Raw genomic sequence first — 56,480 nt, forward strand, 5'->3', positions numbered from 1 at the left:
TGTGGAGTGGCGGGCGAGCCAGTCACCGAAGTCGCTGACCACCTGGCCGATGGGCGGCCAGATCAGGCCGAAGACCACACCGAGGATCAGGGCCGCCAGGGCGGTGACGAGCGGAACGAACCGGCGCCCCCCGAAGAAGGCCAGCCAGGCGGGCAGTTTGATCCGGTAGTACCGCTGCCAGAGCAGGGCGGTGACGATGCCGATCAGAATGCCGCCCAGCACACCTGTCGGGTTGGCCGACGCGAGGTCGAGCACGCCCGTGACCTTGCCGTCACCGTCGACGACGGTCTGCGTCACCTTCTCCCGAATGGCCGAGTCCGCAGAGGTGTCGAAGAACATCAGATGGGTGACCCGATCCCAGACCAGGTAGCCGACGACGGCCGCGAGGGCCGTCGATCCGTCGGCGCGCCGGGCGAAACCGACCGCCACCCCCACGGCGAACAGCAGCGGCAGTGCGTCGAACAGCGCGTCGCCCGCGCCGCCCACGACCTGTGCGATCTTGTCCAGGGTCGGATTGTCCGTACGGCCCAGCAGGTCGTCCTCACCCACGCGCAGGAGAACGGCGGCCGCCGGCAGCGCCGCGATCGGCAGCATGAGCGACCGGCCGATCCGGGACAGCACGGCCATCACCGGGGACTGCCGCCGCTCGGGAGCGGCGGGGAGCCCCGCGTCGGCGGAGGTGGAGCTCATCGATGTTCCTCCAGCGGGGGAGAACGGGGAGGAGGATCGCCAGAGGCGTTCGACGCTCGCTGGAGAGCGTCGGACACACCTAAGAGCGTCTGGCCGGGATTTCGAGGAGCGTCCGGAGCTGGTAGCGGTCGGCGCGGTACGTGGAGACCCCGAGCTCTGCGCACACCCCTCCGGCGAACGAACGGCGCTGCAGCAGCAGCACGGGCCCGCCGCGGGGCAGCTTGAGCAGGTCGGCGTCGTCCGGGTCGGCGATCCCGCCGTCGATCGTGAGCTCCCCGGCCTCCATCACGAGGCCGTAGCGCGACTCCAGGAGCGCGTACAGCGACCGGCCGGTCAGGTCGAACGCGTCGAGGTCGGGTGCGAGCGCCACCGGGATGTGGGCGCGCTCGATGCTCAGCGGTTCCCCGTCCGCCGTGCGCAGACGCTCGATGAAGTGCACGGCGTCCCCCGGCTGGATGCCGAGCTGCCGGGCGAGGTGCGCGCTGGCCCGGACCACGCGCCGGTCCAGGTCCCGCGAGCCCGGTTCCATCCCGCGCGCCCACATGTCGTCGGTGAACGAGGTGAGCTGGAGGGCCAGCTCGATCTTCGGCCGGGCGACGAATGTGCCCTTGCCGGGAACCCGGTGCAGCCGTCCCTCGGACACCAGGTGGTCCACGGCCTGCCGCACCGTCATGCGGGACAGGCCGAAGCGCTGGCACAGGTCACGCTCGGACGGAATCGCCGCCCCGATGGGCAGCTCGTCGCTGTCGATGAGGTCGAGCAGGATCTCTCGAAGTTGGAAGTACTTGGGCACCGGGCTGTCCGGGTCGATCTTCGCCACTGATCCCTCCCCTCTCGATCCGGATCACGCGATGGGTTATCGTTCGTACTGGTCTAGTCCGGACTAGACCACATGCTGGAAATATGTGTCAATGTATGGACCGGAGACGGATCGGTAACGGCCATGTCTCGCGAGGCAAAGGAAGATCATCTGATGACTACCAGGATGCGCGGTGAAATCGCCGAGCAGCCCGCGGCCATCCGAGCCACGCTCGAGGCGCTGCTGCCCAGGACCGGGGAGGTCGAGGCGGTCGCGCGAAACACTCGTCACGTGCTGTTCGTGGCCCGCGGGACCTCCGACAACGCGGCAGTCTACGGCCGCTACCTGATCGAGGCGAGGGCGGGTCGCCTGGCGGCGCTCGGCGCCCCCTCGATCGCGACGACGTACCGGCGCAGGCTCGACCTCGACGGCGTGCTCGCCGTGGGTCTGTCCCAGTCGGGCCGGACCGAGGAGATCGTCGAAACGCTCCAGTGGGCGCGCGACTGTGGGGCGAAGACCATCGCCGTCACCAACGGCGGAGAGTCGTCGCCGCTGGCCCAGACCGCCGATCTCGCCCTGTGCACGCTGGCCGGCGAGGAGAAGGCCGTCCCCGCGACCAAGACCTACACGACCCAGCTCGCCGCGCTGGCCGTGCTCGCCATCGGGCTCGGGGCAGACGTCGACTCCGGCGATCTGCGGCGGGTCCCGGACGCGGTCGAGAAGCTGATCTCCGATCCGGGAGACCTGGAGGCCGTCGTCGAGGGCCTCGCCGGCAAGCCCGGCGTGGTCGTCTCCGGCCGCGGCATGGTGTTCTCGACGGCCCTGGAACTCGCGCTCAAGCTCAAGGAGGCGTGCTACCTGCACGCCATGGGGCTTTCGTACGCGGACCTGCTGCACGGCCCGATCGCGGTCGTCGACGAGGACACTCCCGCGATCCTGGTGGCGGCGGGGGAGGGGCCCACGCTGGCGGGCACCATCTCGCTGGCCGAACGGGTGACCGGTGCGGGCGCGTCCGCCTTCGGTGTGGGCGGCGGCGCCGGACTGGCCGGTGCGTCGACCGCGGCACTGAACGGCCCGGACCTGCCGGAGTGGTTGGCGCCGCTGGGACTCATCGTTCCGGGGCAGCTGCTGACCGAGGCGCTCGCGCGCAGGCTCGGCATCGACCCCGACTCCCCTCGTGGGCTGAAGAAGGTGACCCAGACCGACTGAGAGGCCGGGCGACTGAGCGAATCGCCCTAGGGCGAACGGCCCCCCGGGGTACGCGCGGCAGGACATGATTTGCCGGAGACGACCCAGAACTATTGGAGGACCCATGGCCGCGGACGCCGAGGCGATCGTCGCCGGACTCGGTGGCGCCGACAACATCATCGAGGTGGAGCCGTGCATCACGCGGCTGCGGACCGAGGTGCGTGACGCCTCGAAGGTCGATCAGGCCGCGCTCAGGGCGGCCGGCGTCCACGGCGTGATGGCGACGGGCAACGTCGTCCAGGTCGTGGTGGGCCCGGAGGCCGACACGATCGCCAGCGACATCGAGGACATCGTCGGCTGATGGGCGGGGCAGGACACGACCTGGGCATGCGGGACTGAACGGACAGGGGGAGCGGGCCGGATGGGCCGGACGTCCCAGATGTGCCGGATACGCCGGCGAAAGGCGCTCCGTTGACGACGGTTCTCGCCCCGGTGGCGGGGGCGGCCATCGGCCTGGCCGCCGTGTCGGATCTGGTCTTCTCTCAGGGGATGGTGGGGCCGGGTATGGCGATCGACCCTGAGCGGAGGTCCGGCGCGGCCGTGGCCCCGATCACCGGCACGATCGTGAAACTGCATCCGCACGCCTACATCGTGGTGGGGGACGACGGGAAGGGGGTGCTGGTGCACCTCGGCATCGACACCGTGCAACTCAGGGGCGAGGGCTTCGCGCTCCTCGCCGCTGAGGGCGACCGGGTCCTGGCCGGGCAGCCCGTGGTGGCCTGGGACCCGGCGGCGGTCGAAGCCGGGGGGCGGTCGCCGGTCTGCCCGGTCGTGGCCCTGGACGCCGAGGACGGGATGGTCGGCGAGGTGGCCGAGGGCCGGGTGGGCGCCGGGGATCCCCTGTTCCAATGGGCGTGACGGATCACCGGTCGGGAGTGTTGACTGGTTCCCGGCGGAAAGTTCGATGGCCTGGCCCATCTGACGAAGGAGGAAGCGTGGCAGAACGCAAGGTGACTGTCACGTCCGAGGTGGGGCTGCACGCCCGACCGGCGGCGACGTTCGTGCAGACGGCGGCGAAGGCGCCCTTCGACGTCATGATCGCAAAGGTGGACGGCCCACCGGTGAACGCGAAGAGCATCCTCGCGGTGCTCTCCCTCGACGTGGAGCAGGGCGACTTCATCGTCGTGTCCGCGGAGGGTGAGGGCGCCGACGAACTGCTCGACCAGTTGGTCGAGATAGTGTCGGCCCCCTGACTTCCATGGGGCAGGTGCCGACGGCGCCGCCGCCGACGCTCACGGGAACGGGCGTCAGTCCCGGCATCGGGTACGGCCCGGCCCGCGTCCTGGTGTTGGACGTCCCGGAGCCGGAAGCGGGGGCGCGGCACGACGGAGACGCGCGAGCCGAGCGGGAACGGGCCGAATGGGCGCTCGAACAGGTGGCGGCCGACCTGGAGGCACGCGGCGCGCGGGTGGGCGGCGAGGCCGAGCAGGTGCTCCATGCCCAGGCGATGATGGCTCGCGACCCGGAGTTGGCGACCCGGACCGGTGAGCTGATCGATCGGGGGGTCGCCGCGCCGCGGGCCGTTTTCGCGGCGTTCGGCACATATCGGGGCCTTCTGGCAGCGGCCGGGGGCTACCTCGGCGAGCGGGTCGCCGATCTCGACGACGTCCGTGATCGCGTGATCGCGCTGCTCACCGGACGGCCGCTGCCCGGCGCGGCCGAGTTCGCGGCCGCCGGGTCGGGCATGGGCGTCACGACGCCGTTCGTGCTGGTGGCCAGAGATCTCGCGCCCGCGGACACCGCGCTGCTGTCCCCGGACGCCGTCGCCGCGTTCGTGACCGAGCAGGGTGGCCCGACCAGTCACACCGCGATCCTCGCCCGCTCGCTGGGCGTTCCGGCCGTCGTCGGCTGCACGGGCGCGACCGCGATCCCGCCCGGTGTGCCGCTGCTCGTCGACGGTGCCGGCGGCAGCGTACGGCTCTCGCCACCGGCCCACGAGGTGGCGCGTGCCCGCCGCGTCGCCCGGGCCGGACGGGCCGTGCTGCCGGCCGTGTCCTCCACCCAGGTTTCCGGGTCCCATCTCTTCAGGCGGGGGATGACCGCGGACGGCCATGCCGTACCGCTGCTGGCGAACATCGGCGGCCCACGTGACGTCGAGAGCGCGCTCGCGTACGGCGCGGAGGGGGTGGGCCTGTTCCGCACCGAGTTCCTTTTTCTCGGCCGGGCGGCCGCGCCGTCCGTGGCGGAGCAGGCGGAGGCCTACCGGGCGGTGTTCGAGGCGTTTCCCGGTGACCGTGTCGTGGTCAGGACCCTGGACGCGGGCGCCGACAAACCGCTCGCGTTCCTGCCGCCGTCCGGCGTGGAGCCGAATCCGGCGCTGGGAGAGCGGGGCCTGCGGCTGCTGCGTCGCCACCGGGACGTCATGAACGTCCAGCTCGCCGCGCTGGCCGCCGCCGCCACGAAAACGTCGGCGAAAGCCCAGGTCATGGCGCCGATGGTGGCGACCGCCGAGGAGGCGGAGTGGTTCGCGCTGGCCTGCCGTACGGCCGGGCTCGCGAGCCCGGGCATCATGATCGAAGTGCCGGCGGCGGCGCTGCGGGCCGCGGACCTGATCGGGGCCGTCGACTTCTTGTCGATCGGAACCAACGACCTCACGCAGTACGCGCTCGCGGCCGACCGTCAGGTCGGCTCGGTCGCCGGGCTGCAGGACCCGTGGCATCCGGCGGTCCTCGATCTCGTCGCGGCGACGGCCTCGGCGGCGTCCGGCGCGGGCAAGGGCTGCGGGGTCTGCGGAGAGGCGGCCGCCGATCCCGTGCTCGCCTGCGTGTTCGTCGGCATGGGAGTGACCTCGCTTTCCATGGCCGCGCCAGCGCTGCCCGCGGTGCGGGCGGCGCTGATCCGGCACGCGCTCGCGCAGTGCGCCGCCGCCGCGTCCGCAGCGCGTTCCGCTCGGTCGGCCGTCGACGCCAGGGCCGCGGCGGAAGCGGCGCTTTCCCGCACCTGACTCCCTGGGTTTTCCACAGGCCGGAGGTTCGGCGGCGAGCATGTGACCGGCGCGGCTACGGTAAACAGCGTGTCACGATTTGCGGGAGCGACCAGGCCGGGAGAAACCGGACCGAAGGGAGCGGAGCGACCACTGACCGGTGCCTCCGGTGCGGCGGCCTCCAGGGGCCGTGCGAGAGCCGGCGCCGTCATCCTGGGCGTGGCGGTGCTGCTCGCCACGGGCTGCTCGGCCGGGTTCGGCAGCACAGAAACCACGCCGAGGTCTCCGGGATCTCCGTCGGTCTCGGCGCGGTCGTCACCCACCGCGTCGTCATCCTCCGTGGAGGAGCCGACCGACGCCGCTGCCGACAGTGCGACCTCCGGGCGGAGCGAGTCGTCGAAGGAGGCGGCGTCGAAGAGCGCGCGGGAGGCCCTCGCCGCGATGAGCCTGAAGGACAAGGTCGGCCAGCTCTTCTTCGCCGTGGTGTACGGCTCACATGCCGGCTCGTCCAGTAAGGAGAACCGGGCGAGGTACGGCGTGGCGACACCGGCCGAGGTGGTCGCGAAGTACCGGCCGGGCGGAGTGATCCTCTTCCCCTGGGCAGGCAACGTCTCCGACGCCCGGCAGGTCGCCGCGCTCACCACCGGGCTGCGCAGGGCCTCGCGGAAGACACCCCTGGTGATCGGGGTGGACCAGGAGAACGGCACCGTGTCCCGGCTCGGCTCAGTGATCACCAAGCTGCCCGGGGCGGGCGCCATCGGAGCCACCGGCGACCCCGCCAACGCTCGCGACGCGGCCCGGGTCACGGGGAAGGAGCTGCGGGCGCTCGGCATCCTGCTCGACTTCGCCCCGGTCGCCGACGTCAACGTCAATCCCGACAACCCGGTTATCGGCCCTCGGGCCTACGGCTCCGACCCCCGGAAGGTCGCGGTCATGGTGGGGGCGGCCGTGGACGGCTTCCACGCCGCCGGCGTCGCCTCGGTCGCCAAGCACTTCCCCGGTCACGGGGACACGACGGTCGACAGTCACACAGGCCTTCCAGTGATCAACCACTCGAAGGCTCAGTGGCGGCGGCTGGATGCCCCACCGTTCCGCGAGGCGATCGAGCACGGCGTGGACGCGATCATGACGGCGCACGTGGTCATGCCGGAGCTCGACCCGTCCGGTGATCCCGCGACCCTGTCCCGGCCGATCCTGACCGGACTGCTCCGCGGGGAGTTGGGTTTCGACGGCGTGATCACCACCGACGCGCTCGGCATGGCGGGGGTGCGTGAGAAGTACGGCGACGCCGAGGTGGCCGTCCGCGCCATCCTGGCCGGTGCCGACGTCCTGCTCATGCCGCCCGACCTGCCCAAGGCGTACAACGCGGTGCTCAGGGCGGTCGAGTCGGGGCGGATCAGCGCGAAACGGCTCGACGAGTCGGTGCTGCGCATCCTGCGGCTGAAACAGGCGCGCGGCGTATTCGGGACGACGCGCACCGATCCGCGGGCGGTGAGGTCCGCCGAGCATCTCAAGATTGCTAAGCGGTTGACCGGGAAGGTGGCCGCGAAATCGTGATCATGGCGCCGCGTCATCCGCCCGATTGGTGTGATCCGCGCCTATATTGGATGAGCGTCAAAGGGGGGTACGGTGCTCAAAGGCGTCCTGATCGACTGGGCCGGTGTGCTCACGACGAGCATGGCGGAGTCCATAGCCGAGTGGATGGAGGCCGATCGGATCGACTCCCGGCATTACCGGGAGGTGATGCGCGAACTGGTGCAGCAGGCGTATGCGGGCGGGCTCGGACCGGGCATGGAGAACCCGATCCACGCCCTGGAGCGCGGGGAGATTCCGGCCGCCGAGTTCGAGCGGGACCTCGCGGCCCGCCTGCTGACTCTGGACGGCGTGCCGCCCGAGGCGGACGGGTTGCTCACCCGGATGTTCGCCGGCTTCCATCCGGTCGAGGAGATGCACGAGATGCTCAGGCAGGCCCGTGCCGCCGGGCTCAGCACCTGCCTGGTGTCCAACTCCTGGGCCAACGAGTATCCCCGCGATCGTTGGGACGGGCTCTTCGACGCCGTCGTCATCTCGGGCGAGGTCGGCATGCGCAAGCCGGAACCGCGCATTTTCCGGCACGCGCTCGGCCTGCTCGCCCTCGAGGCCGGGCAGTGCGTCTTCATCGACGACATCGAGGCGAACATCCAGGCCGCCTCAGGTCTCGGCCTCGTCGGCATCCACCATACGGAGCCACCGGTCACCATCGCCGAGATGGAACGGCTCTTCGGCATGCGGTTCGGGCCGGCATGACACGCGGCCGGGTTCTTCGAACCCGCCTCCCCGGTGGTTCTAAGGTGGGAATCTGGTTCTCCGGGGGCCGTTGCCATCCGGATGTAGTGAGTCGAGGAACGCATGCGCGTGTATCTGCCGTGCACGCTCTCCGCGCTGGCCGAACTGGTCGCCGCGGGAGAGTTGGGGCCCGCCCCGCTGACCGGTTACGCCGTAACGCCGGCGTTGGTGGAGTGGTACGTCTCGGGTGACACCGAGGAACTCGAGTACGTGGCGCTGACCGAGGCGGCCCGGGCCTCGCTGCGCATGTTGGCGGCCGAGCGGGCCGAGGAGATCAAGGACATCGAGGACGTCAAGGCCGCCGGCCGGCGGGTCGTGATCGCGGCCGAGGTGCCGGATGACATGGTCAAGGTCGGCACGGATCTGGAGGACCGCGGGCGGGTGCGGCTGCTCGAACCGGTGCCGCTCGCGAAGTTCGCATCCGTCCACGTGGACGACCTCGATGCCGTACCGGATGTGGCGGCCGCGATGGCGGCGCTACCCGCCGCGGACGCCGGCGACGACGACGCCCGGTTCGTCGTGGACGGGGCGGAGGACCACGAGCTCATGTGGTACGCCACGCAGGAAATCCCCTACCTCCTGACCTGACCCCTCGGCCTTCACGGAAATGTCAGCGATCGCTATTAGGCTCAAGGACATATGACACACATAGTTTGGGACTGGAACGGCACGCTCTTCCACGACATCGACGCTGTCGTCGAGGCGACGAACGAGATCTTCCAGCCGTACGGGCTGGGGCCGTACGACGTGGACGGCTTCCGGGAGGTGTACACCCGGCCGATCTGGGTGGCGTACGAGCGCATGCTCGGCCGGCCGCTCAGAGACGGCGAGTGGGAGGCGCTCGACCTCGGCTTCCACGAGCACTACCACCGCCTGATGGAGGCGTGCCAGCTCGCCGAGGGCGCCCTGTCGAGCCTGGGGGCCTGGAAGGACGCCGGACGTACGCAGTCCCTGCTGTCCATGTGGGCCCACGAACGCCTGGTGGGCAAGATCGGCGACCTCGGCATCGACGGGCATTTCACCCGGGTCGACGGGCTGCGCTCGGCGGCCGGCGGCACGAAGGCCGAGCACATGGTCGAGCACCTCAAGGCGCTCGACCTGGACCCGGAGAAGGTGGTCGTCATCGGCGACAGCGTGGACGACGCGCACGCGGCACAGCACGTCGGCGCCCGCGCGATCCTCTATACGGGTGGGATGACCAGGCGGTCGGACCTCAAGAGCGTCGGCGTTCCGGTCGTCGACTCGCTGTCCGAAGCCCTCGGCCTGGTCTGACCTCCCAAGACCGGGACTTTGGCAGGGGTGTGGGGGCGGGAGCCGTACGCTTGGGGGGCGAACCACCTTTATCCCCCCCGGAGGCCGCGATCAACCGCCTCGTTCTCTGGAACGTCGATCTCACGCTGGTCGACGTCACGCTCGTCAGCCGCGACGCCTACGCGGACGCGTTCCGGATGGTCACCGGTCGGCCGCTGGTCAAGCTCGCTCCGGCGATGGGCCGCCCCGACTCCGAGATCATCTTCGAGACCCTGGCCGTCAACGGCGTCGCCGTCGAGGACCATCACCTGCCGAGGTTCCTCGACGCGCTGACCGTGTCGTTCGCGGACAAGCACCGGCGGCTGGCGAAGGACGGGCGGATGATGCCGGGGGCCGGGGACGCGCTCAAGGCGGTGTCCCGGCTCGACGGCGTCGTCCAGTCGGTGCTGACGGGGACCATCAAGGGCAACGCGGTGCACAAGCTCGGGGCGTTCAGGCTGGACAAGTGGATCGACTTCGAGGTCGGCGGCTATGGCGAGGAGGTCTATCCCAAGGCCACGCTGCTTCAGGTGGCACAGGGCAGGGCCAAGGCCAAGTACGGCTCGGCCTTCACTGCCGGCAACACCGTGCTGATCGGGGATTCCACCCGTGACGTCCAGGCGGCGCGGATCGGCGGCGCCGGCATGATCGCGGTGGCGTCGGGCCGATCCACGGCCGCCGAGCTGCGGGAGGCGGGCGCCGACATCGTGCTGCCCGACCTGTCCAACGCCTCCGAGGTCGTCGCCGCCGTCGCCCGCCTCACCACCCTCAGTTGAGCGAGTTGAGGAAGCGGGCCGCGACCGGGGCGGCCGCCCGGATCGCGATCGATCACCTCAGGGCTCGTATGTGACAGCCTTTTTATGTTCCGGGGCGATGGTGACATACGCCGATCGGGTCGCGAAGATGGGCTCATGGTTGAGGAAGGCACCCTGCTGTGGGAACCCACCCCGGATGTCGTACGTAACGCGCGAATCACCCGGTTCATGGAGTGGCTCGGACGTTCCGGCGACTACCAGGACATGTGGCAGTGGTCGGTCGAGTCTCCGGCCGACTTCTGGACGTCGATCTGGGACTACTTCGAGGTGATCGGCGATCGTGGTGACGGGCCCGTCATCAGTGGAACGATGCCGGACGCCGAATGGTTCAGCGGGGCGACCGTCAATTACGCCGCCAACGCCCTGCGCGGTGACGACCCCGACCGCCTTGCCGTGATTTTTCGGGATGAAGCGGGCAACCGGCGGACGTACACGCTCGGTGAGCTCCGCGACGAGGTCGGCCGGGTCCGGGCCGGGCTCCTGCGGCTGGGCGTCGGACGCGGTGACCGGGTCGCGGCGTACGTCCCCAACGTTCTCGAGGCGCTCATCGCCTTCCTGGCCACCGCCTCGCTCGGTGCCATCTGGTCGTCCTGCTCCCCGGACTTCGGCGCGCCGAGCGTGACCGACCGTTTCACCCAGATCGAGCCGAAGGTGCTGATCGCGGTGGACGGCTACCGTTACGGCGGCAGGCCGTACGACCGGTCGGAGGTGGTGCGTGAGATCGCCGCCAAGCTGCCCACGCTCAAGGCCACCGTGTGGATCACGTCGGCGGATGCCGTACCGGGTGGTGGGGACGACCTGAGTTGGGAGGAGTTGCGGGCCGAGGCCGGTGCCGGATTGGAGTTCGAGCCCGTTCCGTTCGATCATCCGCTGTGGGTGCTGTACTCGTCGGGCACGACCGGCCTGCCCAAGCCCATCGTCCACGGCCACGGCGGGATCGTGCTCGAGCACCTCAAGTCGCTCTCCTTCCACCAGGACCTCGGCGAGGGCGACGTGTTCTTCTGGTACACCACCACCGGCTGGATGATGTGGAACTACCTCATCGGCGGCCTGCTGGCAGGCTGCGCGGTCGTGCTCTACGACGGCAGCGCGGCGCACCCCGAGACGGACGCGCTGTGGCGGGTGACGGCGGAGGAGGGCGTGACCTACTTCGGCACCGGCGCGCCCTACCTGGTGGCCTCGATGAAGGCGGGCCTGAAGCCGTCCGGACTGGAGCGGCTGCGCGGCATCGGGTCGACCGGCTCGCCGCTGCCGCCCGAGGGATTCGCCTGGGTCTACGCGGATGTGAAGCCCGACGTGCAGCTCGGCTCGTTCTCCGGCGGCACGGACGTGTGCACGGGGTTCGTGGGCGCGGTGCCGCTGCTGCCGATCCGGGCCGGCGTGATCCCGTGCCGCTGCCTCGGCGCCTCCGTCGAGTCCTTCGACCCGGCCGGTGATGCGGTGGTCGGCGAGGTGGGGGAGTTGGTGGTCACCCGGCCGATGCCCTCGATGCCGGTGATGTTCTGGAACGACCCGTCCGGCGACCGGTACCGGGAGTCGTACTTCGCGGACTATCCGGGCATCTGGCGGCACGGCGACTGGATCAAGATCCTCCCGGACGGCGGCTGCGTCATCTACGGCCGCTCCGACTCGACGCTCAACCGCGGCGGCGTCCGCATGGGCACCAGCGAGTTCTACCGGATCGTCGAGCGCTTCGAGGAGATCGCCGACAGCCTGGTGATCGACACGGGCCGTCTGGGCCAGGAGGGCAGGCTGCTGCTCTACGTCACGCTCGCCGACGGCGCGACGCTCTCCAACGAGCTCATCTCGCGACTGCGTACGGCCCTGCGCGGCGAGTTGTCGCCGCGGCACGTGCCGGACGAGATCCACGCGGTCCCCGGCATCCCGCGCACGCTGTCCGGCAAGAAGTTGGAGATCCCGGTACGGAAGATCCTCCTCGGTACCCCCGTCGAGCAGGCCGCCAACCCCGACTCCATGGCCAACCCCGAGGTCCTCCGCCACTTCGTGCCCGAACCCGCGGGCTGACCCGCAGCGTGCTGTTATAAGTACACTTCTAAGAAGCTCGGTTATTAGAAGTGTACTTATAACCACGGGGGTGGCCTGATGAAGCCCGAGTACGTCTTCGACCGAGACCGGGAGTGGGCGGCCCTGGAGCGCTTCGCGACCTCCCTGGGCGACGAGATGCGACTGGCCGTCGTGAGCGGCCGCCGTCGGCAGGGTAAGACCTTCCTCCTGCAGGCCCTCGCGGACACGCTGAACGGCTTCTACTTCGTGGCCGTCGAGTCCACCTCCCCCGATGCCCTCCGCCAGTTCGGCACCGCGGTGGCGAGCTATCTCGGCGTGGAGGGAACGCTGGCGTTCGGGAGCTGGGACGAGGCCATCACCTATCTCTTGGACCACTGCCCAGATCGGCTGATCGTCATCGACGAGTTCCCGTATCTGGTGAAGGCCGATCCGGTGATCCCCTCGATCCTGCAACGTGAGATCGACGCGCGGGGGGTCGGCACTCGGGGGGTGCACCGGGGTTCCGGCAGCCGGGTCCGCCTGGTCCTCGCCGGCTCCGCGATGTCCGTGATGGGCAAGCTCCTGGCCGGCCAGGCCCCGTTGAGGGGACGGGCATCACTCGATCTGGTCGTACAGCCGTTCGACTATCGGATGGCGAGGCAGTTCTGGGGGATGTCGGATCCGCGGCTCGCGCTCCAGGTCAACGCGATCGTCGGGGGGACTCCGGCGTACCGGACCCGGTTCGTCGACCACGAGGCCCCGGGAGACGACCTCGACGACTGGGTGATCAGGCGGGTGCTCAGCCCGGAGACGCCGCTGTTCCGCGAGGCCAGATATCTGCTGTCCAACGAGATGGAGATCCGTGACGAGGCGCTCTACCACGCCGTCCTGGGCGCGATCGCCGCCGGCAACAACACGCGGGGCGGCATCGCGGGACACATGGAACGCAAGTCGACGGACATCGCTCATCCGCTCGCGGTGCTGGAGGACTGCCAGCTGATCCGCAAGGAGATCGACCCGATCAGGAAACGCTCCGTCTACCGCGTCGCGGAGCCGCTCGTGACCTTCTACGAGGCGGTCATGCGGCCGGCGTGGAGCCAGCTTGAAAGAGGCTGGGGGGACAGGGTGTGGCAGGGCTCCCGGGCCCGATTCGCCTCCCAGGTGGTCGGCCCGCATTTCGAGCACGTGTGTCGCCAGTTCGCGCGCGGCCGCGAATGGGGCGGTGAGTTCGCGTCGGAGGTCGCCGCGGGTGTCGCGCCCGGCAGCGGCAGGGGGCAGAACATCGAGGTGGACGTGATCGTGCTCGCTCCGCAGGACGGCAACCACAAACGCCGGCTCCTTTCGGCTGGCGAGGCGAAGTGGTCGGGGATCATGACGCTCGGCCATCTGAGGCGGCTTGAGCAGGCCAGGGACCAACTGCACGTCCGGGGCCTGGACACCCGGGACACGGTGCTCGCCCTCTACAGCGGCGCCGGCTTCGACCCCGCGCTCACCGAGGCCGCCGCCCGCGACCCGCACATCCTCCTGGTCGATCTCCCCGCCCTGTACGGCTGAGCCGCCGGTGCTCAGCAGCGTGACAATGGCCGCTTCGCGGTGGGTCAGATGCCCTGGGGGAGGCGGAACAGGCGGTCGGGGTCGTAGACGGCCTTGACCCGGGCCAGCCGGGCGGCGTTCGCGCCGTAGTACTGCCGCCGCCAGTCCGCCAACTCGGGGTCGATGTAGTTGACATAGGCGTGGTCGCCGAAGTGCGGCCGCATCGCCGCGTGCGCCGCACGCGCCCAGGCGGAGGCCCCCGTCATGTGGGCGTAGTACTGCACGGTGAACAGCGCGCGGCGGTGGGGGAAGGCGGTCGCGTCCGGCCGCACGCGGCCGATCGCGCCGCCGAGCGCGTCGAGCAGCACCGAGTGCCGACCAGCCGAGGCCACCTGCCTGATCAGCGCCTTGATCCCGGCCGGCGACAGCGGTGCGTACGCGATGTGCGACTTGGCGGTGAACGCGTCGCGGACGAGCCGTCCCTTCGAGGTCTCCCCGGGAAGCGAGCCGGGCCGGTGGCACTGCGCGACCGACAGACCGGAGCACCCGGCCATGACCATCATCGCGTGATCGTACGGCGACTGCGCCACATAGCGGCTCGACGGGCCGGCGCCCACGCGGTCCACCAGCGTCCGCAGCAGCCGTTCGCACCCGGACTTTCCTCCGACGTAGAGGCCGCCGACCATGACATCGGGCGACGGGTCATGGTCGAGGTGGAGGTTCGACCACAGTTCGTCCGGCGCGTACGGCGCCCACGCCTGCCAGGCCCGCAGCACGGCCGCCGCCCTGGACCAGGGCCAGTGCAGGAAGAACAGCGTGACGTCCCGGGTGGCGTGGGTGCGGAAGGTGAACGACGTCGCCACGCCGAAGTTGCCGCCGCCGCCTCCACGTGAGGCCCAGAAGAGGTCGGAGTTCGAGGTGGCCGAGCAGGTCAGCGTCCGCCCGTCGGCCGTCACGATCCGCACGGATTCCAGCACGTCACAGGTCAGGCCGTACTTCCTGGAAACGACGCCGAGGCCGCCGCCGAGCGTGAGCCCGGCGACGCCGACGGTCGGGCAGGAGCCGGCCGGGATGCTCACCCCGTGCGCGGCGAGCTTGGCGTAGACGTCGACGAGCCGGGCGCCCGCGCCGATCGTGGCGTGGCCGCCCGAGTAGGAGACCTTGCTCATCGGCGACACGTCGATGACCAGCCCGTTCCGGGAGGTCGACCAGCCCGCGTAGCTGTGCCCGCCCGATCTGGAGGTCACCGGCACCCCGAACCGCCGGGCGAACGCCACGCACTCGGCCACGTCGGCCGCCGTCGAGCAGTAGGCGATGCCCGCCGGCCGCACCGAGTCGTACGCGCTGTTGAACAGGCGGCGGGCCGGGTCGTAGGAGGCGTCCCCGGGCCGGATCAGGCGCCCGTCGAGGCCGCGTCCCAGCGCCGCCCACTCGGCCACGCTCGCGCCGCTCGCTGACAGGCCGCCGGCCGTCGCGGTGCCGCATGCGGCCGTGCCGTACGCGAGAACGGTCCCGGCCATCGCCGAGACGCGCAGGAAATTCCGCCTGTCCATGCTGGGTCACTCTCCGAGGTGTCGATCTACCTCGTTGAGACGCCCGATGATCCGGCCAGGTTGGTCACATCTCCATCACCCCCGTGGGGTCTCACCCCCCCCGTGATCTCGCACTAGCTCTGTCGGGGATCGAGAGACCACCAGGAATAGAACGTCACGGTGAGGCCGGTGGCGACGGTGCCGACAAGCAGGATCGCGGTGAGTGCCGGAACCGGCAGCACGAAGCCGAACGCCAGCATGATCAGTCCCAGCCCGGCGAACATCCGTCCGGCCATTCGCTGGGCGCGTGGCGTGATCTGTAGGTCCTGTGCCGCCTGTCGACCGCCCGTGCCGGTGGCCGAGCCGCCTCGGATCTTCGGGAGGTAGTTGCCGAGCAGCAGGTAGAGAATGCCCACCCCCGCGAAGGCGACGCGAACGACGGGGATCTCACCGCCGGTGGCATTGATGATGATCGCGCCGTGGCCACCTAAGAACAGGAGGAGCAGGCCCATCCAGACGGCCGTCATGAAGCGCGCCCTGGCCGCCATTTCCTGCCGGGGGATCAGAAACGGCAGGGCGGCGAACAGGGCGCTGACGGCGAGCATGACCAGTGGGAGTTCGACGAGAGCGCCGGTTTTGCCGCTGAAGCCGTCAGCCGTCCCGGAGCCATTCCAGTGGGTGGGGATCCGGGCGTCTTCCGGGATATGGATCCATCCCCAGATGGATACGCCTGCCGAAGCCAGTAAGGCGACGGCCGTACCGATGAGCCCGCGACGAAGGTAACGGCGCTTGCTGTCGGTGGATTCGGAGGATTCGGTGGATTCGTCAGTCGTCATCGACACTCCTCTCACTCCCGATCCTGAACATTTCGAGGAGTGCGCCCAGCGCCTCCTCCAGCAGGGACAGATGCAGGTGGTACACGATCGATGTCCCGTGCCGCTCGCCGTAGATCAGGCCCGCTTCCCGTAGCAGGCGAAGGTGGCCGGACAGGGTCGGCTTGGCGATGTCGAAGTGCTCGGCGAGCTCGCCGGCCGACCGTTCGCGCCGGCGCAGCAGCGCGATGATCTGGCGGCGGGTCGGGTGGGCGAGTGCTTCGTAGACCCTGTTCATCGTGTTCGGCGGTGGTTTCCGGGCTCTTCCACGGGTTCTTTCCTAGTTAGCTAACTACCAAATTAATATCCACAAGATCTTCTGTCCAGCCGTAGCCGTCCGGTCACGTTAACGGCGTGCCGATTCGAAGTCGATGCGGCTGTGGGTGATGAGCCGGGCCCGGCACCGATCATGGCGTGACCTCGGGTGAAAGAGGCCGTGCTCATCGGTGACAGGTCGATGACGAGCCCGTTCTGTACGCGTTCGCCTCAGGCGCGCGAGCTGACTCGCCGCTGCCAGAGAGTGTCGAGGGCGAGCGTGCCGCCACCGCTGAAGCCGATCGCCAACGCCGCCACGGCGAGGGCGAGGACGTACTCGTATCCGCCCTCGCCCACCGAGAAGCCGTTGGCTCCGTGAACGAAGACGATCGCACCGAGCATGTTGAGCGCGAGCAGGGTTCCGACGACCGGCAGGACGGCGCCCAGGATGAGGGCGAGGCCGCCGGCCACCTCCAGTACGGCGACTGCCGGTGCTGCCAGCCCGGGTAGCGGAACCCCGATCTGCTCGAAGAACGCCGTGGTTCCGGGCAGTCCCATGGTCGTGAACTTCTGCCAGCCGTGCATGAGGAAGATGACCCCGATGCCGACCCGGCCGATCAGTAAGGCGATGGGGCGAATCTGAGCGAGCATGCGCTGACTCCTTTCGTTCGAATTTGAACGGATCTTAGTTGATGGTTCAAATTTGAACAAGACCTATACTTGGCGGGTGAAGGAACCCCGTTGGCTCAGCGAGCGTGAGTTCGACGCCTGGCTGGCCTACCTCACGACGTCGCACCTGTTGGAACGCCGGATCGAGGAACAGTTGAAGGCCGACTCGGGCCTGACTCACTCGCAGTACGAGATCTTGGCCCGGCTTTCGGCTGCCCCCGGCAAGAGATTGCGCATGACCGAACTGGCCCGTCTGGTGGTCGTCTCGAAGAGCAGGCTCAGCTACCAGATCGGCCGGCTGGAGAAGATCGGACTGGTCGAGCGGGTGAGCTGCGCCTCGGACGAGCGGGGCGTCGTGGCAACGCTCACCGGTGAAGGAGCGCGCTGCCTGGAGCGGACCGCGCCCGGCCATCTGGCCGTCGTCCGGGCCTTCCTCATCGACCACTGCAGTCCGGACGAGTTGACGACCATGACGCGGATCATGCGGAAGGCGGCGGCGGCGATGGAGGCGGCCGGGTCTCCACCTTCATGATCTTGAGGGTACTGATGGTGGAAGGCGCCTACGGCGCGGCACAGCCTCTCCCAGCGCCGATGCCAAGGCCTGGTCGCGAGAGAACCGAACGAGATCGCCACACCCTGCAGGCATGAGCGGACGAGTTCCCCTACGCCAGCAGCAAACAGGGCGCCAAGGACGCCAACGGGCACTACTCGATCATGTACATCCCGGCACGGCAGAACAACCTCCACGGTCGGTACCTGTCGGCGTTCTACTCGCGCTATCGCGTGGGCACCGACAACAAGTTCTGGGTGAGAATCGTGGACTAGGTGATCCACTAGCAGAGTGATCGCGACACTGCTCTGGCGCGGCCCGCTTCCCGGCGTGCCGCGCCAGGGTGATTCCCCCATCCGAACAGGACTCGACTATGGCTTTCCCCAACGAGCGTTACGACCTGCTCAACGAGTATGAACTGCACGACGTTTTCATCGGCGCCTGGTGCAAGGGCCTGAGCGTCGCCGAGGCCGCCGCCCGGCTGCGGGTCGATCCCGATTCGGCCACCGAGTGTGTATGGGCGGAGATCGGCGACGGCCTGGGTGAGCTGGATGCGGAGACCGGCGTGGTGTGGATCGGCGAGCAAGCTCCCGGCTGGACGCAGATCATCCAGTACGCGGGCCTGCACATCGGCATCAACGAGCCGCAGCTGGAGCTCTCCGACGGCGGCGCGCTCCTCTACCTGGGCTGGCCGCTGCTGGAATTGGAGGGCCCAGAGGACCTGGAGTACGTGGTGGACGGGCGCGCGCTCACGAGCGTGTCCCTGGCCGACCCCGACGTCAGGTGCGGCCCCGAGCCCGACGTGCTGGACCGGTACATGGACGGGCTGCCCCTGGACCAGGAAACCCCAGTGGACGAGCTGCTCGACGCCGCTTTCCAGCTCGTCGGCCGGGTCACCGGACGAGAACTAGACGCCGCCTGGCTGCGTGGCAGCCACACTCGGTACATCATCCCGGCTGGTGCCTGGGACCTGAAGTAGCGGCCGGCCACTGGCCACGTCATGCCGACGAGCACGGCAGCGACGGGCGGCCTGCCGTGCGCTCATCCTGGCTGTCTCGTCGGCGTTGTCAAGGGTGTGCAGGTCGTCCGATGCAACCGGACTGGGTGACTCATCATGGCACCGGATGCGACCGAAGTGATGTCGTCGCAGCTTCTTCGTGTTGATGCCGGGTTGGTGCACGCGGCCGCCGAACTTTCCCGCTTCGCTCAGTTCGGCGGCCCCGCCACGCGCGCTGCCGACCTGCTGTCAAACCGGAACGACTGCCACCATGCTCTCAAGGCCGATGAAATCGGCGGGGTTCCGTGTGTAGAGCGACAGGCCACGGTTGGAGGCCACTGCGGCGATCATGAGGTCCATCCGACGGGGTCGGGGATCACGGCCCGCGGCCAAGGTGAGAGCCACGAGGGTTCCGTAACGAGCAGCGGCGTCGCCGTCAAACGGTAGCGGTTCGAAGTCGGCGACGGCCGCCCCAAGCTTCTCCATTCGGGCGGCTCTGGCGGTGGCGTCCTTCGCCATGGCGACACCTTGATGAAGTTCGGCCAGGGTAATCGCAGTGATCTCGGGGATAACGGGCAGGTCTGCGGGATCGATCACGCCGAGATCGATGTAGACACAGGTGTCGAGCACGCCGGACTGTTGCCGGTCAGGCACGGCTGCGCTCCCAGGGGTCGTCATCTCCGACGCGATCCTCCGTCCCGAAGAACTCGTCGGCTTCCCGCCGCATCTCGGCGTAGTCGACACGCGGCAGTCGACGGTGCCGGGCCACCAGTTCCTCGGCCGTAAGACGGCGTCGGCGGGCCAAGGGCCGTAGCTCGGCGACCTCAATGCCGTTGCGAGTGATGTGGTAGACCTCGCCGTTCTCCACCGCGTCCATAACTGCAGCAGAGTTGTTGCGGAACTCTCGCTGGGTGATGGTCTTCATGACACCATCGTAGCTCGGTGTGTCTCTTAGTGCTACGGGAGAGTGATGTCTCATGACTTCCCGGACCGGGCCGAGATTTTGGTCACAAGGGCTGGCTTTTGGGGCGCGCACATGGTTGCCTTAATCGTGTGATCATGCTGGTGATCCGTCGCCACGTCGACTACCTGCGCGTTGCCAGCGCCATGTGTTCCGTCGCCATGCGCTGAGGCCGTGCCGCGCCGTCCACCGGCGCCCTGAAGCTTTCCTTCGCCGCCGCCCGGGTCTCGTCCGGGGTGGCGTTCCCAATGCCTGCCCGATGTCGTGCACGGTGACGATCACCCATCCCACCGCCCGCCGAACCCTGACGGCCGCCCGGCTGTGCCCGTACAGGGCACATGACTACCAGCTGTAAACCAGTTTCAGGCTGTCCGATAACCTACGGAGAACCATGAGCGAGCAGCACACCGAATCCGCCCCCGCCTCCGCGAACTGGTCTTTCGAGACCCAGCAGGTGCACGCCGGAGCCGTACCCGACCCGACCACCGGCGCCCGCGCGGTGCCGATCTACCAGACGACCTCGTTCGTCTTCCGCGACACTCAGCACGCGGCGGGCGTGTTCGCCCTGACCGAGCCGGGCAATATCTACACCCGGCTGGGCAACCCCACCCAGGACGTCTTCGAGCAGCGCGTGACCGCGCTCGAGGGCGGCGTCGCCGCAGTGGCGCTGGCCTCGGGGCAGGCCGCGGAGACCATGGCGATCCTCAACCTGGCCGGTTCCGGCGACCACGTGGTCTCCAGCTCAACGATCTACGGTGGCACCTACAACCTGCTCCGCCACACGATGCGCAAGCTCGGCATCGAGGTGACCTTCGTCGACCCCGACGACCTGGACGCCTGGCGGGACGCCATCCGCCCGAACACCAAGGCGCTGTTCGCCGAGTCCGTCGGCAACCCCAAGGGCAACGTGCTGGACGTGCGGGCCGTCGCGGACGTCGCCCACGCGGCGGGTCTCCCTCTCATCGTGGACAACACGCTGCCCACGCCGTACCTGATGCGTCCGCTCGAGCACGGCGCCGACATCGTCGTCCACTCGGCGACGAAGTTCATCGGCGGCCACGGCACGACGATCGCCGGTGTCGTGGTGGACGGCGGCACGTTCGACTTCGGCGCCCACCCCGAGCGCTTCCCGGACTTCAGCGAGCCCGACCCCACCTACAACGGGCTGCGCTACTGGCCGGCTCTCGGCCCGGGCGCGTACGCCATCAAGCTCCGCGTCCAACTGCTGCGCGACCTCGGCATGGCGCTGTCCCCGCACTCCGCCTTCCTCCTGCTGCAGGGGATCGAGACGCTGTCCCTGCGGATGGAACGGCACTCGGCCAACGCCCAGGCCCTGGCCGAATGGCTGGAGCAGCGGGACGAGGTCGCGGCGGTGCACCACCCCGGTCTGCCCTCCAGCCGTTGGTACGACGCCCGTCAGCGCTACCTGCCGCGCGGCGCGGGGGCGGTCTTCGCCTTCGAACTGCGTGACGGCATCGAGGCGGGCAAGCGGTTCGTCGAAGGCGTGGAGCTGTTCAGCCATCTGGCCAACATGGGCGACGTGCGCAGCCTGATCATCCACCCGGCGTCGACCACTCACAGCCAGCTGAACGAGGAGGAGCTCGCCGCCGCGGGTGTCGCGCCCGGGCTGGTACGGCTGTCGGTGGGCATCGAGAACATCGACGACCTCAAGGCCGATCTGGAGGCCGGTTTCCGAGCGGCCAAGGCGGCGTCTTGACCGTACGGCAGGGCATGGCGCGGGAGGGGACGGCGCGGGAGGGCGTCGCGAACCTCCCGCCGCCACCGGCGACCGGCGCGTGGCAGGAGGGGGACCCTCCTGGCGATCGCCGATGGATGACGCCGGACAGCCCGCTGCCGCTTGAGGCGGGGGGCGAGCTGCCCGGCGTCCGCGTCGCGTACGAGACGTGGGGGCGGCTCGCACCGGACGGCTCCAACGCGGTCCTGGTGCTGCACGCCCTGACCGGCGACAGCCACGTCGTGGGCCCGGCCGGTCCGGGCCACCCGACCGCCGGCTGGTGGGAGGGGCTCATCGGGCCGGGCCGCGCACTCGACACCGACCGCTGGTTCGTCGTCGCGCCCAACGTGCTCGGCGGCTGCCAGGGCAGCACGGGCCCCTCCTCCCGCCGTCCGGACGGACGGCGCTGGGGCGGGGCCTTCCCGTTCCTGACCCAGCGTGACCAGGTGGCGGCCGAGGCCCACCTCGCTGACGCGCTGGGGATCGAGAGCTGGGCGCTCGTGATCGGCGGGTCGATGGGCGGCATGCGCGCGCTGGAGTGGGCGGTGACCCACCCGGCGCGGGTGCGGTCGCTGCTGGTGCTGGCCTCCACGGGCGCGGCGAGCGCCGAACAGATCGCCTGGGCGGGCATCCAGCTGCACGCCATCCGGTCCGACCCGGGTTGGCGCGGCGGCGACTACCACGACGCGGGTCCGGGGCGGGGACCCCACGCGGGGCTCGGCATCGCGCGGCGGCTGGCCCACGTGACGTACCGCTGCGAGCCGGAGCTGCAGGCCCGGTTCGGCCGGCTGCCGCAGGGGGACGAGGACCCGTGGCGGGGCGGCCGCCGCCAGGTGGAGTCGTACCTCGACCACCACGCCGACAAGCTGGTACGCCGGTTCGACGCGGGCAGCTATGTCACGCTGGCCGAGGCGATGAACGCCCATGACATCGGCCGGGGGCGTGGTGGTACGGCTGCCGCGCTGTGTCGGGTCACCGCCCGGACGATCGTGGCCGGCATCGACTCCGACCGGCTCTACCCGCTCGTCCAGCAGGCGGAGCTCGCCGACGGCATCCCAGGGGCTGACCGGCTACGGGTGATCGAGTCGCCGCACGGCCACGACGGCTTCCTGATCGAGGTCGACCAGGTCGCCTCCCTCGTCAGGGAACTCACCGCCGACCAACCCCGTCTCGCCGCCGAGTGTCGCTGACAGGCCCCGCCCGGAATCGATCACGACGTTAGTGCTGTCGAAACACCGTTTCGACAGCATCTTCGTCATGGTCGATTGCGTCGGCTGTTGAAGTATCCCCGAGCCGGCCAGGCCTGGCCGTCGATTTCTCATGCTTTGCGCCCATCACGTGTACGGCTGCTCCGGCGAGGTCTTCGAGCTTCTCCAGCATGAAGCTCCGTATGAGGCGGTGGCCGGACAGGTCGTTCAGCGTCGGGACCACCACGTCGTACGCCTCGGCCCGCTGGAGCTCGTCGAGTAGCTCGGTGAAGGCGGGAAACCTGCCCGGCTCGTCCTCATAGAAGATCGTGACGAGGTGGTAGCCCTCGGCCTCCGCGAAGCGCTTCATGGCCTTCTCGCGGTCGCGGATGGCCTGATCGGCCTCGCCGTCGTGGAGGCGCATGTAGCCGTACATCAAGGGTTCCACCCGCGCACCGCTCCTCTCTGATCTTCGGTGAGCCGCCCGACGCACTGAGACAACTACAGTGCGCGAACGGACGAATCTGATGAGTGACCAGAGTGAAGCACTGAGAAATGACGCCGCGCAAGGTTTCGTTTGAAATACTTACCTCGATGGCCACACTCGCATAAGTTCATTGCAAAGCGTTCGACCGGATGCTTTCATTGCGAGTGAAAGACGAATCTCAAGACGAGGAGGCGGGATGATAGAGGGCGCTTCTGGCTCTACCGTGCCAAGGCGACAACTTGGCCGATACCTGCGCGATCTGCGCAATCGTGCACGGCTTAGTGTCAAAGCGGCAGCCGAAGCGCTGGAATGGTCAGAAACGAAAATCTGGCGTATCGAAACCGGGCAGACCTCGATGCGCTCACTCGACGTCGAGAGCATTTGCCGCATTTACGGTGCCCCCGACGATTTGACGCAATCGCTCATGGCGCTCGCGAAAGAGACCAAGGCGCGTGGTTGGTGGCTGAGCTACAGCGACGTCATCAACGAGGGCTTCGACGTCTACATCGGGCTGGAGGAGGCCGCCGCCTGCCTCCGCTGGTACGAGATGGAACTCGTCCCAGGGCTGTTCCAGATCGCGGACTATGCCCGCACGCTGATCCGCGCCGACAACCCCGACAACGACACCGCCGAGATCGAACGGCGTGTTCAGCTCCGCATCGCCAGGCAGACATTGCTCACCCGGGTAACGAACCGGCCCGAGCTACGGGTTGTGCTGGGCGAGGCGATCCTGCGCCGGCCGGTGGGCGGCGAGAAGGTCATGAGCGCACAGCTCACTCGGTTGATTGAGGTGAGCGATCTGCCCAATGTGGAGCTCAAGGTCATGCCGTTCGAAGCCGGGATGTATGCCGGAATCATGTCCGGCCCGTTCACCATGCTGGAGTTTCCCCTGAACGGCAACGGCAAGCCGACCGAGCCGCCGATCGTCTACGTGGACGGCTTCACCGGCGCGCTCTTCCTCGACAAGCCGCACGAGATCGAGCGGTACGACACCGCGTTCAACGACATCTGGAGGGCCGCTCTAGACGAGGCGGCATCACGAGATCTGATCGCCAAGGCAGCAAGGGAGTTCGAACAATGAGCAGCGACGAACTGGCCACGGCCAGATGGTTCAAGAGCAGTCGTTCCAACGGCCAGAACAACTGCGTCGAGGTGGCCTTCCTCGGCAGCGGGCGCGTCGCCCTGCGTGACACCAAAGACAGGGGCGCCGGTCCGGTACACGTCTTCACCCCCGGCGAGTGGGACGCCTTCATCGAGGGCGCCAAACTCGGCGAATTCGACCGAGCCTAACCCCAACCCGCGCCCCGAGGCAGGTACGGCTTCCGCCTCCTGATCATAAGGAGGTGGAAGCCGGGTGAAATCTATACTGGCGGGGTGAACGGGGGAGACGTCGGCGGCCTGGGGGAGCGGGTGGAGCTCGGGCGGGCTCGGGCCGTACCGCTCACGGAACTCCACGACGACCGCCTCGCCGCGGCCGGGGTACGGCTGCTGCTCAAGCGAGACGATCTGCTCCATCCGCTCCTGCCCGGCAACAAGTACCGGAAGCTGCGCCACAACCTGACCCGCGCCGCCGAACTCGGCCACGAAACGCTGCTGACGTACGGCGGGGCCTACTCCAACCACATCCGGGCCGTCGCGGCGGCCGGCGCCGAGTTCGGGTTCCGTACGATCGGCGTCATACGTGGTGAGGAGCACCTGCCGCTCAACGACACGTTGGCGTTCGCGACCGGGTGCGGAATGCGGCTGGTGTACGTGGACCGGACGAGCTACCGGGCCAAGGACGACCCGGAGGCCGTCGAGGCGCTGCGACGCCGGTTCGGCGACTTCTACCGGCTGCCCGAGGGCGGCAGCAACGAGCTGGCGGTGCTCGGCTGCGCCGAACTGCCGGCCGAGATCGACGTGCCGTTCAACCTCGTCTGCTGCCCGGTCGGCACCGGCGGCACGCTGGCCGGCATCGCCGCCGGGCTGGCCCCCGGTCAGCGTGCGCTCGGATTCTCCGTGCTCAAAGGCGGCCGGTTCCTCGCCGAGACCGTCGCCCACCTCCAGCAGGTCGCGTACGGCGGCATGTCGGCGAACTGGTCGATCAGTTACGACTTCCACGCGGGCGGCTACGCCAAGCGGAACGCCGATCTCGACGCCTTCATCACCGACTTCGCCGACCGCCACGGCATGGTGCTCGAATGGGTCTACGTCGCCAAGATGCTCTGGGGGATCTTCACCCTGGCCGAGTACGGCGAGTTTCCCTCCGGGACGACCATCGTCGCCGTGATCACCGCCCCGATCACCAGGGCGTGACAGTCAGGCGTCGTGTTCGACGGCGTCGGGACCCATTTGGCGTGATCACCAAGGTCCGGTCTCGGTCGTGGCAGGCCTTGCGATTTGGCGTGCATCGAGTTGGCGTCTGTGGTGTTATGGGGTGATATCGGGGACGGTGGCCGAGCTTCTGATCAATGGGGATCGGAGGGCCCTGCCGCCGGAGGGGTGACGCATGCCTGTAACGCCGAGTCGGCGAGCCGGCACGGGGGGCGAACGGAACGAACCCCCTCCGCGTAGCTTCGGAGAGGAAGGCGGACGCCTGTCCTACGGCGGCTACCTCCGGCTGCCCGGTCTGCTCGCCCAGCAGGAACCAAGGTCCGACGCCAGCGACGAACTGCTGTTCATCACCGTCCACCAGGTCTACGAACTCTGGTTCAAGCTGCTGCTGCACGAGCTGGAGCGGATCAGGGACGCGATGATCGAGGGCTCGCTGTGGCGGGCCAGGCATCTTTTCCGCCGGGTTCACTCGGTGGAGCGGGTCATGGTCGAGCAGGTGCAGGTCATCGAGACCATGACGCCGCAGGACTTCCTCGAGTTCCGGTCGGCGCTCGCTCCGGCGAGCGGGTTCCAGTCGGTCCAGTTCCGCGAGCTGGAGTTCCTCTCGGGGGCGAAGGACCCGGTGTATCTGGCCCGTCTGCGGGACGTCGGCGACGCGGAAACCGCTCGGCTCAAACGGCGTCTCGCGGAACCCTCGTTGTGGGATGCTTACCTCACCGCTCTCTCCCAGCGCGGCCTGCCGGTCTCCGACGACGAGATCATGGATTCCCTGCTGGCGGTGGCAAGGGACCGCGGATCGCACGATGATCTGTGGGAGCTCGCCGAGGATCTCCTCACCCACGACGAGACCACCGCTCTCTGGCGGATGCGGCACGTCCAGATGGTCGAACGCCAGATCGGCACCAAATCCGGCACTGGCGGCTCGTCCGGCGCGCCGTACCTGAGAGGGCGGACGCGCATGCATTTCTTCCCCCTTCTCTGGGAACTACGGGCGTGGCTTTGATTTCTCAAGGCTCACAAAGGAGTGAGTAAGCGACATGCCGCTCGATATGCCGGTCAACGGGAATGAGCCGGACACGGCACTGGATCAGATCCTCCGTACGGCCGCCGACAGGTGCGTGCACACACCGGGAGCGCACACCCCGGGAACGGTCCCGGGACCGCAGGCCCCCGATGAGGGGACACCCGGCGCACCGGACCTGTGCACCCAGGTCTCCGGCGCGCATCGGATGCGGGCAGAGGACGCACTGGTCTTCCTCCGGCAGTACTACATGCACGTCGCCCCGGAGGACCTGGTCGACCGCGACCCCGTGAACGTCTCCGGGCCCGCCATGGCCCACCGCCGGTTGGCCGAGAACCGGCCGCAGGGCCGCGCCCTGGTCCGGGTCTTCACACCGGCCCTCCCTGGCTGCGGCTGGGACTCCGGCCACTCGGTCGTCCAGATCGTCACCGACGACATGCCGTTCCTGGTCGACTCCGTCACGACAGAGCTCGACCGTCACGAGCTCCGCACCCACCTGGTCGTCCACCCGCAGATGCCGGTTCGCCGCGACATGACCGGCGCGCTCCTCGACCCGGGTCAGGACGCCGTCACGGGCCAGACGCTGCGCGAGTCGTGGATACACATCGAGATCGACCGGCAGTCCGACCCGGCCGTCCTCGCAGGGCTCGAAGACGACCTGCGGCGGGTGCTGCTCGACGTCCGCTGCGCGGTCGAGGACTTCGCCAAGATGCGGGCCCTGGCCGTACGGACCGCGGAGGACCTGGCCGCGGACCCGCCGCCGCTGGAACGCGCCGGGGTCGACGACAGCGTCGAGTTGCTGCGCTGGCTCGCCGACGGGCACTACACGTTCCTCGGTTTCCGGGAATATCGCCTGGAGCAGACCGAGAAGGGGGAGAGCCTGCGCGCGGTGCCCGGCACCGGGCTCGGCGTCCTGCGCGCCGACAAGGCAGGGTCGGCCAGCTTCGCTGCGATGCCGCCCGAGCTGCGCGCCAAGGCCCGCGAGAAGCAGGTGATGATCGTCACCAAGGCCAACAGCCGGGCGACGGTCTACCGTCCCCACTACCTCGACTACGTCGGCGTGAAGCTCTTCTCCCCGGAGGGGGAGGTGATCGGCGAGCGGCGTTTTCTGGGGCTGTTCACGCACGTCGCGTACAACGAGTCGATCTCGCGGATCCCGGTGCTGCGGCGCAAGCTCGCCGACGTGCTCGACCTGGCCGGGCTGTCTCCGGACAGCCACGACGGCAAGGACCTGATCGAGATACTGGAGACCTACCCGCGCGCCGAGCTGTTCCAGATCTCGGTGGAGGAGCTGCTGGCGATCGCCCTCGGCGTGCTGCGGCTGCGGGAGCGCAAGCAGGTCAAACTGTTCCTGCGCCGTGACGACTACGGCCGCTACATCTCGTGCCTGATCTTCCTGCCGCGCGACCGCTACACCACCAAGGTGCGGCTGCAGATGCAGCAGATCCTGCTGGACGTCCTCGGCGGCACCACGCTCGACTACAGCGCGATGATCGGAGAGGCCGCGCTGGCCCGCCTGCACGTGGTGATCCGCGGTGAGCGCGGCACCCAGCTGGGGGAACTGCCGGCCGACGTGGAGGAGCTGGAGGCGCGGCTCGCCGCCACCACACGCTCCTGGGAGGACGACCTCGCCGCCGCGATCCATGAGCTGTGCTCACCGGAGGAGGCGCCGAGGCTGCTGCGCCGGTACGGCACGGCCTTCCCCGAGGGGTACAAGGCCGACTTCCCGGCGCGTACCGCCGTAGCCGACCTGGAGCGGCTGGAGCGGATCGCCGACGATCCCTCTGAGATCGGGATGGACCTCTACGAGCCGGACGACGCGGCCGACGACGAGCGCAGGTTCAAGCTGTACAAGCTGGGCGCTCCGGTCTCGCTGTCGCGGGTGCTGCCGCTGCTGCAGCGGATGGGCGTGGAGGTCGTCGACGAGCGGCCGTACGAGATCCACCGGACCAACGACGGCGACACCCGGGACGCCTGGATCTACGACTTCGGCCTGCGCTACGCCCCCTCGGGCGACGTGGGCGGCGACGCCTTCAAGCGGTTGTTCCAGGACGCGTTCGCGGTGCTGTGGCGCGGCGAGGTGGAGGACGACGGCTTCAACGCGCTCGTGCTGGCCGCCGGCCTGTCGTGGGAACAGGCCGAGATCCTGCGGGCCTACGCCAAATATCTGCGGCAGGCCGGGACGACCTTCAGCGAGGCCTACATCGAGAAGGTGCTGCTCGGCAACGTGCGGCTGGCCCGGCTGCTGGTCCGGCTCTTCGAGGCCCGTCACGACCCGCGCCGCCCGGAGGAGGCCAGGTCGGAGGTCTGCGAGGCGCTGCGTGAGGAGGTGCTGGCCTCGCTGGACGAGGTCGCCTCACTCGACGAGGACCGCATCCTGCGGGCCTACCTGGAGTTGATCGAGGCGACGCTGCGGACGAACGCCTTCCAGCCCGACGGCGCCGGTGGCCGCGACACCGGTACGGCCGGCAGCCGGTTCGTCTCCGGGAAGCGCAAGCCGTACCTGTCGCTGAAGTTCGACTCGCAGGCGATCAGCGTGCTGCCGCTGCCGCGGCCGAAGTATGAGATCTATGTTTACTCGCCGCGCGTCGAGGGCGTGCACCTGCGGTTCGGGAAGGTGGCCCGCGGCGGCCTGCGCTGGTCTGACCGCATGGAGGACTTCCGTACGGAGATCCTCGGCCTGGTCAAGGCGCAGATGGTGAAAAACACCGTCATCGTGCCGACCGGGTCGAAGGGCGGCTTCGTCGTGAAGCGCCCGCCGACCGGCGGCCGGGACGAGCTGCAGGCCGAGGGCGTGGCATGCTACCGCCACTTCATCTCGGGCCTGCTCGACGTGACCGACAACCTGGTCGCGGGCGAGGTCGTGCCGCCGTCGCACGTCGTCCGGCACGACGGCGACGACACCTACCTGGTGGTGGCCGCAGACAAGGGCACGGCGAAGTTCTCCGACATCGCCAACGGCGTGGCCAAGGACTACGGCTTCTGGCTCGGCGACGCCTTCGCCTCCGGCGGCTCGGTCGGCTACGACCACAAGGCGATGGGCATCACCGCGCGCGGCGCCTGGGAGTCGGTGAAGTACCACTTCAGGAGCCTCGGCGTCGACGTCCAGACCACCGACTTCACCGTGGTCGGCATCGGCGACATGTCCGGTGACGTGTTCGGCAACGGCATGCTGCTGTCGGAACACATCGGACTGGTGGCGGCCTTCGACCATCGGCACGTCTTCGTCGACCCGTCGCCCGACGCGACCCGCGGCTTCGCCGAGCGGCGGCGGCTGTTCGAGCTGCCGCGCAGCTCGTGGGACGACTACGACCGCTCGCTGATCTCGGCGGGTGGCGGGGTCTGGCCCCGCACCGCGAAGTCGATCCCGGTCTCCCCGCAGATGCGGGCCGCGCTCGGCATCCCCGACGGGGTGACCGGGCTGGCGCCGAACGACCTGATCAGCGCCGTCCTCCGGGCCCCCGTCGACCTGCTGTGGAACGGCGGCATCGGCACGTACGTCAAGGCGGCGTCGGAGAGCCACGCCGAGGTCGGCGACAAGGCCAACGACCCGCTGCGCGTCAACGGGGCCGAGCTGCGCTGCAAGGTGGTCGGCGAGGGAGGCAACCTCGGCTTCACCCAGCTCGCCCGGATAGAGTTCGCGCGGAGCGGCGGCCTGATCAACACCGACTTCATCGACAACTCGGCCGGGGTGGACACCTCCGACCACGAGGTGAACATCAAGATCCTGCTCGACCAGGTCGTACGCGACGGCAACGTGACGGCGGAGCAGCGCAACGCGCTCTTCCTCGACATGACGGGCGAGGTCGGCCGGCTGGTGCTGGAGGACAACCACGCGCAGAACGTGGTGCTCGCCGCGGCCCGGGCGCAGGCGCCCGAGATGCTGCACATCCACGCACGGTATGTCCGGCGGCTGGAGCGGGCCGGCCTGCTGAACCGGGAGCTGGAGTTCCTGCCGTCGGACAAGGCCCTCGCCGAGCGCCGGCAGGCCGGGCTCGGGCTGACCGGCCCGGAGTTCGCCGTGCTGCTCGCCTACACCAAGCTGGTGGTGGACGCCGAGCTGCTCCAGTCGGACATCCCGGACGATCCGTACCTCGCGTCCTGGCTGGTGTCGTACTTCCCGACCGCGCTGCGCGAGCGGTTCCGCACGTACATGGACTCCCACCCGCTGCGGCGGGAGATCATCACCACGGGCGTGGTGAACGACGTGGTCAACTTCGGCGGGACGAGCTTCGTGTTCCGCTTCACCGAGGAGACCGGGGCCTCGACGTCCGACATCGTGCGGGCCTACCTGGTGACCCGTGAGGTGTTCGATCTGCCCGGGTTCGTCCGCCAGATAGAGTCACTCGACCACGACGTGGACAGCGCCACCCGGCTCACCATGCTGTTCGAGGCGCGCAAGCTGTCCGAGCGCGGCACCCGCTGGCTGCTCGGCAACCGCAGGCCGCCGCTCGACCTCGCGGCCACGGGGAAGGTCTTCCTCGACGGCGCGAGGGACCTGCTGCCGCACCTGCCGAAGCTGCTGACCGGCTCCGACCTGTCGGCCTACGAGGAGCGCAGGGACTCCTTCGCCGCTCGCGGCGTGCCGGACGAGCTGGCCGAGCGGGTCGCGGCGATGGTGCCCGCCTACTCCACCTTCGACCTGGTCGAGACCGCCGCGTTCACCGGCAGGCCGGTGGACGAGGTGGCCGAGGTCTACTTCGACCTGGCCGACCGGCTGCAGATCGCCCGTCTGCGAGAGCGGGTGATCGCGCTGCCTCGCGACACCCGGTGGAACTCGATCGCCCGCGCGGCGCTGCGCGACGACCTGTACGCGGCGCACGCCGCGCTCACCCGCGACGTGCTGATCCACAGTGAGCCGGGCCTGTCGCCGGAGGAGCGGCTCATCCACTGGACCGAGGTGAACGAGGCCGCCGTCACGCGGGCACGCCAGACGCTGTCGGAGATCTGGGAGAGCGACACCTTCGATCTCGCCACGCTGTCGGTGGCCCTGCGTGCCGTACGGACCCTCGTCTCGTCCAGCAAGCTCCCGCAACCAGGAGCGTGATCGCCTTCAGTTGTTGGAGGCCTCGGTGACCGCGCCCTCGTAGCCGATGACGTGCACGGGCGCGGTCGAGGTCTTGGGCGGCACGGCGGTCACGTACTGCTGGGTCTCCTGGATGTGGCGCTTGGTGGAGATCTGCACGTCCTTGGCGGTCAGCAGCCACCGGGCGTCCCGGGGGATCGCCACCGGCCGGCCCTTGCCGCACTTGAGCCCGGGATCGGTCGACCAGGTGGAGGTGCGGACCAGGGTGTAGAAGACGAGCGCGCCGCCGTCCGCGGTCCGCATGGCGTAGATCGGGTAATTCGCCCCCACGGCGAAGATCGAGCTGTAGCTCATGCAGTCGCGGCCCTGGGCCTCCTTCCTGGTGGCCTCGATGTCTGCGGAGAAACCCGTCGTGTGCGGGCCCGGGGCGATCAGCGCGGAGGCGAAGCCCTTGGTCCCCTCCTCCGCGACGGTCGCGTGCAGGGGGCCCAGCAGGTTCGGGCTGACCGCCACGCTCTGGTCGCGCGGGTCCAGGGCCGCCGCATAGCCGTCCTCGTCGACGGCCACATCCGGCGGCTCCTCGCCTTTGTAGAGCAGGGACTCGGAGCTGTTCTGCCAGGGCGAGCCCGCGCCCGCCCGGGCGAAGGTCAGCATGACCGTACGCGACTGCCCGGAGGCGTCCCGGCGCTCGGCCGTCGCGGCGAACCACTGAGGCGAGCTCCCAGGCCGCTGCCGCGGCACGAACACCTCACGGTGGCTCCAGGTGTACGGAGCCGCCTCGCCGGTACGGGACCCCTTGGCGGAGTGGGTGTGGAGCTGGGCGACGGTGATCGGGCGTCGGCCGTCCCGGGTCAGGACGAGCGTCCAACGGTCGGCCTGGGCCGCCCGCACGACCTCGTCGGTCGCCAGGAACGTGTCGAGCGCCTCGCGGGCCTCGTCGAGTGTCACGGCGGGCGGCTGGGTGCTCTCCGGCTGGGCTCCCTGTGGCTGGGCTCCCTGCGGCCGTGTTCCGTGGGGCTGGGGGCTGGGAGAGGTGCCGGGCGCCGCCGGGATGCTGGAGGCGGCGGCCGCCTGGGTGGCCGATGCCGCCGGCTCCGCGGGCCCGGGGCCGGAGCAGCCCGCCACGCCGAGAAGAGCGAGCGCGAGAACCGGCACGGCGACGCGGGTGACGGCATGGGTGCGCGCGTTCCGAACGGCCCCGTTCACGCCACCCCCCATATCCGCTCCACATGCTATGGCTTGGCGACAAATCATGCCGTGTTCCCGCCACGGGGACCGGGCGTGGGACCCGAGCGGGTCCGCCGTTCGCGTACCCTTTACAAACGTGGCAGTCATCGATCCAGCCGAAGAGATCAACGAGCTTACCGGCACGCTGAAGGGCATTCAGGACGTGCTCGACATCGACGCGATGCGCAAGCAGATCGCCGAGTTGGAGGAGCAGGCTGCCGCGCCCGACCTGTGGAACGACCCCGAGCAGGCCCAGCGTGTCACAAGCAGGCTGTCGCACCTGCAGGGCGAGGTCAACCGGGTGTCGGTTCTGGTCGGCCGCCTGGAGGACCTGCCGGTCCTGTTCGAGCTGGCCGCCGAGGAGGACGACGAGGACGCGCTGGCCGAGGCGGGCCGGGAGCTGACCTCGCTCAGGTCCGACATCGGGGCGCTGGAGGTGCGCACGCTGCTTTCCGGGGAGTACGACTCCCGTGAGGCGCTGATCACCATCAACTCGCAGGCCGGTGGGGTCGACGCCGCCGACTGGGCGCAGATGCTGCTCCGGATGTACCTGCGGTGGGCGGAGCGCAAGGGCTACTCCACCGAGGTCTACGAGACGTCCTACGCGGAGGAGGCGGGCATCAAATCCGCCACCTTCACGGTGAAGGCCCCCTACGCGTACGGCACGCTGAGGGGCGAGCACGGCACGCACCGACTGGTTCGGATCAGCCCCTTCGACAACCAGGGCCGCCGCCAGACGTCGTTCGCGGGCGTGGACGTGGTGCCGGTCGTCGAGCAGACCGACCACATCGACATCAACGAGGACGAGCTGCGCGTCGACGTCTACCGGTCGTCGGGACCGGGCGGCCAGGGCGTGAACACCACGGACTCGGCCGTACGGATCACGCACATCCCGACCGGCATCGTGGTCTCCTGCCAGAACGAGCGCTCCCAGCTCCAGAACCGGGCGACCGCGATGGCGGTGCTCCAGGCCAAGCTGCTGGAGCGCAAGCGCCAGGAGGAGGCCGCCGCGATGAACGAGCTGCGCGGCGAGTCCACGACCTCCTGGGGCACGCAGATCCGCAACTACGTTCTGCACCCGTACCAGATCGTCAAGGACCTGCGCACGAGCGTCGAGGCGGGCAACCCGAGCGCCGTGCTCGACGGCGAGCTCGACGAGTTCATCGAGGGCGAGATCCGCTGGATGCGCCGTCAGGAGACCGACGGCGCCCAGTAGGCGGCCCCGCCCGGTCGATCCCCGCGCCGGCGTCGGTCACGGCGCCGGCGTGATCGGTGAACCTAGTATCCGCCGACGTGCTTGAACGCCAGCAGAGCCATCGCCAGCAGCACCAGCAGCGTGATGATGATCGGCGAGAGATTTCCCAAACCGTGATGGTGGACTTTGGCGCGGCCCTCCCGGCACACGGGGCAACGGCCCTCCACCACGGGGCCGGCGCACGCCGCGCAGATCAGATGTTCGCAGCTCATAGCAGTTTTACCGCCCCACTACCCAAGGCCCATTTGTTTTGTTTCCGTTACGGACGTTCCATGCCAGTGTTACCCCTAGACTGGCCTCTGGCCAACCCGAACGTCGATCATCGTTAAAGTGACCGGCGACCCGGGAACTGGATGTCCCACCCCCTAGACTGGCTTGCCGTGATGCGCCCGTGATCCATTTCGATAATGTCACCAAGGTCTACGCGAACCAAAACCGGCCCGCCCTCGACCACGTGAGCGTGGACGTCGACAAGGGCGAGTTCGTGTTCCTGGTCGGCCCCTCAGGGTCGGGGAAGTCCACCTTCCTCCGGCTTGTCCTGAAGGAGGAGCGGCCCAACTCCGGCACGATCCACGTGGCCGGCAAGGACCTCTCGCGGCTGTCCAACTTCAAGGTGCCCCATTTGCGGCGCCGTATCGGCTGTGTCTTCCAGGACTTCCGGCTCCTGCCGAAGAAGAACGTCTACGAGAACGTGGCGTTCGCGCTGGAGGTCATCGGAAAGCCGCGCCGGTTCATCCGCAAGGTGGTGCCCGAGGTGATCGAGCTGGTGGGGCTTGAGGGCAAGGCCCACCGCATGCCGGAGGAGCTGTCCGGCGGCGAGCAGCAGCGGGTCGCGATGGCCCGCGCCTTCGTCAACCGGCCGATGATCCTCCTGGCCGACGAGCCCACCGGAAACATCGACCCCGCGACCAGCATCGGCATCATGAAGGTGCTCGACCGCATCAACAGGACCGGCACCACCGTGCTCATGGCGACGCACGACGCCGCCATCGTCGACTCCATGCGCAAGCGCGTGGTGGAGCTGGAGGACGGCAAGATCGTTCGCGACCAGTCACGCGGCGTGTACGGCCAGGCGTATTAGGAGTAACTGGGACCATGCGGGCCAACTTCATCTTCTCCGAGGTCTGGATCGGCCTTCGCCGCAACCTCACGATGACCATCGCGGTCGTCGTGACCGTTGCCGTCGGCATGGCGCTGCTCGGCATCGGGCTGATGATCAACTCTCAGGTCTCGAAGATGACCAACTACTGGACCGACAAGGTCGAGCTGTCGGTCTTCCTCTGTCAGAAGGACAGCGCCTTCGAGTCGTGCAAGGGCAAACCCCCGCTGACCACGGCGCAGAAGACGCAGTTGCAGCAGACGATCGAGGGCCTGCCGGAGGTGGCCAAGGTCGAGTACGAGGACCAGAAGGCGGCGTACGAGAAGTTCCGCCGGCAGCCGAACAACAAGGTGTTCCTGACGGTGATCCAGGCCGGCGACCTGCCCGACTCGTTCCGGGTCAAGCTCAAGGACCCCGACAAGTCCCAGGCCGTCGCGAACAGCCTGTCCGGTCAGACCGGGATCGCCAACATCGTCAACCAGCGAGAGATCCTCGACACGCAGTTCGGCTTCCTCGGGAAGCTGCAGTGGATGGCGCTCGGCGTGGCCATCATCATGGTGATCGCGGCCACCCTGCTCATCGCCAACACCGTACGGCTGTCCGCCTACAACCGCCGCCGGGAGACCGGCATCATGCGGCTGGTCGGCGCCTCCAACCTCTACATCCAACTCCCGTTCGTCATGGAGGGCGTGATCGCCGGCCTGATCGGCGGCGTGTGCGCGGCCGTTCTGCTGATCATCACCAAGATCCTCATCTTCGACGGGATCCAGGCGTACATGGCCGTCCCACTCGGCTGGGACACGCTCGCCGGTGTGATCACGTTCACGATGGTGGTCGGCGTGGTGATCTGTATCCTCGCCTCCTTCGTCACCCTGCGCCGCTACCTCCGGGTGTGACCGGACGGACAGGCACCCCACCGCGCGCGGCGACTTCGCTCGCCGCGCCGACGGTAGGCTCCCTGTATGCCACGTGAGACCGGGCGCAAGCTGATCGCCCAGAACAAGCGTGCCAGGCACGACTACTTCATCGAGGACACCTATGAGGCCGGTCTCGTGCTGACCGGCACAGAGGTCAAGTCGCTGCGCGCGGGCAAGGCCAACCTCACCGACGGCTACGCCTCGATGCAGGACGGCGAGGCCTGGTTGATCAACGTGTACATCCCCGAGTACAGCCAGGGCACCTGGACCAATCACGCGGCGCGGCGCACCCGAAAGCTGCTGCTGCACCGCAAGGAGATCGGCAAGCTGCAGGCGACCCTGCGGGAGCGCGGCCTGACCCTGATCCCGCTGTCGCTGTACTTCAAGGACGGCCGAGCCAAGATCGAGATCGGCGTGGGCCGAGGCAAGAAGGACTACGACAAGCGCCAGACCCTGCTGGAGAAGCAGGCCAACCGGGAGATGGCCCGGGCCATGTCCAACGCGACGGCCAAGGCGGCGGTCAAGGCGGTCCGCCGCCGGGGAGGCCGTTAGGTCGTGTCCCGTCCCGTGTCCGCGACCACCGCCCGCGCGAGAGCCGTACGCGCCACGCTGGCACTGGGGCTGGCGATGCCCCTGCTGACGGCGTGCTTCGAGGAACCGTCCCCGCACGAGGCCGTGCGGGACTTCCTCGTCGGCTGGGAGACCGGGGAGTACGGCGAGGCCGCAAAGCGTGCCGACGGCGACCCGGCGACCGTGCGGAAGGCGCTGGAGAACGCCCGGCTGCAACTCGACGCCGCGTCGATCCGATTTCTGGTGAAGGGGATCAGCAGCGACGGCGACACCGCGCGGGCCGACTACCACGCCGAGGTGGATCTGGGGGAGAACAACCCCCTCTGGGAGTACGACGGCGCGCTGCCGCTGCACATGGTCGATGGACAGTGGAAGGTCCGGTGGTCACCGAGCGTGATCCATCCCGACCTGCACGACGGGCAGCGCCTGGCCGTGGCGACCAGGCCCGAGGGCCGTCAGCCGATCCTCGACCGGAACGGCAATCCGCTCCAGGAACAGACCATCCTCTACGTGGCCGGGGTCTACCCGGCGAAGATCAAGGACCCCGATCGGCTGTGCGACGAGCTGTCGCGGGTCACCGGATTCGCCCAGGACCGCCTGCTCAGCCGGATCCTCTCGTCGCCGCCGCAGGACTTCGTCCCGCTCGCGACGTTCGGACGCACCAAGTTCGCGCAGATCAAGGACAAGCTGACGGCGATCACCGGCATCAGCATCGTCCCGGACGACCCGCCGGTGGCGCCGAAGTCGCCCGTGCAGATCGTGGGCCGGGTCAGCGCGATCACCCCCGAGGCCGAGCAGCAGCTCGGCGGTCCGCAGCGGGCGGGCGACTCGGTCGGCCGCGACGGCCTGCAGCGGGCCTACCAGGATCAGCTGACCGGCTCGACCGAGACCAGCGTCGTCATCCTCGACAGCCGCACGGGCAAGCAGGTCAAGGAGCTCAAGGCCTGGCGACCGGTACGCAAGGCCATGCCGGTCCAGACGACCATCGACAGCGCCGCCCAGAGCGCGGGCGACGCCGCGGTGGCCGCCGCCCGCTCGTCGGCGCTCGTGGCCGTCAAGGGCTCCACCGGTGAGATCCTCGCGGTGTCCACGAACGGTCTCCACCAGGAGAAGGACGCCCTGGCCGGCAAGTTTCCGGCCGGCACGACTTTTTCGATCATCGCGGCGGCCGGCCTGCTCAAGGGAGGCCTCGATCCCATGCAGCGGGTGCCGTGCAGCGCCGACCGCACGGTGGGCGGCGCACGGTTCCTGCAGCCGGGGATCATCGGGCTCGTCTCGCCGACCTTCCGTACGGACTTCGCCGACGGCTGCGTGACGGCCCTCGCCTCCCTCGCCCGACGGATCGACGGGCGCTCGTTGAGCGCCACCGCGTCCAACTTCGGGATCGGCGGGGACTGGGGGCTGCCGCTCAGGACGTTCAGCGGGTCGGTCCCGAACGCGAACAGCGACGCCGCCGTCGCCAGGGTCATCACCGGGCAGACCGCGCAGGTGAGCCCGCTGACGATGGCCCTCGTGGCCGCGGCGGTCGACTCCGGGACGTGGCGGCCGCCGGTGCTCGTCACCTCGCCCACCTCGCCGGACGCGGCCCCTCGACCCTCGTCCGGCGCCCTGCCCGACAGCCCGCAGCAGGGCCGGCCGCAGCCCATCCCGCTCGACGCCACCACCATCGTCAAGCTGCGTGCGCTCATGCGCGCCGGGGTCACCTCCGGCGCGGCCCGCGCGGCCGACGCCCCCGGCGGCGACGTCTACGGCGTGGCCGCCCAGACCACCCAGGTGGAGAAGAAACAGCGGGTGAACCTGTCATGGTTCGTGGGCTGGCAGGGCGACGTGGCGGTGGCCGTACTCGCCGAGAACGCCGACGCCGCAGCGGCTTCCGCGATCGCCGGGGCGTTCTTCAGGGGCCTGCCGGACGACCGCTGAAAAATTCTCGGCCGGCGAGCAACCATCGGGGGCCTCCTCGGCGTCTTTCTAGGTGACTGGGCACCGCTTGGGGGGTTGCGGGCTCAGTCGCCGTGATGAGACCAGGGCTCCATCTCGGGGGGAGCCCTGCCGTCCGGACCGGCTCGACCCTGCCGGTCGGCCCCCGGGACGTGTGCGTCACGCCACGTTCCGGGGGCTTCGCCGTACGGTCAACATTTGACCTCTCCGGGCGGGAATCCGGCTCGCGCCCCGGGCGTTGTCATAGCTAGACTGAGGACGCCCGGATCCGGCAGGTGACCGGCCCGCCAAGGGATCGGCCGCCGGGGAGACGGGTTTGACAACTCAAGAGGCGACGATTTTCACAGTTGCCCTTTCCAGGGGGTGACCGGTTTCGACTTCGGCATTGCAAGTCAGGGGAAGCGGGTCGGGGACTGCGGACATAACCCCGTCAACACTGTGACCGCGAAAAAATAAGTGCCAATAACACGCGCACTGAGGCTAGCCAGGGTTCCCTGGCTCTCGCTGCCTAACCAGCGAGTGACCTCTGTCAGCCCGGGACCGCCTCCGGCCCGGATCTGACATCGCTAGGAGGCTCAACCGCTCGACCCGGTCACGGGGTCGTTCGGGAAACCAAACAGTGACTGGGCCCGTCGGCGACTCGCCTGTGAGATCACCGGGGCCGAGAAAATCGCAACAGGCTGCACCCGGAGAAGCCCTGTCTTGGTGTTGAAGGACGCGGGTTCGATTCCCGCCACCTCCACGTCGCACGCCCCCGCCCCATCCGGGCGGGGGCTTTTTCGTCTGCCCACGCCGCTGCTGTCAAACAGCCAGGATATCCTGGCGGTTTGACATATTCGCATCTCTCGCCCCAGTCGGAGGAGGAGATCTCACGGAATGAACGGCGAGAGATGAGACAGTACCTTGCCGGTCGCGTCCACGACGGCGGCCGCCGCCGGAAGGTCATCGCGGACGCTCTCCTCGTCGATCCAGGTTGTCGGCGTCGGATACTCGCTTTCGTGTCGCGTCGTACGGATGCGATCGATCGGCCGGAGGATCGCCCCCAGGGAGGCGCCGAACTGGGCACGGGCTGCGTGCTGAACGGCCAAATGACCACCTGTCGTTGTCGCCCGCAGCCCTTGGACCTGCAGGAGCGCCGCCAAAGCTTTGCGAACGGCGTCATGTAGCGCCGCATAGGCAAGATATGGATCCGTGTCGGCGAGTGTCTCGGCACTGACGAGGTGCTGCCGCGCGGTCGCGAGCATTCGTTCGGCGAGTTCGGCATCCGCGACCACCTGAGTGAGTTCGCGCCGCTGGAGCATGCCGAGGATTTCCTCCCGTCCCCGTGCCCAACTGGTCATGCCGCATTCCCATGGGGAAGCGGCACTGCGACGACTGGGCGGCTGTGAAGTTCGCGGATGAATCCGTCCTTGTTGGCCTCCCAGCGGGAACGCGTGACGACCACAGCGTTGACTTCGCGTCCCAGCCGGGATTTCGCGCGTGCGGCGGCGTCGTAGAGGTCGTCGCGATCGGGTCGGCCGATGATGAGAAGATCGATGTCAACCGGCGTGGGGCCGGACTCGCCATGTATCCGTGCTGCCCAGGAGCCGAAAATGGCGGCTTCCTCGATCCCCTCGACATCCGCCAGTTCTTCCGACAGAACTTGGGCCGGGCCCAGAATGATCGTGACAAGATCGCGCAGTGGCCCATAGAAGGGGGCCGCATGGTTGGCTCGCACCAGTTTGGTGCGCCCCACATGACGGCTGGCGAGAATGCCCGCTCTTTCGAGCCGGGAGACCTCACGGGCCATTGTGCCGCTGTCGGTGCCGGTCGCCGCAGCGAGTGCGGTGATGGAGTGCTCTTTGTCGCCCACGTATGTGTGTGTCAGCACGGCACACGTGATCCGCGAGCGGAAGATCGGAAAGATGGGAGGTGGTGGCTGCTGCATGCCTGGATCCTTCAACAGGGGCATGCGTGACAAGATGATCACGCTCCGTATATTACTGTCAAACAACCAGGATATCCTGGCCGTTTGACAGATTACCTCGGCCATCGTGGATGCTCCATGCCGTGGCCCGGGTCGCCGGCCGAACTGGAGGCCGTCGCAGGGGCTAGAGTCGCGGCGTGGTGAAGCGTGATGAGTGGTCGTCTCGGGCGGTCGAGCGGGACAGGCCTGTGATCGTGCGGCGGGCGCTGCCGACCGAGCCGGCCGTGCGGGGATCGGCGTCGTTGTTCATGACCGAGGCCGAGCGGCAGGGCGTCCGCGCCGACCGGCGGATGCTGCACGTGGGCCCGGAACCCGCCGGGCCGTACGTCGCGGAGGCGCTGCGGATCGAGCCCGGTACGGACGTCCTGGCACGGCGTAAGTTGCTCCTCGCGAACGACGTTCCAGTGCGGATCGCCACGAGCTACCTGCGGCTCGACCTGTTCGGCGGCACACCGCTGGCCGAGCCGGACTTCGTCAAGCCGAGCCTGCAGGCGGGCATCGAGGCGCTGGGCCACCGCTTCGGGTGGGCGGAAGAGCGACTGATCGCCCGGCCGCCCGTCGGGTCGGAGCCCGACACCCTGGAACTCGAAGACGGCGAATGGGTCGTGGAGATCCTACGGATGAGTCGTTCGATCGAGGACGTTCCGATCCACGCCCTGGAGACCATCTGCGCCGCATCCCGGCACATCTTTCCCATCGCCCAGGTGACCGGTGCCGATGAGTTCTGAATCTGGGAAGCCAAAGCAATTCTGATCTCAACGAGGACGGGTTACCGGGATCACGGTGAGGAGGTGATCCAGCCCTTTGAAGTCCTTCGGGTTGCAGGTGTAAAGGGGTAGCCGATTAGCGATAGCCACACAGGCGATCATCAGGTCGGCAGTCCTGGGACGGGGTTTGCGGCCCGACGCGATGACAGCAGTCCAAAGCTGGCCGTACTCACGGGCCGCGGTTTGGTCGAAGGGGAGAGGGTCGAACTCGGCCTCGGCAGCCTGCAGGATCTTCATGCGCTGGGCGAGTTCCCGGGGGTCGGTCGCAGTCAGAACGCCGACCGACAGTTCTGCCGTGGTGATCGAACTGATCATCATCTCGTCGGGTAGTTCGTCATGGTCGATGTCTGCACGCAGGATCAGGATGTTGGTATCGAGTAGCCCCGGGGAATGATTCACTGCTCGTCCTCGGTGAACTCGCCCTTGCCGTAGGTCCGGTCGTAGGGGTCGTAAAGCTCATCGTTGACGTAGCGATCCATCTCGGCCCGGTACCGTCGGTCATCCAGGCGGGGCATGCCCCGGGAAACGGCGGCGAACTCGGCTCGGGAGACGGCTCGCCGCCGACGGCGAATCGGAACCAGGTCGCCGATGTGATGTCCGTTGCGGGTGACGGCGTATCGCTCCCCACGCTCCAGGCCGTCCATGATCTCTGCGGAACGGTTGCGTAGATCACGCTGGGAGATCTGGTGGGTGAGGTCAGGCTCAGGACTTGTCATACACCAACTGTACCCGCGAGGTGCTACACCGTGCCATCAAGTAGAACGGCTGGGGTGTGCTCGGCGGCGTAGGCGTCGATTTCGGCGAGGAGGGCGCCTTTTCCCTCTGGGCTGAGGAAGGATGCGCGGACAGCCGACCGCGCCAGGTCCGCGACGCCGCCGGCGTCGAGGGAGAGCAGTTCGGCGGCTACCGAGTACTCCTGGTCGAGCGTGGTCCCGAACATCGGCGGATCGTCCGTGTTGATCGTGACGGGCACCCCGGCCTTGACCAGTTCGGGTAGTGGGTGATCGGCCAGGCTCGGGACCGCCCCGGTGCTGATGTTGGACGTGGGGCAAACCTCGAGCGTGATCTCGTTGGCGGCCAGGTATTCGAGCAGGGTGGGGTCCTCAACGCTTCGGATGCCGTGGGCGATCCGCTCGGCGCCGAGATCCCGTACGGCCTCCCAGACCATCCGGGCGTCCGTGACCTCCCCGGCATGCGGAACCGAGTGCAGCCCGGCGGCACGGGCGGCGGCGAAATGCGGGGCGAACCGGCTGCGGGGCACCCCGGCCTCGGGACCGCCCAGCCCGAAGCTCACCAGCCCATCGGGACGCTGGTCGAGCGCCACCGCCAGGGTCTGGTCGGCGGCAGCGGGGCTCGGAATGTCGAAGCACCAGCGCAGCACGGTGCCGAAGTCAGCCTCGACCCGCCTCCGGGCGTCTTCGATGATCTCGCAGAACTCCTCGGGGGCGAAGCCCCTGGCGAGGTGGGGCTGGGGTGTGACCGTCAGTTCGGCGTACCGGATCCGCTGCTCGGCCATGTCGCGGCCGACACCGTGGATCAGCGACCACAGGTCGTCCGGCTTCCTGATCAGGTCCATGACGGCCTGGTAGACCTCGATGAAGTGGTCGAAGTCCCGGAAGTCGTAGAACGACCGCAGCAGGACGGGGTCGGCCGGCACGGATGTCGTCCCCTCGTGGCGGGCCGCGAGCTCGGCGACGATCCGGGGCGACGCGGCGCCGACGTGGTGGACGTGCAACTCGGCCTTCGGCAGTCCGGCGATGAACCGCGTGAGTTCGGGGGAGATCACGCCGTGACCGTAGCAAGCGGCCCCGACCGCCCACCAGTCGAAATCCGGTTATCTCACATCAACTTGTCAAGATCCGTGCACCTTGCGCGGAAGGGGATCATCTGAGGTGGAGGCGGCTACTGGGCGGTGGGGAGCTCGCCGAGGGCGACGTCGACCGTGGCGGTGCCGCCGTCGGGGTGGAGCAGCTTGACCGTCACCTTGTCGCCCGGCTTCATCGAGGCCAGCAGCTGGGACAGCGCGTTGGCCGTCGCAGTCGGCTTGTCGTTGATGCTCCGGATCACGTCGCCGGGCACGATGCCCGCCTTCTCGGCGCCGCTGCCCGGGGTGACCGAGCCGACGACGACGCCGATGGGGTTGCCCTGGGCGTCGACCGCCGTGCCCACACGGACTCCCAGCGCCGCACGGTGGCTGTTGACGACCCGGCCGTTCTTGATGATCTGGTTGGCCACGTCGGTGGCCGTGTCGCTGGGAATGGCGAAGCCGATGCCCGGCGCCGCGCCGAGTTGGGGGTCGACGGCCGCGAGCGTCGGGATGCCGATGACCTTTCCGGACAGGTCGACGAGGGCTCCGCCGCTGTTGCCCGGGTTGATCGGGGCAGAGGTCTGGATGGCGTTGGAGATGGTCGCTCCGGGCCTGCCCTCGTGGCTCTCGCCCGAGACGGTACGGCCCAGTGCCGACACGATGCCCTGCGTGACGCTGCCGGAGAAGCCGAGCGGGTTGCCCATCGCGAGCACGATCTGCCCGACGCGGAGGTCGGCCGACCGGCCGAAGGACGCCGGGGTCAGGCCCCGGGTGTCGTCAACCTTTATCACCGCCAGGTCGCCGGCGGGGAAGGTGTTGACGAGCTTCGCCTTCCGGGGCTTGCCACCGGTCGCGAGCGTGACGTCGAACTCCTGTGAATCTCCCACCACGTGGGCATTCGTCACGATATGCCCCTGAGTGTCATATATGATCCCGGAGCCCAGGGACCGGCCCGTGGTGATCTGGACGGTCGACGGGAGCACCTTCTTGATCACGCTCTCGTAGACCGACTCCAGGGCCGTCGGATTCGTCGGATTCGTCGGCTCGGGGGTCGAGGCGGGGGGAGCCGTCGCAGCCGGCGCGGGCTGCTGCGCCGCCGGACCGCCGGTCGCCACGCCGCCGCCCCCGCATGCGGTGAGCGTGGCCAGTGCCAGTGCCGCCGCCGTTCGGGTGACCTTCCGTGAGAGCTCCATAGCGGCTTGTCTACCCAAAACGGCGGAGGCTACCGGAGTGTCGGCGAGCGTTTGGCGGTCCCGATTCCGAAGCCGGACGTCTGTCATGAATCCGAGCCGGGGAGGCGACGACGGTAAGGGCGGTAGGCCCGCTTTGGTCGGATCTAATCTGATCTAGCCAACGAACATCGCTCTAGAATATGGTTCTACTAGGCTTCTGGAGCGGAGGATCACATGGCGATCGGGCTGAGCGAGGAGCACGCGGCGCTCCGCGCATCGGTGAGCGGGTGGGCTGAGCGCAACATCCCCATGGATGTGGTGAGGAGTGTCGTCGCCGGGTCGACGGCCTCCCGGACAGACCCCGGCTCGGACTCCGACACAGGCTCGGACGCAGACTCCGACCCCGGGACGCGACCCGCCTACTGGAGGGGGCTCGCCGATCAGGGCCTGCTCGGCCTGCACGTCCCCGAGGAGCACGGCGGCTCGGGATATGGCCTGCTGGAGACCGCGGTCGTGGTCGAGGCGCTGGCCGAACGCGTCGCGCCGGGGCCGTACGTCCCCACCGTGCTCGCGAGCGCGGCGATCCTCGCCTCGAACGGCAAGGCACAGGCGGAGCTGCTGCCGGGGCTGGCCGACGGCACGCTGACCGGCGCTCTCGCGCTGACCGGCTCGATCTCGGGTGTCCGCGAGGGAGGTGTGCTGACGATCAGCGGTGTCGCCGAGCCCGTTCTCGGCGGCGCCCTCGCCGACGTGCTGGTGCTGCCGGTGTCGACGGACCGCGGACGGGAGTGGGTGGCCGTCGACGCCGCCAACGCCTCGATCACGCGGGTCGAGCCGCTCGACCTGACCCGGGGCGTGGCCAGGGTCGAGGTGGCGGCGGTGGCCGTACCGGCGGAACGCGTGCTCGACGGCCTGACCGAAACCGAGGTCGGGAACCTCGCGGCGATCATCCTGGGGGCCGACGCGGCCGGCGTCGCGGCGTGGTGCGTGGCGGCGGCCGCCGACTACGCCAAGGTCCGCGTGCAGTTCGGCCGTCCCATCGGGCAGTTCCAGGGCATCAAGCACAAACTGTCGCGGATGCTCGTCGTGCTGGAGCAGGCCCGGGCCACGGTCTGGGACGCCACCAGGGCGATCGGCGACGAACGGGCCTACGCTGCCGCGATCGCCGGGGTGATGGCGCCGGACGCCGCCGTGCGGTGCGCGAAGGACGCGATCCAGACGTTCGGCGGCATCGGTTACACGTACGAGCACGACGCGCACCTGTACTACCGGCGTGCGCTCACGATCCGGGCGCTGCTCGGTCCGTCGGCCGAGTGGGCGGACAGGGTCGCCGCGCCGGCGCTGAACGGCGTCGGCCGCGAGATGGAGATCGAACTACCCGAGGACGCCGAGCCGATGCGGGCCGCGATCCGCGCCGAACTCGCCGAGATCGCCGTGCTGGAAGCCGCGGAGCAGAAGCGGGCGCTGGCGAAGGCCGGATTCGTCATGCCGCACCTGCCCCGACCGTGGGGTCGCGACGCGAGCCCGCTGGAGCAGGTGCTGATCCACCAGGAGGTCAGGGCCGCCAAGATCAAGCCGCCGCAGATGATCATCGGTGCGTGGGTGGTGCCGTCCCTCGTCTCGTACGGCACGCCGGAGCAACAGGAGCGATTCCTGCCGCCCACGCTCAGCGGCGAGATGATCTGGTGCCAGCTCTTCTCCGAGCCGGGCGCCGGGTCCGACCTCGCCTCGCTGCAGATGAAGGCCGAGAAGGTCGAGGGCGGCTGGAAGCTCAACGGCCAGAAGATCTGGACTTCGCTGGCGCACGTCGCCGAATGGGCGATCTGCATCGCCCGCAGCGACCCGGCCAAGCCCAAGCATGACGGCATCACCTATTTCCTCGTCGACATGAAGGCGCCGGGCGTGACCGTGCGTCCGCTCACCGAGATGACCGGGGAGAACCTGTTCAACGAGGTCTTCCTCGACGACGTGTTCGTGCCCGACGAACTGGTCGTCGGCGAGGTGAACGAGGGCTGGCGAGTCGCGCGCAACACGCTGTCCAACGAGCGGGTGTCGCTGTCGTCGGGCTCGGGGGGCACCGGCTCCTCGGTGCCCGACCTGCTCGCCCTGGCGGGCAGGCTCGGCCGGGAACTGACCCAGGTCGAGCGGCAGGAGGTCGCGCGCGTCGTCTGCGAGGGACACTCGATCAACGCGCTGTCGCTCCGGGTGACGCTGCGCCAGCTCGCCGGGTCCGAGCCGGGCGCCGACGCGTCGGTGCGCAAGCTGCTGTCCACCTCCCACGCTCAGCACGTGTCCGAGACGGCGGTGAGCCTGCTCGGCGCGGCGGCGGTCACCGCGGCGGACTGGAAGCTCGGCGACGCCGGCTACTGGAACCGCGCCGTCCTGGCCACCCGTGCCATGACGATCTACGGTGGCACGACCGAGGTGCAGCTCAACATCATCGGCGAGCGCATGCTCGGCCTGCCACGCGACCCCGAACCGGGCAGGTGACCCCGGGCAGGCGTACGCCGGGCCGTTGACGCGACCTTCGTGTGCGGGGAAACCGGCAACGGCTCGACAGGACGGCCCGGCTGGACGACGTGAACCCGATCACGTTGATCGGGACCGCGATCCCGTTGTTCTCGCCTATCCTCGGCATCATGGTGGTCGCCGGAATAGTCCCCTTCCTGCGCGTTCCGCAGGCCCGTCGTCACTGAGCGCGTGGCTGCGCGACGGGCGGTGACATGAGCAGAGACAGCGCGGCGCCGCCGATGGCGACGTCATCGGCGGGCGGGGTGCCGGGTACGGCCCCGCGATCGCAGGCGGTCGGCCTGCTGCGCGCCTGCCGCCCCCGGCAGTGGCTCAAGAACGCGCTCGTGTTCGCCGCCCCGGCGGCGGCCGGGGTGCTCACCACGGGTGCTGGACTGCGCGGCTCGCTCATCGCGTTCGTGGCGTTCTGCCTCGCGGCGAGCGGCACCTACCTGTTCAACGACGCGGCGGACGCGGCGGCCGACCGCCGGCACCCGCGCAAGCGGCTGCGCCCGATCGCGGCCGGGATCGTACCGATCCGGGTCGCCAGGCTCGCCGGCTCGGTCCTGCCGGCGCTCGGCCTCATCGTCGCGTTCGCCGGTGGGCGGCCTCTCGGCGCGGTGGTCGCCGCCTACCTCGCGCTCACCTTCTCCTATACGTGGTGGCTCAAGCATCAGCCGGTCGTCGATCTCGTCGCCGTCGCGGGCTGCCACGTGATCCGGGCCTACGCCGGCGCCGTGGCGGTGGCCGTACCCGTGACGAGCTGGTTCCTCGTCGTCGTCTCGCTGGGGTCGCTGCTGCTCGTCACCGGCAAGCGGGAGGCGGAGCTGCGCTCGTCCATTCCGGCCACCGGCACTCCGGCCACCGGCACTCCGGCCACCCAAGGTACGGTCCGCGACACCCGGGCCACACTGTCGGTCTACACCCCGAGCTACCTCGCCCACGTCCGCGCCGTGGCGTCAGGGGCGATGATCGTGACGTACTGCCTCTGGGCGCTGCAGGAGCACACGGGGGCGGCCAAGGCGTGTTACGCGCTGAGCATCGTGCCGTTCGTCCTCGTCGTGTTGCGGCATGCTCTACTCGTGGACCGCGGAGTGGGGGAGGAGCCCGAGGAGCTCGCCCTCGGGGATCGCCCGCTCCAGGTCTTCATCGCCATGATGCTGCTTCTGCTCGCCCTCGGGATCCACCTGTCATGACTCTCTTGACCGGGTGGGGACGCACCGCCCCCACACCCGCCACCCTGGCGCGGCCGCGATCGGCCGCGGAGGCCGCCGCACTGCTCACGCGGGCGGGCCGGCGCGGCGTCGTGGCGCGCGGCCTCGGCCGCTCGTACGGCGACGCCGCCCAGAACGCCGGCGGCCTGGTCCTCGACTGCACGGGGCTCGACAGTACGGGGCTCGACTGCACGGGGCTCGACAGTACGCAGGGCGACCGTACGGGGGGCGGACCGTCGTGGCGGCTCGATCCCACTGGCCTGGTCACCGCCTCGGCCGGGGTCAGCCTGCACGACCTGATGACCGATCTGATGCCGAAAGGTTGGTTCGTCCCGGTAACACCGGGCACCCGATATGTCACGGTCGGCGGAGCCGTCGCCGCCGACGTCCACGGCAAGAACCATCACGTGGACTCCTCTTTCGGCGCGCACGTCCGGTCGCTGCGCCTGCTGACCGCCGATGGGACGATCCATGAGCTCACCCCGGACGACGAGCTCTTCTGGGCCACCGTGGGCGGCATGGGGCTCACCGGCGTCATCCTCGAGGCGACCTTCCGGTGCGTCCCCGTCGAGACCTCCCGGATGGTGGTGGACGTCGAGCGGACGCGCGATCTCGACCAGACCCTGGAGACGATGGCCGAGACCGACCACCGCTACCGCTACACCGTCGCCTGGATCGACCTGCTGGCCGGGGGCCGTCGGATGGGCAGGAGTGTGCTCACCCGCGGTGACCACGCCGCGCCGGCGGACCTGCCCGCCCGGATGCGCCGCGACCGGCTCGCCTTCGGACCGCGCCCCCGCCTCGCCGCGCCACCGTGGGCGCCCGGCGGGCTGCTCAACCGTGCGACCGTCAGGGCGTTCAACGCCGCCTGGTACGGCAAGGCGGCGCCCGCCGCCGGCAAGCGGCTGATTCAGGGCATCGCACCCTTCTTCCATCCCCTCGACGGGGTCGCCGGATGGAACCGGATGTACGGCTCACGCGGCTTCGTGCAGTACCAGTTCGCCGTGCCGTTCGGGGCCGAGGACACCCTGCGACGGGTGGTGGCGAGGCTGTCGGGCGCGGGGGTGGTGTCGTTCCTGACCGTGCTGAAGCGGTTCGGGCGGGGCACTCCGGCGATGCTGTCGTTCCCCATGCCCGGATGGACGCTGGCCCTGGACATCCCGGCCGCCCAGTCCGGCCTGGCCGGGATGCTGACCGAGCTGGACGAGTGGGTCGCGGCCGCCGGGGGACGGATCTACCTGGCCAAGGACTCCCGCATGTCCGCCGCGATGATGTCCGCCACCTATCCCCGGCTTGACGAGTGGCGGGAGATCCGGCGGCGGGCCGACCCCGACGGGCTGTTCGTCTCCGACCTGGCCCGGCGGCTGCGCCTGCTCTGATCGAGGGCCTGCTCTGATCGCAGGCAAACCTTTGGCTGAAGGCCTGCTTTGATGAGGAATGTGAGAAACGCGTTGGGCGGCATAGACACGGTCCTGCTGCTGGGCGGGCGCAGCGAGATCGGCCTCGCCATCGTGGAGCGGCTCGTGCGGGACGGCGCCCGTCGAGTCATGCTGGCCGCGCGGGGCGGTACGGCACCGGCCGAAGACATCGAAAGGCTCGAACGGCTCGGGGCCGAGGTCCACCTGGCCGACTTCGACGCCGCCCGCCCGGAGACGCACGTCACGCTGATCGAGGAGGCCGCGGCCAAGCTCGGCGACCTCGATGTGGTGATCCCGGCCTTCGGCGTGCTCGGCAGCCAGGCGGTCTACGACGAGGACCCGGTGGTGGCCGCGCGCGACGTGGCGGTCAACTTCGGCGGACACGTCTCGGCCGGCCTGGCCGCCGCGCGGTCGCTGCGCGAGCAGGGCCACGGCACGCTCATAGTCCTGTCGTCGGTGGCCGGCGTGCGGGTGCGCAGGGCGAACTTCGTGTACGGCTCGGCCAAGGCGGGCCTGGACGGCTTCGCGCAGGGGCTGGCCGACTCCCTCCACGGGTCGGGCGCCCGGGTCGTGGTCGTCCGCCCGGGGTTCGTGATCGGCAGGATGACCCGGGGGATGACTCCCGCTCCGATGTCGGTGACCGTGGACGCCGTCGCCGACGCCGTGATCGACGCGCTCAGGTCGAGGCGGCGTACGGTGTGGGTGCCGGCCCGGCTCGGGCCGGTATTCGCCCTGATGCGGATCCTGCCCAGGGCCATCTGGCGCCGCCTGCCCCGCTGAGAGAGGCGCCGCCGCGCCCATTGGGGGGTGATGGGAGCGGCGGCGCCGGAGATGCCGTTGTCGCGAGGATTACCTCATCAGCCGGTGACGAGGGTGAGTCCGAAGGCGGACAGCGCCGGCCTGACCGGCTGGAAGTAGGTCGTGCCGCCGGTCCTGCAGTTGCCGCTGCCGCCGGAGGTCATGCCCTGCGCCTGGCTGCCGGAGATGAAGGAGCCGCCGGAGTCACCGGGCTCGGCGCACACGTTGGTACGCGTCACCCCGCTGACAGTGCCCTGCGAGTAGCGGACGCTGGTGTTGAGCTGCTGGACGTAACCGCAGTGCCAGCCCGTGGTCGAGCCCGACCGGCAGATCGAGGAGCCCACGGGGGCCACGTTCGAGCCCTTGACGGTGACGTTGCCGCCGCCGCTGCCCTTGACGTACGGCCTGGGCGTCCAGTTGCTGTTCACCGCGACCCACGCGTAGTCGCTGCCGGGGAAGCGAGAGGATTGGAAGACGCCCTGCGCGACCCCGTTGTACCCGGTCGTCCTGTCGCCGGCACGACCGCAGTGGCCGGCGGTGACGAATCCGTTGGTGCTGCCGCGCCGTACCGAGAAGCCGATGGAGCAGCGAGACGAGTTGTTGATGTAGTAGGGATCGCCGCCGCGCAGATCGTAGAAGGTCTGCGGCTGCTCGGCGGACTGCTCCACCCGCACCAGCGACTTGTCGGCGCCGCCGGCGTCGATGAACGCCTCGGCTTCGGCCGGGTTGGAGGAGAGCACGACGACGCTGTTGCTCCTGACGTCGACGTACCAGACGGGGGTCGAAGCGGGCGCGTCGCCGACCCTGTCGAGTGCTTCCTTGGCGGCGGTGAGCGTGCCCAGCGACCGGCCGACGATCTGGGGCTGCGCGCCCGCGGCGAGGATCGCGCCGGCCTTGGAGGCGTCGTTGGTCGCGACGATCAGGACGTCGGATGTCGGCCCGGTGACCCACGACCCGGCGAAGGCGTCGCCGAGGTTGGTACGGACCTTCTCGTCGGTCGCCATCGCGCGGGCTTCGTTGGCCAGACGGGCCTGGGCCTGGCTCTCGCTGAGTCCGAGGTCGCGCTGCATCGCCTCGAGCATCGCGGGCGGGGGCTTGGTCACGGAGACGGCGGACTGGGCTGCGTGCTGGTCGGAGGCAACGGCACCCGGGTTGGGGGCCGCGGACGCGGGACCGGCCATCAGAGTGATCGCACTGACGGCCACGGCACAGCCGGCGGTAACCGCGTGCCGAGGGAACCTGCGCCTGTCGGGCATGTCGTTCTCCTTGGTGACAGGGGGGCTTGACCGACAAGCTAGCCGAGAGTCAAATTTCGAGAACCTACCATTTCGTCAATAGCCCAGTGCTATGGAATCGCTCTGAACTATGGAACCCACGTCCCACCCTCCCCTCTACGCCCCCCACCCATCGTGATCTTGCAGTTTCTCGCAGGCGGGTCGCCTGACCTGCGCATATTTGTTTGGTGATCCTGCTGTCGTGAGTGCAAGATCACGAACAGCGTTTACGTTGTTCAGCGGGTAGGTCTGCGAGAAACTTCAAGATCACGAAACAGGTATTGCCTGCTCAGGGTGTATTCGTGCGAGCATTCGCAAGATCACGGCAGGGGGGTGGAGGTGGGGTGGGGGTGGGGGCGTGCGGTTGTCAGGGGACTGTGCCGAAGTGGGGATTGTTGATCAACCAGTCGGCGTAGCGGCGGCTGCGGGACACCGCGTTCGCGTGCGCGGCCCTGGCGTGGGCGGCGACCGAAGGCGCCACCCGCGCGGCGATCGAGTCGTAGTGCCAGCCGAGCAGGTGCCGCCAGCGCAGCGGAGCCCCGGCCAGCGGCATCATCACCAGCCCGGCCGTGAGCTGGAACGTCGCCTGGCAGAGCAGCACGGAATTGCCGACTCCGACCAGGTGCAGGCAGGTCGCGACGTCGCTCTCGTAGATCGACTTCGGTACGAATCCCGCACGGGCGCAGGCGACGACGAAGCAGTCGGAGAAGCAGCCCTCCCCGGGTACGGCCGCCCATTGCTCGTCCGCGAGCTGCGACAACTCCAGCTCGTTCTCGCCGGCGAGCGGGTGATTCTCGGCGAGCAGGACGAAGACCGGGTCGGTGGCGACGACGCTCCAGCTCATCGTGTCCGATGGGGGCGGCGGGCTGTCGCCGCACGTTCCGACCAGTGCGAAGTCGAGCAGACCCGCTGTCACCATCGTCGTCAGCTCGCGCGCCGACCACGAGGTGCGGGTCGTCACCGGCGACCCCGGATTGTCGGCGGTGAGGCGCTCGACCAGCCCGCCGAGGATTGACCCGTTGGTGGCGCCGAGGCGGTAGCCGGGGATCTGCTCGGAGGTGTTGGCGAACCGTACCGCGTCTTCTTGGAGTTCGCGTACGGCGGGGAGCAGGACGCGGGCCCGGGCCAGGACCATTTCCCCGAGTGGTGTGGGACGGGCGCCGTTACGGTCGCGTTCGAAAAGGGGACCCCCGAGAGAGCGCTCGATGCGCTTGAGCTGTGCGGTGAGCGAAGGCTGAGCCAGACCGAGACGGGTGGCCGCCTTGGTGACGCTGCCGGCGTCGGCGACCTCGCGCACGATTCTGAGATGGCGGAGCTCCAGATCCATACCGGGAAGGTACGACTCCTGTGGTATGCCCGCAATACCCGACTTGTCATTAACACTGACTTAAGGTAGTGAGGGCAAGCGTCACCATTATCGCACCACCCGCTCAATCCTATACGATCTTGTGATCAATTTGGTGGGAATCGCGAAAACCCGGTGACCTGGCGGGCCGCTCCTCGCTGGAACGCGTTCCGGAGCGACCCCGCTCCACGCCTTCCGCGACGAGCCTTCCGCACCGAAATGGAACGCGTTGCAGTATGACGGAGGCGGACCCGCATTCGGACATGCGGACACGTGGATGCCGTGGCCGGCCCGACCAGCATGTCCATCGAGAGCGCGTTGCGGGCCTCGGGCCGGTCCATCGGGACGATCACAAGGTGGCCGTCGCGCCCGGTCCGGCAGTGCGGGGTGCTGATCGGCAGGAGATCCACGGATTTCCCTCCGAGCGCGGACCGGTTCTTGTTACGTGCTGTTTCCCGGGTTAGTCTGCCCGCAAGAACTAGAACCGATTCTCGCCCGTGTCGCTTCGCATTGCCAGAACCTGTCGGCGTCTCGCCCGTGTTCCACTCGCGTGCTTCATGGGCTGAACCGGCTCGTTCCGGCACCGGGCGGCCCGGGCGGGACCGCACCAAGGGAGCTGCGGATGGGCTCACTCGGTTTCTGGAGGTTGGCGCAGGCCGATCCGGACTGGATCGCCGCGGTCGACCCCGACGGCACGCGTTACCCCGCCGGCGAGCTGCTCGCCCGGGCCAACCGGCTGGTCCACGGGCTGCGCGGGCTGGGACTCCGGCCCGGCGACGGCATCTGCGGGCTGACGCCGAACGGCGTGGACGGACTCACCCTCTATCTGGCCGCCCTGCAGGCGGGCTGGTATTACACACCGATCAACTGGCACCTCACCGGACCCGAGATCGGCTACATCCTCGCCGACAGCGAGGCGAAGGCGTTCTTCCTGCACGAGCGGTACGCCGAGGCGGGGATGGTCGGGGCCGCGGCGGCGGACGTCGCCGCCCGCTGCCACGCCTTCGGGGAGGTGGCGGGGGCCCGGCCGGTGTCCGACCTGGTCGGCGGCATGCCGGACACGCTCCCGGAGGAGCGTACGGCCGGGGCGACCATGCACTACACCTCCGGCACGACCGGCCGCCCGAAGGGGGTACGGCGCCCGCTCAACGGGCTCGATCCCGACGACTCGGCCGAGCTGATGTCCTTCCTGCTCGGTTTCTTCGGGATCACCACCGGGCGGCCGAACGTCCACCTGGTCACCTCGCCGAGCTACCACACCGCCGTCACCCAGTTCGGCGGTACGGCACTGCACATGGGCCACACGCTCGTCTACATGGACACGTGGGACCCCGAGGAGACCCTGCGCCTGTGCGAGCGACACCGGGTGACCAACTCCCATCTGGTGCCCACGCACTTCAAGCGGCTGCTGGGGCTGCCGGAGGAGATCCGGCGGGGCTACGACCTGTCCTCGCTGCGGTGGATGATCCACGCCGCCGCGCCCTGCCCTGTGCCGGTCAAGCGGCAGATGCTGGACTGGTGGGGTGACGTGATCTACGAGTACTACGCGGCCACCGAGGGCGGCGGCACGATCGCGACCCCCGAGGACTGGAAGAAGCACCCCGGCACGGTGGGCAAGGCCTGGCCGATCGCCGAGCTCCGCATCGTCGACGACGACCTCAAGGAAGTGCCGGCCGGCACCCCCGGCACGATCTACATGAAGATGGCCGGCGCCGGCTTCGAGTACAAGGGCGACCCCGCCAAGACCGCGGCGAACCGATTGGACGGGTTCTTCACGGTCGGCGACATCGGCTATCTCGACGAGGACGACTTCCTGTTCCTCTGCGACCGCAAGGCCGACATGATCATCTCAGGCGGGGCCAACATCTATCCCGCCGAGATCGAAAAGGAGTTGCTGGTCCACCCCAAGGTCGCCGACGTGGCGGTCTTCGGGATCCCGGACGAGGAGTGGGGCGAGCAGATCAAGGCCGTCGTCGAGCCTGCCGAAGGTCTGTCACCAGGTCCCGACCTCGCCAGGGAGCTGCTCGACTCGCTGGCGGGCAGGCTGTCCCGGATGAAGTGGCCGAAGTCGATCGACTTCATCGCGGAGATGCCTCGCGAGCCCAACGGCAAGCTGCTCAAACGCAAGCTCCGCGACCCCTACTGGGAGGGCCATGACCGCACCATCTGACGGGTTACGCGCCGCCGCCACGTGAGGGCTGCGATCAGAGCCGCTTGGAGCCCTCGCTCGCGAAGGCGGCCACGGCGCCGAGGCCGAGATAGACCACGCCGCTGCCGACGTCGAGCCGCCGCCGGGCTCGGACGGAGGAACGCAGCCGTCCGGCCAGGGCCGAGGCCAGCACGGCGTACGTTCCGTCGCTCGCCATGCCGAGCACGATCCAGATCACGCCGAGCAGCACGATCTGCGCGGCGACCGGCCCGCGCGCCGGGTCGGCGAACTGCGGCAGGAAGGCGAGGAAGAAGATCGCCGTCTTCGGGTTGAGCACGTTGACGACGAAACCCTCGCCGAACAGCCGGGACCGTGACGCGGCCGCGACCTCGGGTGAGTCGTCCTCGGACCGCCGGATCAGCTTCCGCACACCGAGACAGACGAGGTAGGCGGCGCCCAGGTACTTCACGATCGTGAACGCGGTGGCCGAGGCGGCCAGCAGGGCGCTGATCCCGAGGGCCGCCGCCCCCACGTGGACCAGCGATCCCGCGTGGACGCCGAGCACCGACACCAGCCCTGCCGTACGGCCCTGCGCGACGCTGCGGGTCACGATGTAGACCACGGCGGGTCCCGGCACCACGAGCAGCGCGAGTGTGGCCGCGGCGAAGAGAGCGAGTGTCGCTGGAGTAGGCATGCCCGCGATCGTACGATCCCGCCATCCCGCCCGGCATCTCGATTTCCGGTCCTCCGATCAGAGCAGGGTCAGGACGCGGGGACCGTCCTCGGTGACGGCCACGGTGTGCTCCATGTGGGCGGCCCGGCTGCCGTCCGTGGTGAGAGTTCCCCTGACCCCCGAGGAGCGGCTGCGGGGGGAGCGGTTCGGCGCCCTGCTTCGGCAGGCCCGCGGCGAACGCAGCATGGTCGAGGTCGCCGCGGCGGCCGGGCTGTCCGCCGAGACGCTGCGCAAGATAGAGACCGGCTGGGCGCCCACCCCCGCCTTCTTCACGGTCGCGGCTCTGGCCGCGGCGTTGGGGCTCTCCTTGGACGAGCTCGCCGCCGCGTGCGCCGACGCCTCAGCCAGGCGCGGCTCCGAGTTCCGAAAAGCCGGCTGATACAGCGGAACAGCCGGGTTCGGCTCGGCACGATGATTGGCATGGCGACCAAGGAACCCACGGCGAGACCCGGCCGATATGTCGCTTCGGTTGAAAAGCGTCGGCGTGAGCGGGACCGGAAGACCTCTCGTCGAGGGCGGCGAGCAGGGCGGCGGTGGCCGGAGGTGGACTTGTACCAGGCTGTTCCGTCAGGCTGGGCGGCATGAACGATCTCCGTGACGTGCTGGAGGCCCGGCGGATCGTCGCCGCGCACCTCCCGGAAACCCCGATGTGGTCCTATCCCGTGCTCGACGCCGCCGTCGGAGCCGAGGTGTTCGTCAAGCACGAGAACGTGCAGCCCACCGGTGCGTTCAAGGTGCGCGGCGGGATCAACCTGCTGGCGCGGATGGCGGACCGCTCCCGCGGCGTCCTGACGTACTCGACCGGCAATCACGCCCAGTCGATCGCGTACGCCGCCCGGCTGTACGGCGTGGCGTGCTCGATCGTGATGCCGGAGAACCCGAACCCGGCCAAGGTCGCCGCCGTCGAGGCGCTCGGCGCCACCGTGGAGATCGCCGGGGCGACCATGGTCGAGGCCGCCGAGCACGCCCGTGCCCTGGCGGCCCGTACCGGGAGGAGGTTGATCAGCCCCGCCGACGAGCCCGACATCATCGCCGGGGTGGGCACGTTGTACTTCGAGGTCCTCACCGCGCGGCCCGACCTCGACGCGGTC

55 protein-coding genes, 1 other RNA gene and 2 pseudogenes (1 of these 58 running past the window's edge) are annotated in these 56,480 nt (G+C 69.1%); 37 read left to right on the forward strand and 21 right to left on the reverse strand.

Annotated elements, in window-relative coordinates; translation table 11 throughout:
• Together Mth01_RS05255 and Mth01_RS05260 are read right to left on the reverse strand one after the other, a co-directional pair.
• Positions 1-690 (reverse strand): PTS transporter subunit EIIC (locus Mth01_RS05255; protein WP_204012149.1); only part of this gene is annotated, 690 nt, incomplete at its 3' end.
• A gap of 79 nt (positions 691-769) precedes the next feature.
• Positions 770-1,510 (reverse strand): GntR family transcriptional regulator, encoded by a 741-nt coding sequence (locus Mth01_RS05260; RefSeq protein ID WP_204012152.1) that lies wholly within the window; start codon positions 1,508-1,510, stop codon positions 770-772.
• Positions 1,511-1,663: 153 nt separating this feature from the next.
• Here Mth01_RS05260 and Mth01_RS05265 point away from each other — a divergent pair, with 153 nt between their 5' ends.
• The 12 genes from Mth01_RS05265 to Mth01_RS05320 all read left to right on the forward strand — a co-directional run bounded on the left by Mth01_RS05265 (position 1,664) and on the right by Mth01_RS05320 (position 13,648).
• The gene (locus Mth01_RS05265; RefSeq protein WP_204012154.1) at positions 1,664-2,698 is read left to right on the forward strand and encodes an SIS domain-containing protein; all 1,035 of its coding nucleotides are present in this window, start codon (positions 1,664-1,666) and stop codon (positions 2,696-2,698) included.
• Positions 2,699-2,801: 103 nt separating this feature from the next.
• Entirely contained in the window at positions 2,802-3,038 is a 237-nt protein-coding gene (locus Mth01_RS05270) for a PTS transporter subunit EIIB (RefSeq protein WP_204012155.1), read from the forward strand.
• A gap of 110 nt (positions 3,039-3,148) precedes the next feature.
• Positions 3,149-3,595, forward strand: a complete 447-nt coding sequence (locus Mth01_RS05275) for a PTS sugar transporter subunit IIA (RefSeq protein WP_204012156.1) — start codon at positions 3,149-3,151, stop codon at positions 3,593-3,595.
• Positions 3,596-3,672: 77 nt separating this feature from the next.
• Positions 3,673-3,930 (forward strand): HPr family phosphocarrier protein, encoded by a 258-nt coding sequence (locus tag Mth01_RS05280; RefSeq protein WP_204012158.1) that lies wholly within the window; start codon positions 3,673-3,675, stop codon positions 3,928-3,930.
• A gap of 5 nt (positions 3,931-3,935) precedes the next feature.
• A complete protein-coding gene (gene ptsP / locus Mth01_RS05285) occupies positions 3,936-5,681 on the forward strand; it encodes a phosphoenolpyruvate--protein phosphotransferase (protein WP_204012160.1) in 1,746 nt (581 codons plus the stop codon).
• A gap of 69 nt (positions 5,682-5,750) precedes the next feature.
• On the forward strand, positions 5,751-7,217 hold the full coding sequence (gene nagZ, locus Mth01_RS05290) for a beta-N-acetylhexosaminidase (protein ID WP_239089375.1): 1,467 nt from the start codon (positions 5,751-5,753) through the stop codon (positions 7,215-7,217).
• 72 nt (positions 7,218-7,289) lie between these two features.
• A complete protein-coding gene (locus Mth01_RS05295; RefSeq protein ID WP_239089376.1) occupies positions 7,290-7,946 on the forward strand; it encodes an HAD family hydrolase in 657 nt (218 codons plus the stop codon).
• 102 nt (positions 7,947-8,048) lie between these two features.
• Entirely contained in the window at positions 8,049-8,573 is a 525-nt protein-coding gene (locus Mth01_RS05300) for a DUF6912 family protein (RefSeq protein ID WP_204012163.1), read from the forward strand.
• A 51-nt stretch (positions 8,574-8,624) separates the two neighbouring features.
• The gene (locus Mth01_RS05305; protein WP_204012166.1) at positions 8,625-9,257 is read left to right on the forward strand and encodes an HAD family hydrolase; all 633 of its coding nucleotides are present in this window, start codon (positions 8,625-8,627) and stop codon (positions 9,255-9,257) included.
• 50 nt (positions 9,258-9,307) lie between these two features.
• A complete protein-coding gene (locus Mth01_RS05310) occupies positions 9,308-10,051 on the forward strand; it encodes an HAD family hydrolase (protein ID WP_239089377.1) in 744 nt (247 codons plus the stop codon).
• Between the two features lie 135 nt (positions 10,052-10,186).
• Positions 10,187-12,115, forward strand: coding sequence for an acetoacetate--CoA ligase (locus Mth01_RS05315; RefSeq protein WP_204012169.1), 1,929 nt, complete (start codon positions 10,187-10,189; stop codon positions 12,113-12,115).
• 78 nt (positions 12,116-12,193) lie between these two features.
• Entirely contained in the window at positions 12,194-13,648 is a 1,455-nt protein-coding gene (locus Mth01_RS05320) for an AAA family ATPase (protein WP_239089378.1), read from the forward strand.
• Between the two features lie 44 nt (positions 13,649-13,692).
• Here the strand turns inward: Mth01_RS05320 and Mth01_RS05325 are convergent, their stop codons facing one another.
• The 4 genes from Mth01_RS05325 to Mth01_RS05340 all read right to left on the reverse strand — a co-directional run bounded on the left by Mth01_RS05325 (position 13,693) and on the right by Mth01_RS05340 (position 16,937).
• A complete protein-coding gene (locus Mth01_RS05325; protein WP_204012172.1) occupies positions 13,693-15,180 on the reverse strand; it encodes an FAD-binding oxidoreductase in 1,488 nt (495 codons plus the stop codon).
• 113 nt (positions 15,181-15,293) lie between these two features.
• Positions 15,294-15,995 carry a DUF1648 domain-containing protein gene (locus Mth01_RS05330; protein WP_204012175.1) on the reverse strand — a complete coding sequence of 234 codons (702 nt, stop codon included), beginning with the start codon at positions 15,993-15,995 and terminating at the stop codon, positions 15,294-15,296.
• The gene (locus Mth01_RS05335; RefSeq protein ID WP_204012177.1) at positions 15,985-16,269 is read right to left on the reverse strand and encodes a metalloregulator ArsR/SmtB family transcription factor; all 285 of its coding nucleotides are present in this window, start codon (positions 16,267-16,269) and stop codon (positions 15,985-15,987) included. The genes Mth01_RS05330 and Mth01_RS05335 overlap by 11 nt, the downstream gene beginning before the upstream one ends.
• Before the next feature lie 248 nt (positions 16,270-16,517).
• Positions 16,518-16,937 carry a DoxX family protein gene (locus Mth01_RS05340; RefSeq protein WP_204012178.1) on the reverse strand — a complete coding sequence of 140 codons (420 nt, stop codon included), beginning with the start codon at positions 16,935-16,937 and terminating at the stop codon, positions 16,518-16,520.
• Between the two features lie 76 nt (positions 16,938-17,013).
• Here Mth01_RS05340 and Mth01_RS05345 point away from each other — a divergent pair, with 76 nt between their 5' ends.
• The 3 genes and pseudogenes from Mth01_RS05345 (at position 17,014) to Mth01_RS05355 (ending at position 18,484) form a co-directional block, all read left to right on the forward strand.
• Entirely contained in the window at positions 17,014-17,487 is a 474-nt protein-coding gene (locus Mth01_RS05345; protein WP_204012184.1) for a MarR family winged helix-turn-helix transcriptional regulator, read from the forward strand.
• A 131-nt stretch (positions 17,488-17,618) separates the two neighbouring features.
• A pseudogene (locus Mth01_RS05350) lies at positions 17,619-17,780 on the forward strand (hypothetical protein); the annotation flags it as partial.
• A 98-nt stretch (positions 17,781-17,878) separates the two neighbouring features.
• Positions 17,879-18,484: a hypothetical protein gene (locus Mth01_RS05355; RefSeq protein ID WP_204012185.1), complete on the forward strand. Its 606-nt coding sequence runs from the start codon at positions 17,879-17,881 to the stop codon at positions 18,482-18,484.
• Positions 18,485-18,751: 267 nt separating this feature from the next.
• Here the strand turns inward: Mth01_RS05355 and Mth01_RS05360 are convergent, their stop codons facing one another.
• Entirely contained in the window at positions 18,752-19,156 is a 405-nt protein-coding gene (locus Mth01_RS05360) for a type II toxin-antitoxin system VapC family toxin (RefSeq protein WP_239089379.1), read from the reverse strand.
• Positions 19,149-19,427 carry a type II toxin-antitoxin system Phd/YefM family antitoxin gene (locus Mth01_RS05365; RefSeq protein WP_204012188.1) on the reverse strand — a complete coding sequence of 93 codons (279 nt, stop codon included), beginning with the start codon at positions 19,425-19,427 and terminating at the stop codon, positions 19,149-19,151. Before Mth01_RS05365 ends, Mth01_RS05360 begins: the two co-directional genes overlap by 8 nt.
• A 134-nt stretch (positions 19,428-19,561) precedes the next feature.
• Between Mth01_RS05365 and Mth01_RS30350 the strand changes: the two genes are divergently transcribed.
• The 3 genes from Mth01_RS30350 (at position 19,562) to metX (ending at position 22,388) form a co-directional block, all read left to right on the forward strand.
• Positions 19,562-19,633: a putative leader peptide gene (locus Mth01_RS30350; protein WP_407695923.1), complete on the forward strand. Its 72-nt coding sequence runs from the start codon at positions 19,562-19,564 to the stop codon at positions 19,631-19,633.
• Positions 19,634-19,854: 221 nt separating this feature from the next.
• Complete coding sequence (locus tag Mth01_RS05370; RefSeq protein ID WP_204012190.1) at positions 19,855-21,180, forward strand: bifunctional o-acetylhomoserine/o-acetylserine sulfhydrylase; 1,326 nt, start codon at positions 19,855-19,857, stop codon at positions 21,178-21,180.
• Positions 21,181-21,194: 14 nt separating this feature from the next.
• Positions 21,195-22,388 (forward strand): homoserine O-acetyltransferase MetX, encoded by a 1,194-nt coding sequence (metX, locus tag Mth01_RS05375; protein ID WP_204012643.1) that lies wholly within the window; start codon positions 21,195-21,197, stop codon positions 22,386-22,388.
• Between the two features lie 28 nt (positions 22,389-22,416).
• Here metX and Mth01_RS05380 read toward each other — a convergent pair whose 3' ends face one another.
• On the reverse strand, positions 22,417-22,833 hold the full coding sequence (locus Mth01_RS05380; RefSeq protein ID WP_204012197.1) for a recombinase family protein: 417 nt from the start codon (positions 22,831-22,833) through the stop codon (positions 22,417-22,419).
• Between the two features lie 235 nt (positions 22,834-23,068).
• Here Mth01_RS05380 and Mth01_RS05385 point away from each other — a divergent pair, with 235 nt between their 5' ends.
• The 5 genes from Mth01_RS05385 to Mth01_RS05405 all read left to right on the forward strand — a co-directional run bounded on the left by Mth01_RS05385 (position 23,069) and on the right by Mth01_RS05405 (position 31,253).
• Positions 23,069-23,953, forward strand: coding sequence for a helix-turn-helix domain-containing protein (locus Mth01_RS05385; protein WP_204012198.1), 885 nt, complete (start codon positions 23,069-23,071; stop codon positions 23,951-23,953).
• Positions 23,950-24,162, forward strand: a complete 213-nt coding sequence (locus Mth01_RS05390) for a DUF397 domain-containing protein (RefSeq protein WP_204012199.1) — start codon at positions 23,950-23,952, stop codon at positions 24,160-24,162. Before Mth01_RS05385 ends, Mth01_RS05390 begins: the two co-directional genes overlap by 4 nt.
• 84 nt (positions 24,163-24,246) lie before the next feature.
• A complete protein-coding gene (locus tag Mth01_RS05395) occupies positions 24,247-25,167 on the forward strand; it encodes a 1-aminocyclopropane-1-carboxylate deaminase/D-cysteine desulfhydrase (protein WP_239089380.1) in 921 nt (306 codons plus the stop codon).
• A 193-nt stretch (positions 25,168-25,360) separates the two neighbouring features.
• Positions 25,361-26,188: a tryptophan 2,3-dioxygenase gene (locus Mth01_RS05400; RefSeq protein ID WP_204012201.1), complete on the forward strand. Its 828-nt coding sequence runs from the start codon at positions 25,361-25,363 to the stop codon at positions 26,186-26,188.
• 34 nt (positions 26,189-26,222) lie between these two features.
• Positions 26,223-31,253: an NAD-glutamate dehydrogenase gene (locus tag Mth01_RS05405; RefSeq protein ID WP_239089381.1), complete on the forward strand. Its 5,031-nt coding sequence runs from the start codon at positions 26,223-26,225 to the stop codon at positions 31,251-31,253.
• 6 nt (positions 31,254-31,259) lie between these two features.
• Here Mth01_RS05405 and Mth01_RS05410 read toward each other — a convergent pair whose 3' ends face one another.
• Entirely contained in the window at positions 31,260-32,438 is a 1,179-nt protein-coding gene (locus tag Mth01_RS05410; RefSeq protein WP_204012203.1) for a hypothetical protein, read from the reverse strand.
• A 118-nt stretch (positions 32,439-32,556) separates the two neighbouring features.
• Here Mth01_RS05410 and prfB point away from each other — a divergent pair, with 118 nt between their 5' ends.
• Complete coding sequence (gene prfB, locus Mth01_RS05415; RefSeq protein ID WP_204012205.1) at positions 32,557-33,675, forward strand: peptide chain release factor 2; 1,119 nt, start codon at positions 32,557-32,559, stop codon at positions 33,673-33,675.
• Positions 33,676-33,737: 62 nt separating this feature from the next.
• Here prfB and Mth01_RS05420 read toward each other — a convergent pair whose 3' ends face one another.
• Positions 33,738-33,926, reverse strand: a complete 189-nt coding sequence (locus Mth01_RS05420; RefSeq protein WP_204012207.1) for an RING finger protein — start codon at positions 33,924-33,926, stop codon at positions 33,738-33,740.
• Between the two features lie 179 nt (positions 33,927-34,105).
• Here Mth01_RS05420 and ftsE point away from each other — a divergent pair, with 179 nt between their 5' ends.
• The 5 genes from ftsE (at position 34,106) to ssrA (ending at position 38,983) form a co-directional block, all read left to right on the forward strand.
• The gene (ftsE, locus tag Mth01_RS05425) at positions 34,106-34,795 is read left to right on the forward strand and encodes a cell division ATP-binding protein FtsE (protein WP_204012210.1); all 690 of its coding nucleotides are present in this window, start codon (positions 34,106-34,108) and stop codon (positions 34,793-34,795) included.
• Positions 34,796-34,809: 14 nt separating this feature from the next.
• The gene (ftsX, locus tag Mth01_RS05430; RefSeq protein ID WP_204012212.1) at positions 34,810-35,709 is read left to right on the forward strand and encodes a permease-like cell division protein FtsX; all 900 of its coding nucleotides are present in this window, start codon (positions 34,810-34,812) and stop codon (positions 35,707-35,709) included.
• A 66-nt stretch (positions 35,710-35,775) separates the two neighbouring features.
• Positions 35,776-36,282 (forward strand): SsrA-binding protein SmpB, encoded by a 507-nt coding sequence (gene smpB / locus Mth01_RS05435; protein ID WP_204012217.1) that lies wholly within the window; start codon positions 35,776-35,778, stop codon positions 36,280-36,282.
• A 3-nt stretch (positions 36,283-36,285) separates the two neighbouring features.
• Entirely contained in the window at positions 36,286-38,220 is a 1,935-nt protein-coding gene (locus Mth01_RS05440) for a penicillin-binding transpeptidase domain-containing protein (RefSeq protein ID WP_239089382.1), read from the forward strand.
• Between the two features lie 377 nt (positions 38,221-38,597).
• Positions 38,598-38,983: a transfer-messenger RNA gene (ssrA, locus tag Mth01_RS05445) on the forward strand.
• A 124-nt stretch (positions 38,984-39,107) separates the two neighbouring features.
• Here the strand turns inward: ssrA and Mth01_RS05450 are convergent.
• On the reverse strand, positions 39,108-39,539 hold the full coding sequence (locus tag Mth01_RS05450) for a HEPN domain-containing protein (protein WP_204012233.1): 432 nt from the start codon (positions 39,537-39,539) through the stop codon (positions 39,108-39,110).
• Between the two features lie 35 nt (positions 39,540-39,574).
• Positions 39,575-40,207 (reverse strand): hypothetical protein, encoded by a 633-nt coding sequence (locus Mth01_RS05455; protein ID WP_204012236.1) that lies wholly within the window; start codon positions 40,205-40,207, stop codon positions 39,575-39,577.
• A 134-nt stretch (positions 40,208-40,341) separates the two neighbouring features.
• On the opposite strand from Mth01_RS05455, the gene Mth01_RS05460 reads away from it, so the two are divergent.
• Positions 40,342-40,932 carry a UTRA domain-containing protein gene (locus tag Mth01_RS05460; RefSeq protein ID WP_239089383.1) on the forward strand — a complete coding sequence of 197 codons (591 nt, stop codon included), beginning with the start codon at positions 40,342-40,344 and terminating at the stop codon, positions 40,930-40,932.
• Between the two features lie 27 nt (positions 40,933-40,959).
• Here Mth01_RS05460 and Mth01_RS05465 read toward each other — a convergent pair whose 3' ends face one another.
• The 4 genes from Mth01_RS05465 to Mth01_RS05480 form a co-directional block, all read right to left on the reverse strand.
• Positions 40,960-41,370: a type II toxin-antitoxin system VapC family toxin gene (locus Mth01_RS05465; RefSeq protein WP_204012239.1), complete on the reverse strand. Its 411-nt coding sequence runs from the start codon at positions 41,368-41,370 to the stop codon at positions 40,960-40,962.
• Entirely contained in the window at positions 41,367-41,687 is a 321-nt protein-coding gene (locus Mth01_RS05470) for a type II toxin-antitoxin system Phd/YefM family antitoxin (protein WP_204012242.1), read from the reverse strand. The genes Mth01_RS05465 and Mth01_RS05470 overlap by 4 nt, the downstream gene beginning before the upstream one ends.
• A 23-nt stretch (positions 41,688-41,710) precedes the next feature.
• Positions 41,711-42,757 carry an adenosine deaminase gene (locus tag Mth01_RS05475; protein WP_239089384.1) on the reverse strand — a complete coding sequence of 349 codons (1,047 nt, stop codon included), beginning with the start codon at positions 42,755-42,757 and terminating at the stop codon, positions 41,711-41,713.
• 116 nt (positions 42,758-42,873) lie between these two features.
• Positions 42,874-43,971 carry a S1C family serine protease gene (locus Mth01_RS05480; RefSeq protein WP_204012244.1) on the reverse strand — a complete coding sequence of 366 codons (1,098 nt, stop codon included), beginning with the start codon at positions 43,969-43,971 and terminating at the stop codon, positions 42,874-42,876.
• 213 nt (positions 43,972-44,184) lie between these two features.
• Here Mth01_RS05480 and Mth01_RS05485 point away from each other — a divergent pair, with 213 nt between their 5' ends.
• The 4 genes from Mth01_RS05485 to Mth01_RS05500 all read left to right on the forward strand — a co-directional run bounded on the left by Mth01_RS05485 (position 44,185) and on the right by Mth01_RS05500 (position 49,870).
• Positions 44,185-46,440, forward strand: a complete 2,256-nt coding sequence (locus tag Mth01_RS05485; protein ID WP_204012247.1) for an acyl-CoA dehydrogenase — start codon at positions 44,185-44,187, stop codon at positions 46,438-46,440.
• A gap of 233 nt (positions 46,441-46,673) precedes the next feature.
• Positions 46,674-47,654, forward strand: a complete 981-nt coding sequence (locus Mth01_RS05490; RefSeq protein WP_407695922.1) for a decaprenyl-phosphate phosphoribosyltransferase — start codon at positions 46,674-46,676, stop codon at positions 47,652-47,654.
• Entirely contained in the window at positions 47,651-49,051 is a 1,401-nt protein-coding gene (locus tag Mth01_RS05495) for an FAD-binding oxidoreductase (protein ID WP_204012250.1), read from the forward strand. Before Mth01_RS05490 ends, Mth01_RS05495 begins: the two co-directional genes overlap by 4 nt.
• Before the next feature lie 60 nt (positions 49,052-49,111).
• Complete coding sequence (locus tag Mth01_RS05500; RefSeq protein ID WP_204012263.1) at positions 49,112-49,870, forward strand: decaprenylphospho-beta-D-erythro-pentofuranosid-2-ulose 2-reductase; 759 nt, start codon at positions 49,112-49,114, stop codon at positions 49,868-49,870.
• A gap of 77 nt (positions 49,871-49,947) precedes the next feature.
• On the opposite strand, the gene Mth01_RS05505 is transcribed toward Mth01_RS05500, so the two are convergent.
• Together Mth01_RS05505 and Mth01_RS05510 are read right to left on the reverse strand one after the other, a co-directional pair.
• Complete coding sequence (locus Mth01_RS05505; protein ID WP_239089385.1) at positions 49,948-51,144, reverse strand: S1 family peptidase; 1,197 nt, start codon at positions 51,142-51,144, stop codon at positions 49,948-49,950.
• Positions 51,145-51,529: 385 nt separating this feature from the next.
• Positions 51,530-52,489 carry a LysR family transcriptional regulator gene (locus Mth01_RS05510; protein WP_204012265.1) on the reverse strand — a complete coding sequence of 320 codons (960 nt, stop codon included), beginning with the start codon at positions 52,487-52,489 and terminating at the stop codon, positions 51,530-51,532.
• A 640-nt stretch (positions 52,490-53,129) separates the two neighbouring features.
• Between Mth01_RS05510 and Mth01_RS05515 the strand changes: the two genes are divergently transcribed.
• The gene (locus Mth01_RS05515) at positions 53,130-54,677 is read left to right on the forward strand and encodes an acyl-CoA synthetase (protein ID WP_204012267.1); all 1,548 of its coding nucleotides are present in this window, start codon (positions 53,130-53,132) and stop codon (positions 54,675-54,677) included.
• A gap of 34 nt (positions 54,678-54,711) precedes the next feature.
• Here the strand turns inward: Mth01_RS05515 and Mth01_RS05520 are convergent, their stop codons facing one another.
• Both Mth01_RS05520 and Mth01_RS29555 read right to left on the reverse strand, forming a co-directional pair.
• Positions 54,712-55,350, reverse strand: a complete 639-nt coding sequence (locus Mth01_RS05520) for a LysE family translocator (protein WP_204012269.1) — start codon at positions 55,348-55,350, stop codon at positions 54,712-54,714.
• Positions 55,351-55,407: 57 nt separating this feature from the next.
• Positions 55,408-55,494, reverse strand: a pseudogene (locus Mth01_RS29555) (type I methionyl aminopeptidase); the annotation flags it as partial.
• Here Mth01_RS29555 and Mth01_RS05525 point away from each other — a divergent pair.
• On the forward strand, positions 55,487-55,768 hold the full coding sequence (locus Mth01_RS05525; protein WP_204012674.1) for a helix-turn-helix domain-containing protein: 282 nt from the start codon (positions 55,487-55,489) through the stop codon (positions 55,766-55,768). The pseudogene Mth01_RS29555 and the gene Mth01_RS05525 overlap by 8 nt on opposite strands.
• 202 nt (positions 55,769-55,970) lie before the next feature.
• Positions 55,971-56,480, forward strand: partial view of a threonine ammonia-lyase gene (locus tag Mth01_RS05530; protein WP_204012271.1) — the 5' portion only. The gene runs 435 nt beyond the window's last position; the window shows 510 of its 945 coding nt (coding positions 1-510); the start codon lies at positions 55,971-55,973; the stop codon falls past the right edge of the window.

It is taken from the genome of Sphaerimonospora thailandensis (assembly GCF_016863115.1).
Taxonomy (GTDB): domain Bacteria; phylum Actinomycetota; class Actinomycetes; order Streptosporangiales; family Streptosporangiaceae; genus Sphaerimonospora; species Sphaerimonospora cavernae.

What these genes read in the sequence shown, in the direction of transcription:
- Mth01_RS05265 (WP_204012154.1), top strand. Translation starts at nt 1,664, where the DNA reads ATGACTACCAGGATGCGCGGTGAAATCGCCGAGCAGCCCGCGGCCATC.
- Mth01_RS05270 (WP_204012155.1), top strand. Translation starts at nt 2,802, where the DNA reads ATGGCCGCGGACGCCGAGGCGATCGTCGCCGGACTCGGTGGCGCCGAC.
- ptsP (WP_204012160.1), top strand. Translation starts at nt 3,936, where the DNA reads ATGGGGCAGGTGCCGACGGCGCCGCCGCCGACGCTCACGGGAACGGGC.
- Mth01_RS05300 (WP_204012163.1), top strand. Translation starts at nt 8,049, where the DNA reads ATGCGCGTGTATCTGCCGTGCACGCTCTCCGCGCTGGCCGAACTGGTC.
- Mth01_RS05305 (WP_204012166.1), top strand. Translation starts at nt 8,625, where the DNA reads ATGACACACATAGTTTGGGACTGGAACGGCACGCTCTTCCACGACATC.
- Mth01_RS05315 (WP_204012169.1), top strand. Translation starts at nt 10,187, where the DNA reads ATGGTTGAGGAAGGCACCCTGCTGTGGGAACCCACCCCGGATGTCGTA.
- Mth01_RS05320 (WP_239089378.1), top strand. Translation starts at nt 12,194, where the DNA reads ATGAAGCCCGAGTACGTCTTCGACCGAGACCGGGAGTGGGCGGCCCTG.
- Mth01_RS05325 (WP_204012172.1), bottom strand. Translation starts at nt 15,180, where the DNA reads ATGGACAGGCGGAATTTCCTGCGCGTCTCGGCGATGGCCGGGACCGTT.
- Mth01_RS05330 (WP_204012175.1), bottom strand. Translation starts at nt 15,995, where the DNA reads ATGACGACTGACGAATCCACCGAATCCTCCGAATCCACCGACAGCAAG.
- Mth01_RS05335 (WP_204012177.1), bottom strand. Translation starts at nt 16,269, where the DNA reads ATGAACAGGGTCTACGAAGCACTCGCCCACCCGACCCGCCGCCAGATC.
- Mth01_RS05340 (WP_204012178.1), bottom strand. Translation starts at nt 16,937, where the DNA reads ATGCTCGCTCAGATTCGCCCCATCGCCTTACTGATCGGCCGGGTCGGC.
- Mth01_RS05355 (WP_204012185.1), top strand. Translation starts at nt 17,879, where the DNA reads ATGGCTTTCCCCAACGAGCGTTACGACCTGCTCAACGAGTATGAACTG.
- Mth01_RS05365 (WP_204012188.1), bottom strand. Translation starts at nt 19,427, where the DNA reads ATGAAGACCATCACCCAGCGAGAGTTCCGCAACAACTCTGCTGCAGTT.
- Mth01_RS05370 (WP_204012190.1), top strand. Translation starts at nt 19,855, where the DNA reads ATGAGCGAGCAGCACACCGAATCCGCCCCCGCCTCCGCGAACTGGTCT.
- metX (WP_204012643.1), top strand. Translation starts at nt 21,195, where the DNA reads ATGGCGCGGGAGGGGACGGCGCGGGAGGGCGTCGCGAACCTCCCGCCG.
- Mth01_RS05385 (WP_204012198.1), top strand. Translation starts at nt 23,069, where the DNA reads ATGATAGAGGGCGCTTCTGGCTCTACCGTGCCAAGGCGACAACTTGGC.
- Mth01_RS05390 (WP_204012199.1), top strand. Translation starts at nt 23,950, where the DNA reads ATGAGCAGCGACGAACTGGCCACGGCCAGATGGTTCAAGAGCAGTCGT.
- Mth01_RS05400 (WP_204012201.1), top strand. Translation starts at nt 25,361, where the DNA reads ATGCCTGTAACGCCGAGTCGGCGAGCCGGCACGGGGGGCGAACGGAAC.
- Mth01_RS05405 (WP_239089381.1), top strand. Translation starts at nt 26,223, where the DNA reads ATGCCGCTCGATATGCCGGTCAACGGGAATGAGCCGGACACGGCACTG.
- Mth01_RS05420 (WP_204012207.1), bottom strand. Translation starts at nt 33,926, where the DNA reads ATGAGCTGCGAACATCTGATCTGCGCGGCGTGCGCCGGCCCCGTGGTG.
- ftsX (WP_204012212.1), top strand. Translation starts at nt 34,810, where the DNA reads ATGCGGGCCAACTTCATCTTCTCCGAGGTCTGGATCGGCCTTCGCCGC.
- smpB (WP_204012217.1), top strand. Translation starts at nt 35,776, where the DNA reads ATGCCACGTGAGACCGGGCGCAAGCTGATCGCCCAGAACAAGCGTGCC.
- Mth01_RS05450 (WP_204012233.1), bottom strand. Translation starts at nt 39,539, where the DNA reads ATGCTCCAGCGGCGCGAACTCACTCAGGTGGTCGCGGATGCCGAACTC.
- Mth01_RS05470 (WP_204012242.1), bottom strand. Translation starts at nt 41,687, where the DNA reads ATGACAAGTCCTGAGCCTGACCTCACCCACCAGATCTCCCAGCGTGAT.
- Mth01_RS05480 (WP_204012244.1), bottom strand. Translation starts at nt 43,971, where the DNA reads ATGGAGCTCTCACGGAAGGTCACCCGAACGGCGGCGGCACTGGCACTG.
- Mth01_RS05485 (WP_204012247.1), top strand. Translation starts at nt 44,185, where the DNA reads ATGGCGATCGGGCTGAGCGAGGAGCACGCGGCGCTCCGCGCATCGGTG.
- Mth01_RS05490 (WP_407695922.1), top strand. Translation starts at nt 46,674, where the DNA reads ATGAGCAGAGACAGCGCGGCGCCGCCGATGGCGACGTCATCGGCGGGC.
- Mth01_RS05495 (WP_204012250.1), top strand. Translation starts at nt 47,651, where the DNA reads ATGACTCTCTTGACCGGGTGGGGACGCACCGCCCCCACACCCGCCACC.
- Mth01_RS05505 (WP_239089385.1), bottom strand. Translation starts at nt 51,144, where the DNA reads ATGCCCGACAGGCGCAGGTTCCCTCGGCACGCGGTTACCGCCGGCTGT.
- Mth01_RS05510 (WP_204012265.1), bottom strand. Translation starts at nt 52,489, where the DNA reads ATGGATCTGGAGCTCCGCCATCTCAGAATCGTGCGCGAGGTCGCCGAC.
- Mth01_RS05515 (WP_204012267.1), top strand. Translation starts at nt 53,130, where the DNA reads ATGGGCTCACTCGGTTTCTGGAGGTTGGCGCAGGCCGATCCGGACTGG.
- Mth01_RS05520 (WP_204012269.1), bottom strand. Translation starts at nt 55,350, where the DNA reads ATGCCTACTCCAGCGACACTCGCTCTCTTCGCCGCGGCCACACTCGCG.